Origin of the sequence: Kribbella sp. NPDC050241 (assembly GCF_044459685.1) — a bacterium.
In the GTDB taxonomy this organism is placed as follows: Bacteria; Actinomycetota; Actinomycetes; order Propionibacteriales; family Kribbellaceae; genus Kribbella.
Map to the genome: position 1 here is coordinate 56,931 of NZ_JBITJE010000015.1, position 54,092 is coordinate 111,022.

The following is a 54,092-nucleotide window of genomic DNA, read 5'->3' on the forward strand; positions in this document are numbered from 1 at the left end:
AGAAGGCTCAGGACACCGGTCTGGCCGACGCGGCGTCGCTGGCCAGCAAGGCCTACGGCGGCAACCACGGCTGGTACGGCGTCAAGCGCGACGGCGGCCTCCTGGCCATCGACGACAACAACGTCGGCCCCTTCCAGGCCTGCCACCTGTTCGGTTCCGGCACCGGTATCGGCGGCAACGTGCCGGCGAGCGACATCACCGGCGTCGTGGGCTTCTTCAACGACGGCAACTCGGTCACCGCTGTCAAGACCTGCGAGCAGGGCAACGACCAGGCCAACCACAAGTGGTACAAGATGGGCGACGACGGCGTGGTGTCGGTGAGCCGCAACAACGTCGGCCCGTTCCAGGCCTGCCACAACGAGCTGTCCGCGACCGGCATCGGCGGCAACGTCCCGCTGACGAACCTGGCCGGCGTCCTCGGCGCGTTCAACGACGGCAACTCGATTGACACGCTGAAGACCTGCGAGCAGGACTCGAAGCAGAACAACTGACCCTCCCTGGTCAGTGATGCAGGACCCGAAAGAGCCACCTCGGTGGGGTGACTGATTCGGTAGCACCATCCGCGGCGCCGGGAGCAAGCCTCACTCCTCCCGGCGCCGCATCACGCCCGGCCCCGTCCCAGCGCGGGCCGGGCTTTCGCATGTCTAGGGGTATCTGAGGTCTACGCAGGAGCCGTTGGGGAGGTCGCGGTTGAGGAGGGACCAGATGCCGGTGGCGGCGGTCTCGGGGGTGGCCAGGGAGCCGGACTGTTTGAGGGCGTGGAAGCGGGCCACGGAGGGGAAGGACTGTTCGTCGGTGGAACGGATCTCGGATTGCATGGCGGTGTCGACCACGCCTGGGGCGACCGCGATCACGCGGCAGCCGTTGGGGGGTTGTTCTGCGCCTACAGTGCGGACCCATTGCTCGACGGCCGCCTTGCCCGCGGTGTACGACGACCAGCCGGCGTACGGCGTCTTGGCGGCGCCGGAGGACAGCATCACGAGGTGGCGTTCGCAGCGCAGGCCGGCGGTCGCGGTCAGGAAGGCTCGGCCGAGGACCTGCGGCGCGACCGAGTTGAGTAGCACGGCACTGGTGTAGGCGCTGCTGTCGACCGCGTGGGCCGGGCCGATCGGCGTGATCGTCCCGGCGTTGTGGATGAAGACGACCCGATCACCGTCGTACCCGGCGAGCTCCGCCTCGAGGTGCTTCTCGACCCGCTCCCAGTCGGCCGGATCGGACAGGTCGGCCCTGAAGTGTTCCGCCGTACCTCCGCCGCGCCGGGACAGGTCGATCACTCGCGCGTCCGGGTACGGCACGGCCGCGGCCAGCGCCGCACCGATCCCGGCCGACGCGCCCGAGATCCAGATCAGCGACCTGGCCGCCGACGTCACTTGCGCCAGTCGCGCGCGACCGCGAGGAAGAGGTCGTTCGCCTCACGTTCGCCGATGGAGATCCGGGCACCGTTACCGGCGAACGGACGGATCGAGACCCCCTCGGCCTGCACCGCCTCGGCGAAGGCGATAGTGTCCTCGCCGAGCTCCAGCCAGACGAAGTTGGTCTGCGAATCGGGCACGTCCCAACCCGCGGCGCGCAGCTCCTCGACGACTCGGGTCCGCTCACCGACCAGCGCCTCGACTCGCTCCAGCAACTCGTCCTCGACGGCCAGCGATGCGATCGCGGCCGCCTGCGCGACGTGGCTGACCCCGAACGGCAACGCACACTTCCGGATCGCCGCGATGACCTCCGGATGGCCGATCGCGTAGCCGACGCGGAAGCCGGCCAGCCCGTACGCCTTCGAGAAGGTCCGCAGTACGACGACATTCGGCCGGTCCCGGTACACCTCGACGCCGTCGACGACGCCGGGCTCGCGGACGAACTCGCGGTACGCCTCGTCCAGTACGACGAGGACATCCCGCGGTACGGCGTCCAGGAACGCGAGCAACTCGTCCCCGCGGACCACCGGGCCGGTCGGGTTGTTCGGCGTACAGACCAGGACGACCTTGGTCCGCTCGGTGATCGCGGCTTCCATCGCCTTGAAGTCGTGCCGCGCGTCGGCGGTCAGCGGCACCTGGACCGAGGTCGCGCCGGTCAGCTGGACGGCGATCGGGTACGCCTCGAACGAGCGCCAGGCGTAGACCACCTCGTCGCCCTCGGACACCGCGGCCTGCAGCAGGTGGTAGAGCAGCGCGACGGACCCGGTCCCGACGGCGAGGTCGCTCACCGGTACGCCGAACCGTGCCGACAAGGCCTCGAGCAGGTCGACCGCACCCATGTCCGGGTAGCGGTTCATCTGCGCCGCGGCCTCGGTGGCAGCGGCCAGTACGCCGGGCAGCGGCGGGTACGGGTTCTCGTTGCTGGACAACTTGTACGTCGGCCGGCCGTCGGAGCGCGCGGGCGGACGACCGGGCTTGTAAGCCGCCACATCGTCCAGGCACCCGCGGAAGCGAACCTCGTTGTCAGGGGTCATGCCCGCAGGTTAATCCTTACCGCACCCTCCGGCCACCCTGACCGCGTCACACCACAGCGGTCGCGAAACCTCATCTTGCGCGGACCGGGATACTGGTTGCACACTGACTGATTGTCGGACAATCAGGGGATCTTGCACTGAGGTCTCAACGGTCAGCTGGAGGGTGTTCATGGGTCAGCCGCTGGAGTGGGGTCGCCGGTATCTGATGGTCCGTCCGGACCACTTCCGGATCGACTACGTGATCAATCCCTACATGTCGACGCATGACCAGCCGGATCCCGAGCTGGCGCTGAAGCAGTGGGATTCGCTGCGGCAAGCGATCGTGGACGCCGACGGCGAGGTCGAGGTGCTGCCGCAGCGGCCGGACTCGCCGGACATGGTCTACGCGATGAACCTGGGCCTCGCGGCGGCGGACGGCCGCGCGATGCTCTCCCACATGCGGTTCGAGCCGCGCCGGAGGGAGTCGCTGACCGCGGGTGACTGGTTCGTCGGCCAGGGGTTCGCACTCGGCCGGCCCGGCAGCGACGGCGTCGGGCCGCACTTCGAGTCCGGCGACGCGTTCGTGTTCGGCGACAGCCTGGTCGTCGGCTACGGTCCGCGCACCGAGGCGGAGGCCCTGAAGCACCTGGCCACCGAGTGGAACGTCCGTGTCCGCGGACTGCGGATCGCCCACGAGGGGATGTACCACCTCGACCTGCCGTTCTGCCCGGTCGACAGCACCCACGCGATGGTCTACCCGGCGGCGTTCGACCCGGCGAGCCAGACGGCGCTATTCGACCTCGTGCCGGACCCGATCGTGCTGACGGACGACGAGGCGTTCGCGTTCAGCGCCAACTCGATCGTGGTGAACGAGACGATCATCATGCCGTCCTGCTCGTCGCGCCTGCACGACGTACTCAGCGGACTCGGACTGCGCGTGGTCGTCCTCGACCTGACCGAGTTCCACAAGGCCGGCGGGTCCGCCCGGTGCCTGACCAACCCGCTCGACTTCCCGCTGCACTCGATCACCACCCCGGGCGGCGAGCTCATCCTCCCGGCATGACCGAGTAGATGAGCTCGAGGTCGTCAGGGTCGTACCCGTGGCCGGTGAGCCAGTCGCGGGCGTTCTTCCGTCCCTCGGGATAGGTCAGCTTGACGTAGAAGGCGAGGTGCTCGGGGTCTCCCGGATGAGCCCGGGAGACGCCCTGGTCGATGGTGAAGCCGCGGCCGACGAAGGGCAGTTCCTGCAGAAGCGGGTACTTCGCCTCGAGCCGTCCATTGAGCTCGTCGAACCGGCGGCCGGCGTCGGACTCCGTCTCCAGCACCTGGGCGGGATGAGACGTCTCCCAGGCACGGCCCTCGGCGTCGTTGGCGAACAGGTACATCTTGTAGCCGGCGTCCGCGTGAACCTCGACGGTCTCGGTGTAGGTCGCGAACCCCTGCCGCTCGCCGGTCAACCTGTGCCGGCCGGGCTTCACCGCTACGTCGCCGTTCGCCGGGATCTGCCGGCCGTCCAGCGTGAGGGCGAGGTCGTTCGGGATCGACGTGATGGTCAGCGTGTGCTCCGCGTCCCCGCGGAACACCAGGAAGCCACCGATCAACAAGGCGATGACGCCCAAGACGATCCACAACTTCTCAGTCATCTGACCTCCGCGCCACGGTGTAGTGGCCGCGCGAGTCGGAGAAGTACACGCGCGACGCCTCCGGCACATGCTCGGTCAGCGAGGCCGACGCCGCGTTGTACGTCTCCCCGTCGCCGCCCGTGTAGTTGCCGGTGTAGATGAACGTGTGACCGTCATGCACGAAGATGTCGCCGGGTCGCAATTCCCCTTCGTTGGTCAGGTCCTCGAACACCTCGTACTTCGGGGACGATCGCACGTACTCCCGCTGGCTACTGGTGAGCCGGCGTACGTAATCCTTGTCGGCACCACTCATCACCATCACGGTCGCCACGAAGACACCGCAGTCGGTCAACTCGTCGTACCCCTTGGAGCCGTTGTACGCCGCCTCGGCCGCCGCGTACTCCGGTTTCGGGTCGTGGCCGTGGCCCGGGGTGTCCCAGGCGAGGGTGAGCGCGGTCTGCACGATGCCACCGTCGCACTCTCCAGCACTCGCGCCGTCGCCGTACCGCTCCAAGACAGTGCGGGCATCGGCCTTGCGCTGGGCCCAGTTGGCACCAGCCAGGTCGTCGCGATCAGCGAAGCGCTCAAAGTGGTAGCCGAAGGCAAACGTCGCCTCGTCGACGGTCCTGGCGGCCTTCAGGTGGTCACCGGCGGCCTTCTCCGGCAGCGGACCGTCACCGTCGAGTTGGTCCCTGAGAAAGTCCAACTGGAACTCGAGCGACTCGATCGTCGCGTCGTCGACACCCGCGTCCCGGGCCGGCTTGATCAGCTTCCCCACAGGAGTCCACTGCACCACGCCCCACCCGAGCGAGCTGTCGACCACGTCGGCCGGATGCGTGACCGTCCCCGGTAGGTCGCCCTGCCGCAATGCCGGCTCGACGCTGGACTCGGTGATCAGGTTGCCGACCACTCCCGCGGCCTGCTCCTTGCTGTATCCGGCCGAGACGAAGAAGTTGAAGGCCTGCTGCTGATTGCCCTTGCCCGTCAGGCCGGTCGGATCGCACTGCGCCTCCGCCGTATCCATCCCGGCCAGGCCGACAACGATCAGCGCCAGCACGATCAGCAGCGGCAGGAACAGCGCCGCCACGACGCCGCCGATGATCGGCACGACCTTGATGTCACCCATCCGAAAATCCTGCCTGAAACGGCCCTTCCGCGTCGCGAGTTATCCACAGGGGGGTGCCGGGCGCGACAACGGACCGTGCCTGGACGAGAATCGCCCTATGTACGAACGGCTGCGGGTGGATCGCTCGACGACAGTGGACCGGGTGGTCGACGCCCTGCGCTCCGCCCTGTTCGCCGGCGACCTCGAGCCCGGTACGCCGTTGCGCGAACAGCCACTGGCCGAGGCGCTGGGCGTTGCCCGGAGCACCGTTCGTGAGGCGATGACCATGCTGGTCACCGAGGGTCTGGCGGTCCGCGAGCCGAACAAGGGCGTGAGCGTCGCGATCCTGCACCCGGACGCGGTGGCGGACATCTGCCGGGCCCGGTTCGTGCTGGAGTCGGCCGGGATCCGGGCGTGGTTCGACGCGGACGAGGCCGCGCGCGAGCGGGTCCGGGAGGCGATGCGGACATTCGCCGCGACCGCCAAGGACGGCGCGGACCCGGAGGCGATGACGGAGACGCACCTGGCGATCCACCGCAGCCTGGTCGCGCTCACCGGCAGCGAGCGGCTCACCGCAACCGCCGACTCGGTCACCGGCGAGGCGCGTCTCGCACTGGCCCGCGTGGACGCGCTGCGGCAGGACGCGCGCCAACAGGTCGCGTCCCACCGCAAACTGGTCCGCCTGCTCGAACGCGGCGAACTGGACGAATGCGTCGACGAACTCCGCCGCCACCTCGCCGGCGCCGAGGAGTCCCTCCTCGAGGCGATCGCCCTACCCCACGCCTGACCACCCCACCCCACCCCGTCCGGCTCTGGTGGGTGGACCCACCCGCCCTCGCCCCAGCCACCTCGCCCGACCCGCTCTGGTGGGTGAACCCACCCCGCCCTCGCCCCGGCCAACGCTCGCCCGACCCGCTCTGGTGGGTGAACCACCCCGCCCTCGCCCCGGCCAACGCTCGCCCGACCCGCTCTGGTGGGTGGACCCACCCCGCCCTCGCCCCAGCCCGCCCACTCCCGTCCGGCTCTGGTGGGTGGACCCACCCGCGTGTGGGTTGGCCCACCGCGTGCGACTGGCCAACCCACAGGCTCGTGGGTCAACCCACCAGCCAGGTTGGGGGGAGGGCGACGGGGCAGACGGTGGGCTGGGGAAGGGTGTGGTGGGGTGGTGGGGTGAGAGTGGGTCAGGCTGGTGGGCCGGCCCACGTGCGGGGTGGGTCCGCCCATGAGACGGGGGGAGTGCGTTCAGGCGATGCCGGTGGCGGTGATGTCGTAGGCCTTGGAGCCGACGCGGAGGCCGGTGAGGCGGGCGTTGGGGTCCAGGGCGGCGACCTGTGGGTTCGCGGTGACCGTGCCGTCGAGGCCGACCTCGACACCGAAGACACCCTCCAGGACCAGGCTGACCCAGGAGCCGGACGACGAGCACGACCAGTCGATCAGGTACGGGAACTGCGGCGGCGACTTGCGCGCACCACCGGCCATGGCCGGGACCGCCTCCTCGACGAAGTGCGCCTGACCGGTCGGCCCCTGGTTGGCCGACTTCGCCAGACCGGGCAGCCAGTCCAGTACGACGTCCGCCCGCCCCAGCTGGAACAACGCACGACCGGCATCAGCAGGCCAGGCGGGATAGGCACCGTTCCACTGGTGATCCGGCCGCACGCTGAAGGCCGCGTCGGCGTCGTACGGCGAGAGTGCGCGCATCCACGTCGGGGTCTGCAGTTCCCGCTGGAAGAAGTCGACCATCTCGGCCCGCTGGTTCTCCGAGAGGTCGGCGGCGATCGTCGTACCGACGATGTTGAAGTCGTAGCAGTGCCGCACCGGGATCATCGCGCCGTCGGGCTGCCGTGCGTGCCAGAAGCCGCTGCCCTCGATGTACAGCTCGTTGACATGACCGACCTGCTCGTCGGCCTCCTTGCGAAGCAACGCCGCCCGGTCCTCGTCACCGGACCGCTCGGCCACCTCGGCCGCGACCCGCAGACACCACACGTTGGCGGCGTTGAAACTCGCGACCTCGTGCACGTAGCTGCTGACGCACTCCATCAGGTTGTCGATGCCGCCGTAGTCCGCCAGTGCGTGCTTGCCGCGGAGTCCGCGCCAGGCGGTGGCCCAATCGTGCAGATGCTCGCCGACCGGCTTGTGCGCCACTTCCCGGCCCACCTCGGTGTCCAGGAACCCGGCGTCCCCGGTGAAGCGGACGTAGTCCCGCACCAGCCGCGTCATGGCGAAGTCGTTGACCGAGTACCAGTACCCGACCGGCCCGCCGGTCAGCCACTCGGTGCCGAAGTGCGCGTGCGTGTCGAGATCGATCCAGTGCTCGATGTGCTTACGCATCGGCGCCGGGTCGAGCAGCGCATGGGTCAGCGACGACAGGCTGTAGTCCCAGATGAAGGTCGTGGTCTGCCAGTACCGCGGCATCAACGTGTCATACGTCCGTCCGAGCACACTGGCCGGGTTGTCCCGCCGGAACCAGATCACCCCGAGCACGCCCCACCAGTACAGCTTCCGCAACGCCTCGTTCGACGTCTCCAGGATCGGCAGCGACCCACTGAAGCCATCACTCGTTGGGTCGAACGCATCCGCCAACGCCTTGTCCCACAGGCGTTCCGCGTCCTCGATCACCGCCGGCACGTCGGCCACACACGCGTCGAAATGCGCGGAAGCCTCGGCCAGGTCGCCCGCCAGCACATGGACGTACGCCAACCGGCCACGACCCGACGAGTCCAGCGTGATCGTTGCTTCGAGCATCGACCGGTCCACGGCACCCGGTACGTCGAGACCCTGCACACTCACCGCGGACCCGGACTCCCCTGTTCCGACGACACGCTCGCCGTCGGCACGCAATGTATTCGGCTCCGACGGCGGCTCCGGCTTCAGCCAGCCGCTCGGCGAACGAGTCGCCGTACTGTCCAGTGCGAGGCCCAGACGCACCGAGCGCCCTGGCGTCCCGGAAACCTCCAGTTGTACGACGACCGCCGGGCGACCGGGCGCACACGCGGTGGTCGACCGCAGGTCGAGCCCGTCGACCGTCGTCGACCGCACCACGCAGTCCGGCCGCCACACCACCTCGACTGTGCCGCCGTACGACCGGGCCAGCCGGCCGTCGACGTACAGCTGACCGGTGATGCAGTCGCCGTGCGAGTACGGCGGGAAGTTCACGCTGCGGATCGCAAACACGTCCAGATCGACCTGTGCGGTGCCCACGAAGTTCGTCAGCCCGGGCGGGTTGAACATGTCGTCGTACGTATGCGTCAGAACGTCGCTCGCCAGATCGGCGGAACGAGGAATGGTCATGAGGGGTCTGCCCAATCAGTGTTCGGGAGGAGCGGGTACCAGTCCGGGCGCGCCGGATCCCGGTCGTACGGATACGGGCCGAGCTCGCGGAACAGTTCGGCGTACTCGGCCAGCTTGTCGCGGTCCAGCTCCACGCCGAGCCCGGGAGCCTCCGGTACGGCGATCGTCCCGCCGTCGTACGGAAGCTTGCCTCCGACAATGATGTCGTCGCGCAGGTGGTGGTAGTGCGCGTCCGCGGCGAAGGCCAGGTTCGGAACCACGGCGCCCAGGTGCAGCATCGTCGCAAGCTGGATGCCGAGCTCGCCGGAGGAGTGCACGGCGACGCCGAGCTGGAAGGTCTCGCAGACGCCGGCCGCCTTGATGCACGGCCGGATGCCGCCCCAGAACGTGGTGTCCAGCAGGATGACGTCGACGGCCGGGTCGAGCACGTTCGCGGCGAGCTGCTCGAAGTTCACGACCACGGTGTTGGTGGCGAGCGGGATCGGAGTGTTCTCGCGGACCCGCCGCATGCCGTTCAGGCCCCAGGTCGGGTCCTCGAGGTAGTCGTTGTCGAGGTCCTCGATGCCGCGGGCGAACCGGATCGCCTCTTCGACGCTGAAGGCGCCGTTCGGGTCGAACCGGACCCGGTGCCCGGGGAACGCCTCGGCCAGCGCGCGGAAACACTCCCGCTCGTAGTCCGGCGGGAACACGCCGCCCTTCAGCTTGTGCACGCGGAAGCCGTGGTCGTCGACGAGCGACCGCGCGTGGTCCACCAGCTGCTCGGCGGTCCGGATCTCACCGGTGCCGTCGTCGGCCGGGTGCCGGAAGAACAGGTAGCTGGCGAACTCCACCCGATCGCGGACCTTGCCGCCTAGCAGTTCGTGCACGGGTACGCCGAGCTCCCGGCCCTGCAGGTCGAGGCAGGCGAACTCGATCGCGGCGAGCAGCTGGGTCCGGTTGTTGTACAGGCTCGCGGTCGGGTTGGCGAGCATCCAGCGCAACGCCTCGGTGCGGGCCGGGTCATGGCCGACCAGGTAGGGCTTGAGTCCGGTGACGGCGGCCTCGGCGCTCTGGCCGCCGCCGCCCATCTCGCCCAGGCCGATCAGGCCGTTGTCGGCTTCGACCTCGACGACGGTCCGGACGAACCGCCCCCAGTGCGCGCCGTTGCTGTGCCGCAGCGGCGCCTCGAGCGGCATCGTGACGGTGGTGGCGCGGATGTCGACGATCTTCACTTGGCGTCCTCCGGCAGTACGACGGCCAGTCCGGCGGTCAGCCCGCCGTCCACCTTCACGTCCGCGCCGGTGACGAACGCGGCGCCCGGCGAGGCCAGGAAATGGATGACCTCGGCAACTTCTCCGGGCGTCGCCACCCGGCCGAGCGGATGCGAGCGACCCCACTCGGCGACCACCTCGTCGGTCGATCGCCCGCCACCGAACTGTGCCGCGGACGTCCGCAGCATCGGGGTGTCCACCGACCCCGGGCAGACCGCGTTCACCCGGATCCCGTCCGCGGCGTGGTCGACCGCCATCGCCCGCACCAGGCTGAGCAACGCGCCCTTCCCCATCGAGTACGCCGCCACACTCGTCTGCGCGGCATAGGCCTGCACCGAGGAAACGACCACAACACTCCCGCCGCGTGGAAGCTTCGGCACAAACGCCTGACACGCAAAGAACACTCCGCCGACGTTCACCGCCATCACCTCGTCGAAGATAGCGGGCGGCGTATCTACGACAGTCCCATACCGCTGAATCCCAGCCGCACACACCAACACATCCACGCTGTCGAGCTGCTCCGCAGCTCCTGCCAAGGCACCTCGGTCACCAACGTCGACCGCGATCCCCCGAACACCCAGTTCGTCCTGGAGGGAAGCGAGGGCATCCGCATCCCGATCCAGGGCAACGACCTGATCACCGGCGGCAACAAACCGCTCCACAGCACCACGTCCGATCCCGGCAGCCCCACCGGTCACGACGACTGTGCGGCCACCCCCCACCCCGCCGCCGGAGGCGGCGCTTTGCACTTCGCCACCGACAGCGGCGCCAGGATCCTGCGACATATGTGTCCTTTCAGAACTGGCCGAGGGCGAGGCCCCGGGAGAAGAAGCGTTGGGCGGCGAGGAAGAGGATGACGGTGGGGAGGGAGACCAGGAGTCCGCCGGCCAGGACGGTGGGCAGGGCGGCGCCGCCGTACGTGCTCTGCAGGCCGGTGAGGGCGGGCATGATCGGGCGGACCGATTCCGACTGGCTCAAGGTCAGGCCGAGCAACAGGTCGTTCCAGACGAACGTCGCCTGCAGGATGAAGATCGCGGCCAGCGCCGAACCCGCCATCGGCAGGTAGATGCTGCGGAAGATCCGGAACAGCCCGCCGCCGTCGACCACCGCGGCCTCGAACACGCTCCGCGCGATCCCGGTGAAGAAGTTCCGCATCACGAACGCCGAGAACGGCACGGTGATCGCGGTGTAGACGATGATCATCCCGACCCGGGTGTCGTACAGGCCGGAGTCGGCGTACCCGGAGAACAGCGGCATCAGGATCATCTGCAGCGGGAAGATCGTGCCCCCGAAGATGAACACGAACCACAGGAATCCGCGCTTCAGCTTCAGTACGACGATCGCGTATCCGGCGGCCGCACCGATCAGTACCGCGAGCACCGGCGCGATCACGCTGTACAGCGTCGTCGCCACCAGCGTGTCGCCCAGTGCCGCCTTGTTCCACGCGTCCGCGAAGTTCGTGAACAGCGAGAACCCGGCAGGCTTCCACACGGTCGCCGCGTCGTACCCGTCGACGGGCTTGGACGCGTTCACGATCAGCAGGTACACCGGCGCGAGCCAGATCAGCCCGAGGACGACGAGGAACGGAGTCTTAACCCTGCTCACGCGAATCTCCCAACTGGTAGCGGAGATAGAGGATCGACGCAGCAAAGGTGACCAGGCTCAGGAACAACGCGATCGCGGCGCCCTGGCCGTAGTCGTTCAGCACGAACGTCTCCTTGTACATGGACAGCGCGAGGGTCTCCGACGACGTACCGGGACCGCCCTGCGTCATCACCCACACCACGTCGAACGTCTTCAGGCTGGCGACGATCGACAGGCCGATGACGACCGTGGTGATCGGCCGCAGCTGCGGCCACAGCTGGTGCAGGAACAGCCGGAAGCCCTCCGCGCCGTCCAGCCTGGCAGCCTCCAGCGGCTCGGCCGGGATGGACTGCAGCCCGACCACGAACAGCAGTGCGTTCACACCGGCCGCCTGCCAGGTGACGGCCACGATCATCATCAGCGTGTTGCCCGGACCGGCCTGCAGCCAGCCGGTGTGCGCACCGGGGAGGCCGAAGAACCCCAGCATCTGCCCGAGCGCGCCGTCCGGCTGCAGTACGAAGCCCCAGATGACACCCACGGCCACGCCGGAGATCGCGTACGGCAGCAGGAACGGCAACCGCAGCCACGTGCCCCACTTGTGCCCATAGGTCAGTACGGCGATCAGCAACCCGAGCACCACCGGCAGAGTCACCATGCCGACGACCCACAGCAGCGTGTTGACCAGCGCACCCACCAGGTCCGGGTCGCTGAACATCGCCTTGTAGTTCGCGAGCCCGGACCAGATCGGTGAGGCCAGGCCGTCGTAGTCGGTGAAGCTGACGTAGGTCGTCCAGAGGAACGGCAGGTACAGCAGCAGTGCGACCACGGCCACGGCCGGCAGGCCGAACAGTGGCGCGGCCCGGGCACCCGTCCGCGCCGACTGCTGTCCAGTCGTGCGGCGCTTGACGGGTGCCGGCCGCTCGATCGTCGAGGTCACTTCTGTTTGGCCCAGTACGCGTCCGCCTCGGCCTGGATCTTCTGCAGGCCCGGCATCGGATCGCCCGGCTTGGTGACGAACGCGCCGAACACCTCGAGCGCCTTGTTCGCCACCGGCACCGGTGTCGCCTCGAACCAGCGGTTGATCAGCCGGTAGCCGTCGCCGCCGACGTCCTTGTTCAGCGCCGCCAGCCCCGGGTCCTTGACCTCGGCCTTCGGGTTGAAGGACAGGTCGCCGCGGGCGTTCGCCCAGGCGGTCTGCGCCTGCGGGGTGACCCACCAGTCGGTCCACTTCTTCACCGTCGAGGCATGGTCACTTCCGGCGGCCGAGCAGACCGGACCGGTCTCGAAGATCATCGAGGTCTTGGGCAGTGACGGATTCACGTTCGGGATGAGGAAGAAGTCGTAGTCCGTGCCGGCCTTCATCTTCAGCGTGTTCAGGTTGCCACTGAACCAGGTGCCGAAGTTGATCATTCCCACGGCGCCGCTCTTCAGCTGCGCCTGCGGCTCGGTCTTCGAGCCCGGGTCGCTGAAGTCGCCGGCCTCGATCATCTTCTTCCACTCGTTCATCACCTCGACCACACCCGGGTCGGTGTACTTCGCCTTGCCCGTGGCCAGGGCGTCGTACAGGTCCGGGTCCTTGCCGGCCAGCAGCGTCTCGAACCAGACGAAGCTGAACAGGATGTTGGTCTGGTAGAACGGCTTCACCCCGACGGCCTTGACCTTGTCGGCCACCGTCATCAGTTCCTGCCACGTCTTCGGCGTCTCGGTGATCCCGGCCTTCTTGAAGACGGACTTGTTGTAGTACATCACCCAGTAGCCCGCCAGCAGCGGGAGACAGTACTGCTTGTTGTCGAAGGTGAAGTACTGCTTCAGCTGCTCCGGGATGTTGCCGTCAGCAACTGCCTTGGTCCACTGGTCGGTGGTCTCGGCGACGAGCTTCTGGTCCACCAGATCCTGAAGCTCCTTGCCGGTGTGCCAGCTGAACAGGTCCGCCTTCTCCTTGGTCCGGAACGAGGACCGGATGAACGCGGTGTAGGTGTTGGAGTCGGAGTAGCCGACGGGCTCCATCCCGACTCCGATGTCCTTCTTGCTGGCCGCGCCGACCTGGACGAAGGCGTCCTTCCAGCCGCCTTTGTCGTTGTAGAACTTCAGCGAGTCGACCGGCTTGTCCTCGCCCTTGGCGGCGCTCGAGCCGCCATTGCCCCCGCAGGCGGACAGCACGAGCGCGCCGGCCACCGCCAGAGCGGTCAGTGCTTTCCGATTGGTGATGCGTCGCATTGTGGTGCGTCCTCTCAGCTCTCAGGGGGTGCTGGGGTCTTGGGGCGGGTTGACACGTTCGTTGATGACGGCAAGAACTCCGTCGAGGTGTTCGCGGGTCAGCCGCTCGGCCAGCCCGGAGTCGCCGGCCACGACGGCCGCGTGGATGGCACGGTGCTCGTCCAGATCGGTCTGCCGGTCGCCGTGGATGTGCAGAATCTCCAGCTGCTCGCGGACGTTGACGACCGTCACGGACTCGACCACCTCGGCCAGCGTCGCGTTCCCGGACGCTTGCGCAAGCGAGCGGTGGAAGTCCATGTTGACCTCGGCCAACTGGGCGTGGTCGCCGGTCTCGATCAGCTCGGCCGCAGCGGCCAGGTCACGCTCCATCTGCTGCAGTGCGGCCTCCGTGCGCACCCGCGCGGCCGCTGCGGCGACCGGTGGCTCGATCAGCGCCCGCGCCTGCAGCAACTCGACCAGGCGGTCTGCTGACGGCGTCGGAGCCAGCGGGTTGGCCAGAACCAGTCGGCCGACGTGCGGACCGACGTACACGCCTGATCCGTGCCGAAGCTCGACGGCGCCGGTGGCCTCCAGCCGGCGGAGCGCCTCCCGCACCGTCGGTACGGCGACCTTGAAGCGGTCGGCCAGCGATCGCACGGACTCGAACTGGTCACCGGACGACAGCTTGCGGTCGGCGATCAGCGCCAGCATCGACGCGGCCAGGTCGTCGAGAAGGCTCCGGCGTACGACGCCACCCGATGAGCTCACTGTGCTCCCGCCGGGGTCAGCGTCACTCCGACGAACCGGGGCCGGTAGATGCTCACGTCGGCGTACAGGTCGGTGTTGGCATCGAGGCTGTTGACGTTGTAGCTGACCAGGAGCGTGTCGCCGCGGCGCAGGTCCGGGTGGTCGTGGGAGTTGTACGTGATGATGTTGGCGTTCCCATAGCTCCCGGTGGCTCCGGTCTCCGGGGTCTGGTAGAGCTCGACCGGCTTCACGAACGGACCGGTCGGCGAGCAGGAGAAGTACCCGAGGACGCGCTTGCTGAACAGCTCGGTGGTGTCGTGAGTGACCAGCACGTAGCCGTCGTGCCAGCGCGTCACGCTGTGCTCGTTGGCAACGCCCTCCAGCACTCGGGCCGAGGCGGTCTCGTCCGCCGACCAGCCGGAGCCGGTCCAGTACTCCCATGGCTTCGCGGTCAGGTCATCGCCACGGACCCGCGCGACATGCTGGTACTTCGAGCTGCCCAGGTCCTCGACACCGTAGATGTAGGTGTAGTCGCGGTCGCTCAGCAACCAGGCGGACCACTGCACGTTGGCGGCCGACGGGAGCGGGGTGAGCGAGCGCAGCTTGAGCGTCTTGCTGTCGAACCGCGCGAGGTAGTTGCTGGCCCAGTGCCAGTCCCACTGACCCGGACCGGTCTTCTCGAACCGCAGTGCGGTGACGTCGAGGTACCGACCGGCGTGGCTGGTCGCTGCCGCACCGACCCAGTACCAGCCGTTGGCGGGCGGTGGCAGGAGCGCGGTCGGGTTGGCCGGCGTACCGCCGGTGACGGTCTTCAGCGTCTTGCCCTGCTGGACCACGAACGAGTTGTTGATGAACGGCGTCGTGGTCGGACGGCTGCCGTCCGGGTTGACGGGGCCGAGGAACGTGTCCGAGAAGACCCAGGCGGTCCGGCCTCCGGGCAGCTGGACCGAGTAGGTGCTGTCCGCACCGGTCCAGCCCGTGCCGGTGTTGCTGTAGGCGTTCAGCAGCGACTCGGGCGCGGCGTGCGGCTGCGCGGTCGCCGACCAGTTGGTTCGCACCGCGCTGCAATCCGGTGTCCCGGAGGCAACCGCAGGCGAAGTGATTGCTCCAGCGGTCAACGACACCACTCCGACCGCAGCTACCCACCGACGTCGAAACATGAAAATGATCAGATCACTTGGTCATTAGCGTGTCAAGACTCAGGGTTGGATCAGGGCGCATACGGGGGCTTGACGCTACCGGTGGGGTGGGAGGATCGACCGCATGAAGAACTTGGTCATCAGGCTGCTCGCCAACGCGGTTGCGCTCGCGATCGCCAGCTGGATCGTCGCCGGGATCACTCTGCAGGGTGCGACCACGGGCCGGCGGATCCTCACGCTGCTGATCGTCGCCGCGATCTTCGGTGTGGTGAACGCGATCGTGAAGCCCGTGGTGAAGCTGCTGTCGCTCCCGTTCATCATCCTGACGCTGGGGCTGCTCACCTTCGTCATCAACGCGGTGATGCTGCTGCTCACCTCGTGGATCACCGGGAAGCTGGACGTGCAGTTCCACGTCGACGGCTTCTGGAACGCGCTGCTCGGCGCGTTCATCATCACCGTTGTCGGGGTGATCCTCAACGCTGTCCTCCCGGACAAGGCGGAGATCAAGTGACATGAGACGGGTCGAGATCGTGTGTACCGGGAACATCTGCCGGTCGCCGATCGGGGAGGTCGTGCTGCGGGCGAAGCTCGCGGAGGCCGGGATCGACGACGTGCAGGTCACCAGCTCGGGCACGGGCGGGTGGCATGTCGGCGACCCGATGGACCCGCGGGCCGCGGCGGCCTTGCGCCGGCGGGGGTACGACGGCAGTGCGCATCGGGCCCGGGAGTTCCGGGCCGGGTGGTTCGCGGAGCGCGATCTCGTCCTCGCGATGGACTCGGGACACCTGTCCGCGCTGACCCGGCGAGGTCGTGCGGCCGTCCCGATCCAGTTGTTCGCGGACGTCGACGTACCCGATCCGTACTACGGCGACGACGACGGGTTCGACGACGTCCTCGCGCAGATCGAGAAGGCGGCCGACGCCTGGGTCGACCGCCTCCGGACCAGGGCCTGACCTACGGCTGGTCGATCTCCCACTTGAAGGCGACGAACCAGTCGACGCCCGGATCGAACTTCTTGCCGCCGGCGATCCGCGGGAACTCGATCGCGCGCAGTTCGTCGCCGCGCTCCTCGTCGTGGCCGACCACACCGCTCTCGCCGCGCAGCGCCGCGTCGACGGCGTAGTCGGTGCACTCCTTGATCAGGGCCAGGTCGCGGTCGTTGGACGCGGCCGAACGGCTGAAGTAGCCGCTCTTCTGCACCATCGTCTTCTCGGCGCCGATCCGCTCGGCGAACTGCTTGGCGAACCAGGCTCCCGGGTTGATCGTGTCCAGCTTGACGTGACCGAACGGGTCCCGGCCGACCTCCTCGCCACGGGCCTCCATCTGGGCCACGATCGACTCCACGCCGGCGCCCTCGGACAGGAAGATGTTGACGCAGTCGTGCTCGTCCATCACCTTGCCGAGCCGCTCCGCCTCGGCGTCCAGGTCGATCGTCTCCTCCGGCACGTACACCGCGTGCACGTCCCAGCCGGCCGCGTCCAGGCCGATGCCCGGGTTCCACTCCTGCTGCTTCCACCAGTCGCGGTATTCCCGGGCCGTTGCCGCGGTCAACCAACCACAGTTGCGGCCCATCACCTCGTGGACGATCAGCATCCGGGGATTCGAGCTGTGCTCGCCGATGATGTTGCGGGCGAACAGCGCACCCTGCTCGGCCGCCGTCCACGCGCCCAGGCTCTGCCGGATCGGGATCACGTCGTTGTCGATCGTCTTCGGCAGGCCGACCACGGTCAGGTCGTAGTCGTGTTCGTGCAGGTACGCCGCCAGGTCCGCCGCGGTGGTGTTGGTGTCGTCACCGCCGATCGTGTGCAGTACGTCGACGCCGTCGGTGACGAGCCGCTCGGCCGCGACCTGGAGCGCGTTCTGGCCCTCGGCGATCAGGCCGCGCTTGACCAGGTCGGCGGTGTTGGTGAGCTTGACCCGGCTGTTCCCGATCGGGCTGCCGCCGAACTTGTGCAGCAGGGACGCCTTCTCCCGTACCTCCGGCGTCACCTCGACGTACCGGCCGCTGAGCAGGCCGTGGTACCCGTTCAGGTAGGCGATGATCTCGACGTCGGGCGCCACCTCGGTGTAGCGCTCGATCAGCCCGCCGACGGCGGACGACAGGCACGGCGCGAGCCCGCCGGCGGTGAGCAGGGCAACTCTGCGGACAGACTTGTCGGCAGCCATGGTCCAGGGTCCTTCCAGAGGTCGCTGAAGTCGCCAACAGCCTAGTGAGGCAGACCACTCTCAGCGGTGGTTGGGGTTCACTCCAGCGGCACCGAGCGGGGCGGCACCGGGGTGGAGACGACGAAGGAGCTGGTCGTCTGGCCGTGGACGAGGAACTTGTCGAGCACGTCCTCGAGACTGGCGATGGCGGCGACCTGGACGCGCATCAGGAAACAGTCCTCACCGGAGATGCGGTGGCACTCGACGACTTCCGGCGTTCGCGCGGCCAGCTCGATGACCCTCGGGATCTGACCCGGACCGGGACGCAGCCGCACCCAGGCCGCGACCGGCAGCCCGAGCGCGGCCGGGTCGACCTCGAGCCGGTAGCCGCGGATCACGCCGGACTCCTCCAGCCGGGTGACCCGCTCGCGCACGGTCGGCGCCGAGACTCCGAGCCGGCGCGCCAGTTCGGTGGTGCGCAGCCGCGGATCCGCTGTCAGCTCGGTCAGCAGCCGAACATTCAGGGCGTCGAGCAGCGGCTTGTCAGTGTGAAGGGATTGCACGCCTTCTACGTTCGTTCCGGCAACCATGAGATGGCTCCTTGGCTCGTTTCGCCATGGGAAACAGCTGATGCGATTTCTAGGGTAATCACGTGGCAACCATCGTGGAAGCACCGCCCCAGAAGGGGCTGGCGACCGGGGCAGCGGCCGTGACCGTCGTGCTCTGGGCCTCGTCGTTCGTCGCCATCCGGCATGTCGGCACCGAGTTCTCCGCCGGTGCCTTGGCCCTGATCCGACTGGGCCTCGGCAGCGTCCTCCTCGGTGCGTTCCTGTTCCTCCGTCCCCGGCGGGAAGTCCCCGAACGCCGTTGGCCGGGCAAGCGCGACTGGCCGCAGTTGCTGGCCTGCGGCCTGCTCTGGTTCGGCGTCTACAACCTCGCACTGAACGAGGCCGAACGCCGCCTCGACGCCGGCACCGCGGCCATGCTCGTCCACATCGCCCCGCTGCTGATCGCCCTGCTCGCCGGTCTCACCCTCGGCGAAGGCTTCCCCCGCCAGGTCATCATCGGCAGCCTGGTCGCGTTCGGCGGCATCGTGCTGATCGGTACGTCGACCTCCACCGGCCGCGCGGAAACCTGGGGCGTCGTCCTCTGCATCACCGCCGCCGCGTCGTACGCCATCGGCGTGGTGACGCAGAAGCCGCTGCTGAGCCGGCTCCCCGCGGCAGAGGTGACCTGGCTCGCCTGCACGATCGGCGCGGTCGTCTGCCTCCCGTTCGCTCCCACCCTGATCGACGAGCTCGGTTCCGCCAGCGCCGGGACGATCTGGTGGGCGGTGTATCTGGCTGTCTTCCCGACCGCGCTCGGCTTCACCACCTGGGCGTTCGCTCTCCGGCGGACGAGCGCAGGCAAGATGGGCGCCACGGTGTACGCCGTACCGGTCGTCGCCATCGCCCTTGGCTGGCTGTTCCTCGGTGAGACTCCCGCTCTGCTCGCACTGGCCGGCGGTGCCTTGTGCCTCACCGGCGTCGCGATCTCACGTCGTACCCGGAGGATCCGATGAAGTTCGGCGTCTTCGTACCGCAGGGCTGGCGGATGGACCTGGTCGAGATCAAGGACCCGGTCGAGCAGTGGGAGGCCATGACGGCTGTCGCGCGCGCCGCCGACGCAGGACCCTGGGACTCGATCTGGTTGTTCGACCACTTCCACACGGTCCCCGAGCCGGTCCGCGAGACCGTCTTCGAGGCCTGGACGGCGACGGCGGCTCTCGCCCGTGACACCGAGCGGGTGAACATCGGCCAGATGGTCGGCTGCAACGGCTACCGCAACCCCGCGCTCTACGCGAAGATCGCGTCCACCGTCGACGTCGCCAGCCACGGCCGCCTGTACGCCGGGATCGGCGCCGGGTGGTCGGAGCACGAGTGGAAGGCCTACGGGTACCCGTGGACCGGACTCAAGGACCGGATGGGTTCGTTCGCCGAGGCCGTCGAGCTGATCCACCGGCTGTGGCACGAGGAGGACGTCGTCTTCCAGGGCAAGTACCACTCGGTCGACCGGCCGTACGTCGAGCCACGCCGGCAACCACCGCTCTGGATCGGTGGCGGCGGTGAGAAGGTCACCCTCCGGCTGGTCGCCGAGTACGCCGACGCCTGCAACTTCGGCAGCGGCAAGCCCGAGCTGGTCGAGCAGAAGCTGGCCGTACTGCGCGCGCACTGCGACGAGCTCGGCCGGGACTACGACGCGATCGTGAAATCGACCAGTATCAACGTGTTCCCGATCGAGTCCGGCGCCGATCCGGCGGCCGCGACGGCGAAGGCCCGTGGCCGCTACAGCGTCCAGGAGTTCACCGAGATCGGCGCCGGTGGTGGTCCGCCGGACCTTCGCGCCGGAATCGTCACGACCAAGGAGCTCAGCGCGCACATCGAGCAGTTGGCCGAGGCCGGCGTCGAGTACGTCATCGTCTACATCCCGGGCGTCGCGTACGACCACGAGCCGCTGCAACGGTTCGCGGAGGAGATCGTACCGGCGTTCAGCTGAGAGTGGCCGCCAGCTCGCGCAGGTGCTGGTGGATGCCGGTGTAGACGTCCGCGGCCGGCAGCAGGCGCTTCGGGACCTTGGTGACCACGCTGTAGTTCACGTCGACCACGTTGGCCAGCGGGACCTCGCTGATCTGGCTGAGCAACTGGTAGGCGTCCAGCTTGTCCAGCCCGTACAGCGAACCGAGCCAGTGCACCATGTCGACCTGGCCGGCTCGCCAGGCGTCCTCGAGTGGCCGGCTCGACCCGACCACGGCCAGGTACTCGTCGTTCTCGATCCGCGGCCAGACCGGTCCCGGCGTCTTCACCAGATCCACGATCAGTACGACGTTCATCGCGCCCTCGACCGCGGTCCCGCAGGACTCGCCCTCGCCTTGGCGGTAGTGCCCGTCGCCGACCGAGAAGAGTGCACCCTCGACGTTCACGTTGAGGTAGCAGGTCGCACCGGCCCGCATCTCCGGCGTGTCCATGTTGCCGCCGAACATGTCCGGGACCAGCGAGGAGCGCGCCTCACCCGCGGCGGGCGCGACACCGACCGTGCCCAGCATCGGCTCCATCGGCAGCGCGAGCTCCAGGTCGCTGCCCTGCGCCTGGAACCCGACGGTCTGCTTGTCCGAGTCGACCTCGTAGATCCAGGTCCGCTCCGGCAGCGGGTCCTGCAACGTCGCCGTCCGGTCGGTGCTGGTCAGGCCGCCGAAGTACGGGATGGTCGCGGACACACCCCAGGTCCGGGCCGGCGTCAGGTCGACGAAATGCAGCACCAGGGTGTCCCCCGGCTCGGCGCCCTCGACGTAGAACGGGCCTGTCTGCGGGTTCACGAACGGCATCTTCAGCGAGGCGCTGGCCAGGTCCGTCGTGCTGCGCAGCGTGCCGCAGTACGCGTCCTCGGTCCACAACCGCAGGGCGGTGCCCGGCTTGATCCGGCGGACCGGCGGAACCCCGCCGAAGGTCCAGGCGAACTGCTCGGGCTCGGGGCTGAAGTCGAGGATGTCCACGAGTCAGCAACCTACGGCGTACGGCGGGATTGGGCGAGCGATCAGCGGGTTCTCAGGCGATTCTCACAGAGACGGCCTAATCTCGAAACGCGGACGGTCATTCCGGGCTGTCCGGACTCAGGCCGAGCGGGGAGCACGATGCGCGTACTGGTGGTGGACGACGACCGGGCCGTCCGGGACTCGCTGCGCCGTTCCCTGGAGTTCAACGACTTCGAGGTGGTGACGGCCTCCGACGGCGCCGAGGCGCTGGCCGTGATCGGCAACGTCGAACCCGACGTCGTGGTGATGGACGTGATGATGCCGCGCCTGGACGGCCTGGAGACCACGAAGGCCCTGCGGGCCGCGGGCAACAACATCCCGATCCTGGTGCTGACCGCCCGGGACGCGGTCGCGGACCGGGTCGACGGCCTCGACGCCGGCGGCGACGACTACCTGACGAAGCCGTTCGCACTCGAGGAGTTGCTGGCCCGGCTGCGCGCCCTGCTCCGCCGCAGCACCACGCCCGGCGAGGGCGGCCAGCGCGGCGAGATCCTGCAGTACGCCGACCTCGTGGTCGACGTGGACGCGCACGAGGTGCACCGCGGCGACGTACCGATCCCCCTCACCCGGACCGAGTTCTCCCTGCTCGAGTTGCTGATCCGCAACCCGCGCCGGGTGCTCGAGCGCGCGGTGATCCTGGACGCGGTCTGGGGTTACGACTTCCCGACCACCGCCAACTCCCTCGAGGTCTACATCGGCTATCTGCGCCGTAAGACCGAGGTCAACAACCTGCCCCGGCTGATCCACACCGTCCGTGGCATCGGCTATGTGCTGAGAGACACCCCACCGTGAGCAAGCAACACCCCGACGACTTCCCCTCGTACGCCGGCCGTCCGCCGGGCGCCGCTCAGTCCGGTGCTGCGCCGCGTTCACCCCGGCCGCAGCCGTCCGGACCACTACCACAGCCCGCTCAGCCAGGTCAGCCAGTTGCCAACAGCAACGGCAACGGGAACCGGATGGTCGCGACCGCGGCCCGGACCCAGGACTGGTGGCAGGAGAAGGTCCACACTCTCAGCCTGCACGCCCGGGTCACCCTGCTGGCCGCGGTGGCGGTCGGTCTGGCCGTCGCGATCGTGAGCGTCGCGGCGTACATGACCGTGCGCCAGCAGATGTACCAGAACCTCGACGACAGCCTGACCAACCGGGTCGCCCAGGCGGCACAGAAGGGCGTCCTGACCAACCTCGAGAATCTGCAGAACGTCTCCTCCGACGCGCTCGGCCTCAGCGACATCCGGGTCGGGATGATCGGAGCGGACGGCCAGAAGTTCGGAGCGGCGAACAGCCCGGTTCCGCCGATGGGCCCGGACGAGGTCGCGGTCGCCCAGGCGCAGGGAAACGAGGCGAGTCTGCGGACCGTCGGCGTCCGCAACGGCGGCTCGCACTTCCGCGTGGTCGCCGTACCCGCGCACTACTGTCCGTTGCGCGCCGACTGCCAGGTCAATCCCGAGCTCTACCAGCCGGCCGCGCTCGTGGTGGCCCAGTCGCTGGCGCCGATCGACCGGACGCTGCACAACCTCGGTGTGGTGCTGTGGGCGTTCGGCCTGATCGGGGTGATCGGTGCGGCGCTGGCCGGCAACGCGATCGCGCGGTCCGGGCTCCGGCCACTGGCCCGGCTGACCGGTGCGGCGGAGCATGTGGCGCAGACCGAGGATCTGAAGCCGATCCCGGTGTCCGGGTCGGACGAGATCTCCCGCTTGGCCCAGGCCTTCAACGCGATGCTCGCGGCTTTGGCCCGATCACAGGATCGGCAGCGGCGGCTGGTCGGCGACGCCGGGCACGAACTGCGGACGCCGCTCACCAGCATCCGGACCAACCTCGATCTGCTGGCCCAGGCCGACCAGCGTGGTGGCCTCCGGCCCGAGGACCGGCAGCAACTGCTGGACGACGTACGCGCACAGATGGACGAGCTGACCACGTTGATCGGCGACCTCACCGAACTGGCCCGCGACACGCCGCAGGTCCGCAACGCCGAGCTGATCGAGCTGTCCAACGTCGTCGAGGACGCCGTCATCAAGGTACGGCGCCGCGCACCGGGGCTGAAGTGGGACGTCCAGCTCACACCATTCCCGGTGTGGGGTGACGAGCGACTGCTCGGACGCGCGGTGACCAACCTGCTCGACAACGCGGCGAAGTACAGCCTCCCCGAGGACGGCACCCAGCGCAGCGACGGGCAACCGTCCGGCCTCGTCACGGTCCGGCTGCTGGACGGCGTACTGACTGTGACGGACTCCGGCTCGGGGATCGCCGAGGCGGACCTGCCGCACGTGTTCGAGCGGTTCTACCGGTCCAGTGAGGCGCGCAGCAGGCCCGGTTCGGGGCTGGGGCTGGCGATCGTGAAGCACGCGGCCGAGCAGCACGGCGGGATGATCTACGCCCGCAACGTCCCGGGCGCCGGTGCACAGTTCACGCTGTGGCTGCCGCACGCGGCCACGCAGACTCGCTGACAGCGCCTTGACTGATCCTTCAGGGGATCTTCATGGAGTTCTTCGGCTGCTTTGACGGGATCTTCAGGGCCTTCTCAGGTCCAGCCCGCACAGTACTTCTCATGACCGAGAACCAGCCGCACCAGCCGCAACAGCCGCAGAACCAGCCCGGCCAGAACCCGCAGCAGCAAGGGCCGGACCGGACGCAGCAGTTGCCGCTGTCTGGTTACGGACAGCACCAGCAGCAGCAGTACGCGCCGCTCGGTGGTCAGCAGCGACCGGGTCAGCACCCCTCAGGTGGGAGTGCCTACCCGCAGTTCGGAGCGCCGGGGACGCATCAGGGGACGCCTCCCGGCTCGAACTGGCCGCCTTTCGGCCCGCAGCCGGCACACCAGCCGCAGCCTGCCAAGCCGAAGCGGCGTGGCCTGGCGGCGGTGGCGCTGACCGCGCTTCTGGTCGGTGCCGCGGGCGGCGTGGGTGGTGCGGCTGTGTACTCGGCGACCAATGACTCCAGCGCGACTCCGTCGGTGACGGCGCCGCTGAACGGCAACCAGGCGGCTCCTGCCGCCGCACCGGACGGTTCGGTGCAGAGCGCCGCCGCGAAGGTGCTGCCGAGCGTGGTGAAGATCGCCGTCGCGTCCCAGCAGGGCGCTGCGACCGGGTCCGGCATCGTGATCAGCAAGGACGGCTTGATCGTCACCAACAACCACGTGGTCGCCGGCGGCGGCGCCGGTGCGCAGATCACCGTGATGCTGAACGACGGGCGCACCGTACCGGCCACGATCAAGGGCACCGACCCGCTGACCGACCTGGCCGTGATCCACGCCGACGCGACCGACCTCACCCCGGCAACTCTGGGGCAGAGCGGCAAGCTCGGCGTCGGGCAGGGCGTGGTGGCGATCGGTTCGCCGTTCGGCCTCGAGGCGACGGTGACGAGCGGGATCGTCTCGGCGCTGAACCGCCCGGTCACCTCCGGCGACGAGCAGCAGGACAGTACGACGGTCTTCCCAGCAATCCAGACGGACGCCGCGATCAATCCCGGAAACTCCGGCGGCGCCCTCATCGACCTCGCCGGCCAGGTGGTCGGAATCAACAGCGCGATCAAAACCGCCGGTGGATCGGGACAATCCGAAGGCGGCAACATCGGCCTGGGCTTCGCTATCCCGATCGACCAGGCCAAGCCGATCATCGACGAGCTGGTGGCCAAGGGCAAGGCCACGCATGCACGGCTCGGAGTGACGGTCGGCGACGCGCAGTCTTCCGACGGGCTCTCTTCAGGGGCACGCCTCGGCGAGGCAACGTCCGGCGGTGCGGCGGACAAGGCCGGTCTGCAAGCGGGTGATGTGGTCACCGCTGTGGACGGTAAGGCGATCTCGTCAGGGGACGCGCTGGTCGCCGCGGTCCGTTCGCACCGCCCGGGCGATGAGGTGAAGATCGACTTCACCCGCAACGGAAAGGCACAGTCGGTGACCGCCACCCTCGGGTCCGACAACGGCAACCCGACCGGCTGACACCACGGCATTCCTCCCTGGTTGGGACTGCGGCCGCCCACCGAGCGGCCGCAGTCCCTTTTTTTGCTGTCAGCACACAGCTTCCAGGTAGTTCTCGAGTCGGGTCTGCAGGAGTTGCGGGGTCAGGTCGGTGCGGCCGAGTCCGCGCCACGGTTCGGCGACCTTCTGCGCGTCGGCCGCGTAGGCCAACGCGTCCAGCAGGAACCAGTACTGCCGGTCCGGCGAGAGCGCCGCCCGCTTGCCTTCTCGTAGAGGTCGGCGAAGCGCAGTCCGGTCTCAGCCCCGTGCAGCAAGGCCAGTGCGGTTACCTCGGGCACGCCGCACGCTGTCCCGTGTGGTCCAGGCTTGGTACTCCCGTGGCTGGTCCTCGTGCGCCAGCTGGAGCCGAGCAGCTGCGTCATCAACAACGACGGCTGCTCACAGTGCCGGCCCTCCGGATCCACCCGCCGCCGACTCGACCCACTCCTGCGTCGTCATGTCCACAGCCCCCGACCCTAGGTCGGCTGGGGAGCAGCAAAATGCGGTGCGGTGGCCGGGGGTGCACGCTAGCGTCCGGCCATGACTCTTTCGCGGGAACGGCCGCCCCTTGTTGCTGATGAGCGCACACTGTTGATCGGGTGGCTGGATCTGCAGCGGGCCCTGGTGCGGTGGAAGCTGGACGGGCTGGCGGAGGCAGACGAGCATCGGGTGGTGTTCCCGGAGTCGCCGTTGATGACGCCGGCGGGGCTGGTGTCGCACATGCGATGGACCGAGCACTGCTGGTTCAACGTCATCCTTCTGGGTGAGCCGGAGGCAGGCAACCCGCAGTTCCAGAAGGAGCCGGAGAACGCCGACATGCGGGTGGACGGCGTACCGCTGGCTCAGTTGCTGGACGAGTTCGAGGCGCAGTGCGCGCAATCGAACGAGATCGTCGCGGCGCACTCGCTCGACGAGATCGGGAAGGATTCGCAGTACCAGCCCACGCTCCGGTGGATGCTGCTCCACATGCTCGAGGAGACGGCCCGCCACGTCGGCCATCTCGACACCATGCGCGAGCTGCTCGACGGCCAGAAGGGGTATTACTAGACCTTGTGACTGTGGAGATCCGGCGGGCCGACGATCGCTTCCAGACCGCGAGTGAGTGGCTGGACTCGCGGCACTCGTTCTCGTTCGGGCCGCACTACGACCCGGCGAACGTCGGGTTCGGGTTCCTGCTCGCACACAACGACGAGACGGTTGCCCCCGGCACCGGTTTCGACACGCACCCGCACCAGGACCTCGAGATCGTCACCTGGGTACTGCGCGGTGCTCTGGCGCACCAGGATTCGCAGGGACACAGCGGTCTGGTCTACCCGGGTCTCGCGCAGCGGATGAGCGCCGGGTCAGGCATCCGGCACTCCGAACGCAACGACGGCGCCGAGCCGGTCCACTACGTGCAGATGTGGGTCCGCCCGGACGAGCTCGACCTGCCGCCGTCGTACCAGCAGAGCGAGATCGATCTGACGACCGGCGAACTGGTCCCGATTGCCTCCGGTCTACCGAAACACGCTGCCAGCGCCGCCATCCGCATCAACCAGCGCTCCGCCGGAATGTCCGTCGCCCGGCTGGCTCCGGGTGCCACGGTCGCCCTGCCATCCGCGCCGTACGTCCATCTCTTCGTCGCTCAGGGCACGGCGACCCTGGAAGGCGCCGGTGACCTGGGTACGTCGGACGCCGCGCGGCTGACCACCTCCGACGGACCCCGTATCACCGCCGGCCCAGCCGGCGCACAGCTCCTACTCTGGGAAATGCACTAGTCCCACCCGCCCCCACCACCTGCCCCAAAGCGCGGCCTTGAACATCATCCGGGCACCTCGAACACATCACAACCTGTCCCGATCCCCCACAGACTGTCCAAACCCTCCATGCCCGCCTCGTGCGCGGCGAGCGACGGGTGGTTGCCGCGTGTCTGAGGTACGGCGGGACGGTCCGCTAGGTGGTCTGCTCGCTCATTGTCCAGACGTGGCGTAAGGACTGGCCGGCGACGCCTTCTGGGTTCTGGGCGAAGCCTGCGACGAACTGGCTCATGTGTTGCTGCCAGCGCTGGTCGACCGGGTCGTCGCGCAGTTGTGCGGTGGCGGCCTCGAAGTCGTCGCACTCGACCAGGTGGAACAGATCGCTGCCGCTGCGCCAGATGGACCAGTCGGCGATCCCGGCGGCGTGCATCACGGTGATCAGTTCCGGCCAGACGCGAGCGTGCTCGAGCTCGTAGGCCTCTTCGGTGCCGGGAATCAGCCGGCTGTGCAGAGCAAGGCGGGTCACAAAGGAGCAGAATACGCCGGTGGTGACCCTGCGTTCACGGCGTTCCACGATCGCGGTAGACCTCCGGCGCGGTGATTCCCGCGGCGTCTCGGTCCTGATTCGTCCTGGCGATCCACGGCCGGTCCGGCGCGGACGAACGGCGTACCGGGGCCAACTGAAGGGGGGCCACGGGCGTCGTACTTGCAGGGGTTGAGTACTTTCGCCCTCGTGGCTGTGAGCCACACGCCGAAGACTGTTCCAGGTGTCCATCCGTCGTCGTGCGAGAGTTGGAAACGTGAAGCGAACCGCTGCCATCGTCTGCTTGAGTAGTCTGCTGATCACCGCTGGTTGTTCCGACAGCAAATCAGGAGCAGGTGGGAAGCCGGACCCGAACGACGAGAAGCAGGCGTCCGCCGAGGTGGTGAAGCAGTTCGCCGACGCCTGGGTGCAGGCGTGGGCGCCGGACGGGAAGCCGGACGCGGCGGCCGCGTTCACCGACAACCCGACGGTCTTCGGCAAGCGGCTCGACGACGTGGACAGCGCGCTGATCGCGAACACGGTGAAGGTGACGCCGCAGGGCGACCCGAAGTGCACCGACGGCACCAACTGCACGCAGGACCTGGCGGTCGAGGCCGAGCTGCGCGGCATCGGCACGATGAAGTGGACCAGTACGGCGACCGCCGTGAAGGCCGGCGACGCGTGGAAGATCAAGGCCTCCGGCGACACGATCTACCCGGGACTCGGGGATGCGAACTACCTCAAGCGGGTCCGGGCGCTCCCCGCGCGCGCCTCGATCCTGGACCGCAACGGCGCCGCGCTGACGGCGAACCGTCCGGTCGTCATCGTCGGCGTGGCGTCGGGCACCGTGGCGACGCCGGCGACGTACGCCGCGTTCACGAAGAACCTCGATGTGGACGGCGCGAAGCTGGCCGCGCGGGCCAAGGCGGCGCCGGCCGGGCAGTTCGTCGAGGCGATCACGATCCGGTCCGAGGAGTGGAACCGGCTGCGGCCGATCATGGGCAAGCTGCCCGGCGTACTGACGATGGGCGGGACGCAGTCACTGGCGGCGACGCCGACGTTCGCGCGGTCGATCATCGGCACCATGCGGACCGCGACCGAGGACACGCTGAAGAACGCCGGCCCGAGCGCGTCGGCCAGTGACCAGGTGGGGACGACGGGCCTGCAGTACGCGTTCCAGCAGCAGCTCGCCGGTACGCCGGGTGGCACGGTCACGCTGCGGGACGGCAAGACCAAGCTGACGATCAAGACGGTCTTCAGCCAGCAGGGCACGGTCGGCAAGCCGGTGAAGACCTCGCTGGACACGAAGATGCAGCAGGCGGCCGAGGCCGCGCTGGCGACGAGCAAGCTGCCGGCGTCGCTGGTCGCCGTCCAGGCCTCCACCGGTCAGATCCTGGCGGCGGCGAACGGACCCACGCCGGCCAGCTACAACCGCGCTTTCCAGGGCCAGTACGCGCCCGGGTCGACGTTCAAGATCGTCACGTCGGCGGCGTTGCTGGGCAGCGGCGAGACCGCGGCGACCACGCTGCCGTGCACGAACACGATCAACGTGTTCGGCAAGTCGTTCAAGAACTACGACGGCCTGGCGGCGTACGGCGCGGGCACGATGCAGAAAGCGTTCAACGAGTCGTGCAACACGGCGTTCATCTCGCAGCACGCGCGGCTGCCGAAGGACGGCATGACGAAGGCCGCGGCGATGTTCGGCATCGGACGTGAACTCGACCTGTCGCTCTCGGCGTACGGCGGTTCGGTGCCGGCGCCGAAGGACGACACCGCCGAGGCGGCCTCGATGATCGGTCAGGGCACGGTCACCGCGAGCCCGCTGGCGGTCGCGCTGATCGGTGCGGCGGTCGACCACGGGACCGCGATGAAGCCGGTCCTGGTACCGGGCAAGGACGCCGCCGGGGCAGCCGCCTCTCCGTTGCCTGCGGCAACCGTTGCGGCACTGCGAACCTTCATGCGGACCACGGTCACCAACGGCACCGCGCATCTGCTGGCGGGTAACGGTGCGGTGGCCGCGAAGACCGGTACCGCTGAGGTCGTCCAGAAGGGCAAGGTCGTCACCAACGGCTGGATGGTCGGCTACCGCGGCGACGTAGCCTTCGCCGTCATCGTCGAAGGCGGCGCCTCCGGCGGCAAAGCAGCCGGCCCCATAGTCCAAAACTTCCTCAGCCACACGAAGTGAGCTATGACCACCCGGCTCTTCTGACTGAGGTGTGAGTGGTTTGGGTGTGGCTGAAGTACCGCACACCGTTTCCTGTCGAGGTTTGTGCGCTGTCCAGGGACAAGGAACCTACGACTCGATGCCCACAGGAGAGTGTGCAGATCGACAGGTAGTGCACCCGCGATACACCGTACACAGAGCGCACGCACGCTCAACTGCACTACCCTCCGACCGGATACCTCCTGTCCAACTGCGGCGCACGCACCGCCGCAGGAGTGTCGGCGGGGCCGATTAGCGTCTGGGCATGGACGAGACGCAGCGGACTCGGGATGTCGTGGGGCGGTACTTCGCGACGATGGCGGGGCGGGAGTGGGACGCGTTCGGGGAACTGCTGAGTGCGGACGTGGTTTACGAGCTGCCGCAGACTCGGGAACGGATTGTGGGGCGGGCGAAGTACCTACAGTTCAACCGGGAGTATCCGGGCGACTGGACCGCCATCGTGACGCGATTGATCGTGGACGGGACCAGCGCGGCCGGATCGATGAACTTCACCGTGGGTGACGAAGAGATGGTCGGGCTGGTGTACCTCGAGCTCGACGACGGGCTGATCACCCGGATCACGGATTTCTGGCCCGAGTCGTACGACCCGCCCGCCGGGCGGGAACACCTTGTGGAGCGGGTTGTATCGGCGACCGATCGAATCTCCTGAGAGTTGTGCTCCGAAGACCCTGAGAGTTCCCTGAAAGCCCGGCGTTCCGGCGATTTCGTCACTTAGGGTTGCTGGATGGAGAGCCTGACCTGTCCCAAGTGCCGAGGCGCGATGCGCACCTACGAACGCAGCGGCGTCACCGTCGACCAGTGCGGCGAGTGTCGCGGGATCTTCCTCGACCGGGGTGAACTGGAGCGGCTGGTGGATGCCGAGCTCGAGTACAACAGCCCGCAGCCGCGCCACGAGGAGAAGCGGCACGACGACCGCCGCTACGACAACGATCGCCGCTACGACAATGACCGGCGGTACGACGACGACCGCCGCTACGACAAGGATCGCAAGTACGACCCGCGCTACGGGAACCAGCAGTACCCGCGCAAGAAGAAGAAGTCCTTCCTGGAAGAACTCTTCGACTGAAGCAGTCAGCGGCGGAGGGCGATGACGGTGCCTTGGGCGATCGCGCACAGGGTGACGTCGCCGGCGTCGTCGACGGTCGACAGCCGGCAGGTACAGGTGGCCTGCCGGCTGCCGGCGTGCGCGACCGTCGCCTCGGCTCGCAGTACGGCGCCTTGGGCCGGACGGAGGTAGCTGATCGTGAACCCACCGGTCAGCACCTCCGGGCCCAGCGCCGTACCGCCGGCGAAGGTGATCGCGTTGTCGGCCGCGTAACCGAGGACTCCCCCGTGCAGGAAGCCGTTCTGCTGCCGAAGTTCGTCCCGGATGTCCAGCTCGAGGGTCGCGGCACCGTCGCCGAAGGCGGTCAGCCGCGCGCCGAGCAGCACGCTGAACGGTTGCGCGGCGAGCACCTTCTCGGCCAGTTCGAACGTCAGCTCCATGCCGACAGGCTAACCAGCCGGTGGCTGCGGACATCCGACCATCATGCCGTCAGCGAAAGGCCGTCAAGACCTGGACCAGGGATTCAGTTCTGGTCGTAAAGGTAGACAGACTGAAAGAAATTGCGGACGACACCCGGACCGCGGCTGAGGGCTAGTGGCGGCGGCCGTGGAGGGCCGGCTCGCGCTCCTCTTCGGTCGTGCCGCCCCAGACGCCGTACGCTTCACCGACGATCAGGGCGTGTTCGCGGCACTCACGCCGTACCGGGCAGGTCCGGCAGAGCGCCTTGGCGAGCACCTCGCGGGCGTGTTTGCGCAGGCCGCGTTCGGACTCCGCGGCGAAGAACAGCTCCGGGTCGACCTCGGCGCAGGCGGCTTGGTCCTGCCAGGCCCAGTTCTCGAGCAGCGGGGACGGTAGGCCCTCCGGGGCCTTGGCCACCGCTCCGGCGGGCGGTTTGCGCCGTCTCATGACGGGCTCCTCGGCTGCGCTGTCATGGTGTGACACCTCGGCATCGGTCGGTCAGCCGCGGCTGGATCCACAACCGCGGGCATTTGTCCTGGTACCCGTCCGCAAACCCTCGGGGCTATCGTCAGCACGTGACCACGCCTCCGGTGACCCTTCGCCCGATGACCGAGACCGAGTTCCAGCAGTGGAAGGACCGCAGCGCCGAGTCGTTCGCCGCCGGCATCGGACCGGCCCGTGGCCTGGACCCCGCGGAGGCGCTCGAGTTCGCGCATCGCGAGACGGACAAGCTCCTCCCCGACGGTCGCGCCAGCGAGAACACCCTGATCTGGATGGCCTGTGACGGTGACCAGGTGATCGGCAGCCTGTGGATCAGCACCAAACCGAGGATCCCGTTCATCTACGGCATCGAGGTGGACTCCGGCTACCGCGGCAAGGGCTACGGCCGGGCGATCATGCTGGCCGGCGAGGAGGAGTGCCGGCGGCTCGGGCACACCCAGCTGGACCTGAACGTGTTCGGCAACAACACCACAGCGATCAGCCTCTACAACTCGCTCGGCTACACCGTCACCTCGCAGCAGATGCGCAAGGAACTCTGACGTGGGGCCGCGATGACCTGGTGGGTCCTGCATGTGGACATGGATCAGTTCATCGCCGCCGTGGAGATCCGGCGGCGGCCCGAGCTGCGCGGTCTGCCGGTGGTCGTCGGTGGGTCCGGGGATCCGACCCAACCGCGGCAGGTCGTCGCCACCGCGTCGTACGAGGCTCGTGAGTACGGCGTGCATTCGGGGATGCCGGTGCGGGCGGCGTACAAGAAGTGCCCGCAGGCTGTGTTCCTGCCGTCCGATCCGGCCGCTTACGAGGCGGCGTCGACCGAGGTGATGGACACGCTACGGTCGTTCCCGGTCGTGGTCGAGGTGTGGGGCTGGGACGAATGCTTCGTCGGCGCGGAGACCGACGACCCCGAGCAACTCGCGGCCGATCTCCGCGCCGCCGTCGCGGAACGGACCACGCTGACCTGCTCGGTCGGCATCGGCGACAACAAGACCCGCGCCAAGCTGGCGACCACGTTCGCGAAGCAGGCGCGGTCGCATGCGACGCCGTTCGAGGACGCCAGTACGGCGGATGGCGCGGTGCAGCACCGTGAGGTCGACGGCGTCTACCGGCTGACCGGCGCGAACTGGCGTGAGGTGATGGACCACCGGGCCGTGCGTGAACTGTGGGGTATCGGCAGCCGGATGGAACGGAACCTCAACGAGCTCGGCATCCTCACCGTTGCCGACCTGGCCGCCGCGGACGTCGACGTACTGCGGAAGCGGTTCGGCCCGAACATGGGCGCCTGGTACGCCGCCCTGGGTCGCGGACTCGGGGACACCCAGGTGACCGACGTACCGCGCGAACCGGTGTCGCGCAGTCGCGAGGAGACGTTCGCGGAGGACCTGGTCGAACGCGCCGAGGTGGAGGAGCAGTTGCGCCGGATCGCGGTCGAGGTGACGCGGGACGTGGTCGCCGAAGGCCGCAGCATCCAGCGGATCTGGGTGAAGGTCCGCTTCATCAGCTTCTACACCCCGATCAAGAGCCGGAAGCTCCCGGAGATCACCCAGGACCCCGAGGTCATCGCCGCCACCGCCCTCGCCCTGCTGGAGAAGTTCGAACTCCGCCGCCCCATCCGCCTCCTCGGCGTCCGCCTCGAATTCGCCCCGCCTCAGGACAGCGTGTAGGTGCGGGAGGCCGTGGTGCTGAAGACTGCTTCGCGCTCCGCGGGACTCAGCCTGGCTGTCAGAGTCTCCGCTGTGTCGACCACCTGGGCGTACGTCGCGGCCAGCAGACAGACGGGCCAGTCGGAACCGAACATCACACGGTCGGGGCCGAAGGCATCCAGTACGACGTCGGCGTACGGCTGGAGGTCGGCCGGCTTCCAATTGGTCCACGATGCCTCGGTGACCATCCCGGAGAGCTTGCAGGTGACGTTCGGCAGCGCTGCCAGCTCACGCAGCTGACTTGCCCACGGCTCCAGGGGCTCACCGATCACGGGCTTGGAGATGTGGTCGACGACGAAGGTCAACTGGGGGCACGCGCGAGCGGTCGAGATGGCGGCCGGGAGGTGTGGAGTCTTGGTCAGGAGGTCGTAGACCAGACCGGCGTCGGCGACTGCGGCGAGGCCGCGCCGAACCTCGGGCCGGAGAAGCCAGTCGACATCAGGCTCGTCGTGGACCTGGTGGCGGATTCCCTTCAAATACAGGCCATCCGGCCGGGCCAACAGCCCGGACAACGCCGTCGCCACGTCATCGGCCGTGAGATCCACCCACCCGACCACCCCCGCGACCAGCTCGTTGCTCTCAGCAACCTCCAGGAACTCGACCGTCTCCTCCACCAACCCGACGGTCTGCACCAGAACCGTCGCCGTGACATCTGCGGCCGCGGCCAACGGCGCCAGATCCTCGACGGCGAAGTTGCGCCGGATCGGGTCCAGCTCCGGGCCGGCCATCCAGCTCTGCTCACGGACGGTCAGATCCCAGACGTGGTGATGGGCATCGACTCTGCTCATGCCACTCTCCGATCGTCGATCGCGTCGCGGTCCCAATCGATACCCAACCCGGGCGCGTCGGGCGCGACAGCGTGTCCGTCCACCACAGCCATCTCGGACCGCGTGATCGCCCGCAGCTGCGGGATGTGCTCGACGTACCGTCCGTTCGGTACGGCGGCCGTCAGACTCACGTGCAGTTCCATCAGGAAGTGCGGGCAGATCTCGAGGTTGAACGCCTCGGCCAGGTGCGCGACCTTGAGCCACGGGGTGATCCCGCCGATCCGGGCCACGTCGGCCTGAACGATCCCGGCGCCACCAGCGGCGACGTACTCGCGGAACTGCGAGATCGAGTACAGCGACTCGCCGACCGCGATCGGGATCGACGTCGACGCCGCGAGCCGGACGTGGCCGGTCACGTCGTCGGCCGGCAGCGGCTCCTCGAACCACGCCAGGTCTACGGCCTCGAACGCGGCGGCCCGTCGCTTGGCTTCGGCGTACGTCATCGACTGGTTCGCGTCGACCATGATGTCCAGCGCGGGACCGACCGCGTCCCGGACCGCCCGGAGCCGGTCGAGATCCTCGTGGACCCGCGGCTTGCCGACCTTGAGCTTGACGCCCGGCCAGCCCGCCTGCTGCGACGCCAGTGCGCCCGCGACGAGCTCATCGGTTGTCAGGTGCAACCAACCGCCCTCGGTGTCGTACAGCGGGACCTGCTGACGGAACCCGCCTGCCAGCCGCCACAACGGCTCACCGGCGCGCAGGCACCGCAGATCCCACAGCGCGGTGTCCACCGAGGCCAGGGCCAGCGAGGTGATCGCTCCGACCGTCGTGGCGTGCGTGGACCAGAACAGGTCCGACCACAACCCCTCGACGTTGCGCGCGTCGGCACCCACCAGTCGCGGCAGCAGGTGATCTCGCAGCAGCGCCAGTACGGCGGTGCCGCCCGTGCCGATCGTGTAGGAGTACCCGAGTCCCACCGCTCCGTCCGAGGTCTCCAGTTCGACGAAGACCGTCTCCTGCTTCAGGAAGGACTGCACCGCGTCGGTCCGGACCGTCTCGACCTCCAGGTCCACCAGGAACGCCTCGGCCCGGGTTACCGTCGTACCGGCCGGCAGCCCGACTGGTGCGATCCGGCGGGACAGGGTGGTCATGGGCGGCTCCAGATCCTATAGGATATTGCCAACCTGATGCTGCCGCCTCACACTGGACGCGTCAAGACTTGTCCAGGTAACGATGCGGGTCGGGCAGAATTGGCCTCGATCCACGATCGAGGCTCGGGCTTCGGGAGGAGCGACGGTGACGGATGCGCATGTGGGTCTGGCGGGGCAGCTCTCGCGCCTGCCCCAGCGACAGGTATTGAGCGACGACGTCTACGAGACGGTCAAGGGCTTGATCATGGACAGCGTGGTGCAGCCGGGCACCCGGCTGAACATCGATGCGCTGACCCGCGAACTGGGCATCTCCCAGACCCCGATCCGGGAGTCGCTGGCGCGGCTGGAGTCCGACGGACTGGTGATCAAGGAGCCGCTGCGCGGTTACCGGGTGTCGTCCCGGCTGACCCGGGACGAGTTCGACGACCTGTTCGAGTACCGGCTGCACATCGAGCCGTGGGCGGCCGGGCGCGCCGCCCAGCGGGCCGGCACCGAGGACCTGGCCCGGCTCAAGGCCGAGATGCTGAGCTACACCGACGTACCGGACCGCCCGGCGTACGAGAGCTACCGGGCGATGGCGGCGCACGACCAGCGCTTCCACGACCTGGTGCTGGAACTGTCCGGCAACGAGACCGCCCGGCTGTCCTTTGCGCGGACACACTGCCACCTGCACCTGTTCCGGCTGTACTACGGTGGCGGCATCGCGACAAAGGCGTTGCGGGAGCACAAGACTGTCGTGACCGCCGTCCGCAAGGGCGACCCGGAGGAGGCGGCCGCGGCGATGCGGGCGCATATCGAGGCCTCCCGGGCCCGGTTGCGGCCGATCTTCGACCAGGAATGACTCACCCAGGGAGATCTTTGTGGAACTGCTGCGCCTCGGCGCGGTCGGTGAGGAGCGCCCGTACGTGCGCGCCGCCGACGGCACCGTTCACGACCTGAGCTCCGTCACCGCCGAAATCGACGGCGCTTTCCTGTCCGGCGACGGCATCGCCCGGGCCCGCACCGCGCTCGAGGCAGGCGACCTGCCGGCCGTCGACGTCGAAGGGCTGCGGATCGGCGCCCCGATCGCCAGGCCTGGCGCGGTGGTCTGCATCGGCCAGAACTACGCCGCCCACGCGGCCGAGTCCGGCGCCGAGCCGCCGAAGCAGCCGATCGTCTTCTTCAAGACCCCGAACACGGTCGTCGGCCCGTACGACGACGTCCTCGTCCCGCGCGGTTCGACCAAGACCGACTGGGAGGTCGAGCTCGCCGTCGTCATCGGCAAGCAGGCCCGGTACGTCGACTCGGACGCGGAAGCGCTGGCGTGCATCGCCGGGTACACGGTGTCCAACGACGTGTCCGAGCGGGCCTTCCAGCTCGAGCAGTCCGGCGGCCAGTGGTCCAAGGGCAAGTGCTGCGAGACGTTCAACCCGCTCGGCCCGGCGCTGGTCCCGGCCGACGAGATCGGCGACCCGCAGAACCTCGACTTGAAATCCTGGGTCAACGGGGAGCCGCGGCAGGCCTCCAACACCCGGGACATGATCTTCAGCGTCGCGGCACTGATCCGCGACCTGTCGCAGTACATGACGCTCGACCCGGGCGACATCGTCAACACCGGCACCCCGGAGGGCGTCGCGCTGTCCGGCAGGTTCCCGTACCTCGCGCCCGGCGACACGATGGAGCTGGAGATCCAGGGCCTCGGCCGGCAGAAGCAGACCCTCGGAAAGGCCTGATCCGAAACTGTCCCCGGCCGGCCCTAGTGTCGGCCGGGTGACCGATCATCTCGCCGACATCCGGACGTCGTACGACGCTGTCGCCGTCTCGTACGCCGAGCTCGTGCAGGAAGGCCCGCCGTTCGAGGCGCCGACTCTCGACCTGTTCGGGAAGCTCGCCGAAGGTGGGCCGGTGCTGGACGTGGGGTGCGGACCGGGCCGGGTGGTCGGCCTGCTCGCTGACCGTGGTCTGCCGGTGATCGGAATCGACCTGTCCCCCGGGATGATCGACATCGCCCGGCGGGACCATCCCGGTCTGGACTACCGGGTCGGTTCGATGACCGCGCTGGACCTGCCCGATGGCGAGCTCGGCGGAGTGGTGTCGTGGTGGTCTGTCATCCACCTGCCTCGCGACGTGGTCCCGCAGGCCTTTGCCGAGTTCCACCGCGTCCTGCGGTCCGGTGGGGTTCTGCTGATGGGGTTCCACGTCGGTGCGAAGTCGACGCACAAGACCTCCGGGTACGGCGGCCACCCGATGAACATCTACGTCCATCGGTGGCTGCCTGAGGGACTCACCGCGATCGCAGTCGCCGCCGGCTTCACGCCGTACCTCGACTCCGCGATCCCCGATGAGTGCCTGATGTTCCGTAGGTAATCCGGTGGCGGTGACACCCGGCGTACGCGACGCTCGGCGCATGACTTCGCACGTTCGCACGGTGACCTTCGACGCCCACGACCCCTACGAGCTGGCCGGCTTCTGGCTGCAGGTGCTGAGAGCGCCGCGCCCCGACGACGACGCGCCGGACGACCCGTACGCCGCAGTCGTCACGGACTCGATGACGCTGCTCTTCGGCCAGAACGACGACGAGAAGGTGGTCAAGAACCGCGTCCACCTCTGCCTCGAGCCGGACGGTCTGCGCGACGCGGAGGTCGAGTGGTTGCTCACCATCGGCGCCACCATCGCCAACGACCACCGCGAACCCGACGGCACCGGCTGGGTCGTCATGCACGACCCTGAAGGCAACGAGTTCTGTGTACTCCGCAGCGCCGCCGAACGAGCCGCCACCAGTTGACCGTCAGGCCGTCCCCAGTTGGCTCAGAGGTCGTCGGTGACGGGGGTTTGGCCGGTGAAGGTCAGGCGCCAGTCTGTGGTGCTGGCGTCTACGGTGAGGTCGTAGCCGTCGCGGTTCGCGGTGAGGTGGTGGTGGTCGCCTTCGACCGGGGCGACCTCGACCTTCCAGCCGCAGCCGTCGAGGGTTTCGGCGGCGAAGCCGATGTGGGCCTCGGGGTCGGGCGAAGTCGGGTCGCCGGTTTCGACTGTGATCGTGCAGACCGACTCCGGACCACGGTCGTCCGACAGGGCTTCCTGGCTGACCGGGCCGACGTCGTGCGTCACCGTCGGTGTCTGGCCAGGGACGACGATCGCCGCGACCGCGAGCAGTTCCAAGCGGAGGAAGTTACGGGCTTCGGTGAGCGTCATATCCCGGTCCTACACCTTGGCGGCCACTCTGGCGACGCCAGACAGCGATTCGTACGTCAGGCGAAGGCCAAAGACCAGGAACCCTCGTGCAGCGAGAGCCGGACCCGGGCAAGCGGCCGGACGTCCACGTGCCGGAGCGACTCAGCTGGCGCGTCCAGGACGTAGAGCACGGCCGCCCGCACGACCGCCGGATGGACGACGGCCACGACGGTACGCCGCTCACCGGGCAGCTCACCGAGGTCGCCGAGCCAGTCGGCGACCCGGGTGAGTACGTCGTTCTCCGATTCGCCGCCCGGCGTCGCCGTGTGCGGGCGCTCCAGCCATGCCGTGACACGTTCCGGATCGGCCCCGAGCAACTCCTCGAGTCCGCGTCCGGACCAATCGCCGTACTCGCGGTCCCGCAGCGCCGGCTCGACGACGGGCGTCAGGCCGAGCGCCTCCGCGGTCCGTACGGCGGCCACCTCGGGACCGGCGAAGACCGCGTCGGCCTCGACCGTCAGCTCACGCGCCGCGTCGACACCGGACGGATCCGGCTCGTGGTCACCACCGAGCACAAGTCCACGCAACCCAGGGGTCAGTGCATGGGCGACCAGCGTCAGCGACACGCTCAAGCGGCAACCACCTTCTGTCGGGACAGCCGGTGGTCCACCGCGGCGGCGTACCCGAATCCGAGCAGGAGCCACAGCGTCGCCTGCGTACCGAGTGAGGCGAACCGGAACTGCCACAGCAGCGTAGCGGGGAACGACCCCGGAACCTCGTTGATCGACGGCAGGATCTGGTACGCGATCACGATCGTGACGAGGAAGGCAGCCGCGCCGCCGGCCAGCCGGGCGACGTCGCCGTACCGTGCGGCCCAACGCGATGCCGCGACACCGGCCCAGACCGCGAGCAGTCCGATCACGAGCGTCAGCAGATAGGTCACCGTACGGCGGGTGATCGTGTCCGGATCGCCGACCGCGGGTGGATTCGGTGGATATTTGAGGAACGGGACCAGCACGATCCCGACGAAGCCGGCAGCGGCCATGCCGAGAGCGGCGTACGGATCACGTTCGGTCCGCAGCTTGCGCCGCAGCAGCGTGAAGGCGACGGCGAACATCCCGCCGAGCGCGATGCCGTACAGGGTGGTCGCGAGGAACAGCCCGGCCTTCTGGCCGTCGCGGCTGACGAGCGGTTCCTCTTCGGCGGCGGCTTCAGCACCGTCGCCATGGTCGTGGGTATGCGCGGCACCGGCCTCTTCGATCGCGATCGCGGCGTCGACGTGCGGTTCGCCCGTCACGTACGCGAACGTTCCGGCCAGCAGGCCGGCGAAGAGTCCGATGATCAGTCCGCGCACCAGGAGCGATCCGAAGGTGCGCATGGGGTTAATGGCAGGGCACGCCGAGCAGGTGGCGACCGTCGTGCATCAACTCGTGCAGGTACATGCCCGAGTGCGACACCGCACCTTGGTCGAACATGACGAGGTAGCCGAGCAGGAGCAGTACGCCGAAGCTGAGCAGGGCGGCGGCGAGGAGCCGGGGTGAATAGGCCGGTACGGCGACCGAGCGGGCAGGAGCTGCCATCTGAACCTCCTGGGGAAGTGCGCGTCCCCTTCGAAAGGCTGCTGGTGCCCGAGCGTCCTGACTCACGAGCTGAGCTCGCTCACAGTGGCGCGGCCGTGCCGGACTCTCACCGGCTTCCCTCATGGCACCGCAGGTTGTCCCCCGAACCGTAGCGGTGGGGATGGAGAGGGGTCAACGCGTGGGACGGCCGGGTGACGTTCCCCACCCCCGGACCTACTCTGGGCAGATGCCGTCCGCTCATCACCTGGTCGCCTTCGCGATCACCGCGTTCATCATCATCGTCGTCCCCGGTCCGAGCGTGCTGTTCATCGTCGGGCGGGCCCTCGCGGTCGGCCGCCGGGAAGCGGTGCTGACCATGGTCGGCAACACCATCGGAGCCGCCGTGATGCTGGTCGCGGTCGCCCTCGGACTCGGCATACTGATCGCGGCCAGTGCGATCGCCCTGACCGTGGTGAAGCTCGCGGGCGCGGCGTACCTGATCTATCTCGGGGTGCACGCCTTCCGCACCCGCAAGTCGCTGGTCGAGGCGATGACCAGCGGGGTCAAGCCGGGCAACAGCCGGCGGACCATGCGCCAGGGCTTCCTGGTCGGAGTCACCAACGCCAAGACCGCGGTCTTCTTCGCCGCCGCGCTGCCGCAGTTCGTCGACAAGGGCGCGGCCAGCCCGGCCTGGCTCCAGATCCTCGTCCTCGGCCTGGTCTTCATCCTGATCGCGCTCTGCTCGGACAGCGTCTGGGCCGTGGTGGCCGGCACCGCGCGCGAGTGGTTCGCCCGCTCGCCGCGCCGGCTCGAACTGGTCGGCGGCACCGGCGGTCTGATGATCATCGGCCTCGGCGCCAGCATCGCCGTGACCGGCTCTAAGGAGTAGCGGTACGCCGGCCGGCCTGGACACCGAGCAGCGCGAGCACGGCAGGCAGACCGAACGCAACCAGGTACGCCGTCAGCGCGGAATGCGGCTCGAGTGCCGCGAAGAGCGAACCGCCGATCGCCAGGATCGTTGCCGTGGCCAACGAGTCGCTCAGCTGCGCGGCCGAGCTGTTGGCGCCCTGCTCCTCGCATTCGGAGTAGTCCAGCACGAGTACGGACAGCGTCGGGAAGACCGTGCCCATGCCGAGTCCGGTGAGGCTCCAGCCGAGGATGCCGACGACGACCGGCACGTTGTCGTTCAGGGTCAGCGTGGCGGTCACGATGCCGAGCAGGATCGCGACCATGCCGGCCTGCAGGAAGACCGAGTGCGAGAACGGCTGGTTCGGGCGGCCGCGGTACCACGAGGCGGCGGTCCAGCTGAGTGCGCTGACGGTCAGCACCAGACCGGCGACGGCCGGGGACAGGCCACGCTCACGGGTGAGCATCAGCGGCAGGAACACCTCGGCACCGAAGCCGGACGCCGCAACCAGCCCGCGCAGCGCGACCACCGACGGCAGACCGCGTCCGAAGGTGAAGGTTCCACGCGGCAGCAGCTTCGGCGCGAAGGCGACCACGCCGCCGAGCCCGACCGCGAGCAACGCGAGCTGGAGTACGCCGTGCTGCTGGCCGCCGTAGTGGAGCAGACCAACCCCGACCGCGGCCGCGACCGCCCACAGCGCTCGCCTGTCCCACAGCCGTCCCGGGAGGGGTTCGTGTGTGCTGCCTCTGAGCCCGGGCCGCATCACCAGCGCCGCCGGGATCGCGAGGGCCGGCACGGCGAGGAAGACGATGCGCCAGCTGGCGTTCTCGACGATCAGCCCCGCGATCGCGGGGCCGACCAGCGAGGGGACCACCCAGCCGGTCGCGAAGGCGGCGAAGATGCGCGGCCGCAGCCGGGCCGGGTACAGCTGCCCGACGACGACGTACAGCGCGACCGTGAGCAGACCTGAGCCGAAGCCCTGGATGATCCGGCCCACGACCAGGATCTCCATGGTCGGAGCCAGGCCTGCGATGATCAGACCGGCCAGGAACCAGGCGGTCCCGTGCCAGAGCGGGCGGGTCGGGCCCTTGAGGTCACTCCAGGTGCCGGAGACGACCATCGCGATCACGCCGGAGGCGAGCGGTCCGCCGAAGGCGAGTGCGTACAGACTGAGTCCGTCGAGTGCCTGCGCGACGGTCGGCATCGCGGTCGTGACGGCGAGCGACTCGAACGCGACCAGAGTGATCAACGCGACCATCCCGACCGTCAGCGCGCGGTACTGCGGCGCGAGAACGCCGCCGGACGGGGCCGGGGTGCCCTGGTCGAGGGTGGGCTCGGCAGCAATGGTCATGCCAAGAACCCTCAGACATCAAGGGCACTTGAAGTCAACCCCGAGTCAGAGAACGGCTGCGAGCACCAGGGCGAGGATCGGCGGAACCGCCTGGGTGGCCGCGGCCCGCGCCATCCGGCGGTCCGAGGCGATCAGGACGATGCCGGCACCGGCCATGCACGCGCAGCTGAACAGCGCGATGGCGTGGCCCTTGTCGCCGCCCCAGATCAGGCCGCCGATCGCGCCGATGGCCAGGAACAGGTTGTAGAAGCCCTGGTTGAAAGCCCACGGCCGAGCAGTCGCCGCCTCCGTCTCGTCCTTGATCAGGAACCGGTGGTAGGTGCTCGGTTTGCGGAACAGCAGGCTCTCCATGGCGAACACCGCGACGTGGAAGACCCCGGCCAATGCCACGAACACCTGCGCGACAACGCTCATGCCGGAAACGTAGCGGGTTCTCAGCTGCTCCAGTCGAAGGCGCGAGCAGGGTTGGCGGTGAAGACCGCATCCGCCACCTCGGCACCCAGCCGCCGCGCGATCCGCGGCCGGAGATGGGTCAGCAGGTACGGCATGCCGGGGCCCTCACCGGTCGCGCCCCGCGCACGGGCCGTCGTCGTGTCGCCGCCGAGCAGCAGCCGGTCGGCGTACCCGGCGTCGGCGAGCGCGGCCAGGCAGTCGATCAGCCACGGGTCGGTCGCGTGATTCGCCCGTGACGGCCCGTCGAACGCCAGCCACGCACCCCGCTCGGCCAGCTCGAGATGCCCACGATGATCAGGGAACCGGTTCAGGTGCCCGAGGACCACCCTGGCGGGCGGTACGGCGAGCTCGTCCACCAGCAGATCGAGTACGGCGTCCGGCGCGGTCCCGAGTTCGTGATGCACCGCGATCGGTGCGCCGGTCGCATGATGCGCCTCGGCGGCGGCCCGCATCACCCAGCGGGCATGGGAATCCAGCACATGGTAGCCACCGGCAACCTTGATCAGCCCGGCGCGGATCGGACTGTTGCCCATGCCAACGGTCAGCTCGGCGTGGAAGATCTCGGCCAGCTTCGGGCGGACCTGGTCGACGAAGCCTTCCGGGTAGAGCTCGACGCGGTGCAGTCCGGTGGCGGCGATCAGCGAAACGCCTGTGGTGGTTGAGATTCCGGGCAATGCGTCGACTCGGCGCCCCAGACCATGCGGCGTCCACTGCACGATCGCTTGACCCCCGGCCGCGGCGAAGGCTCGCGTCTCGGCCAGGGCCGCGTCCACGTCGTCCAGCTCCTGCCCCGCGAGGAACGGCGTACTGAAGAACAGGTGGTCGTGCGAGTCGGTGACGCCGAGCTGGTCCGGCCGGATGTCACCGGTGACGGTGCGGATCACTGCGCCTCCTTGTAACGGTTGAAGCGTTACTAACGTAACGGGCGAGGCGTTACGATGTCCAGGTGGTTGATCGGATGGAGTTCCGGATGGATCTCGGCGCGACGTGGCTGAACCTGCTCGCCACGCGCGGAACGCACTTCGGGGAGAACCCGGTGGAGCGGCTGCCGACGGTCGAGCGGTTCACGGAATGGCTCGACCTGGTGGAACTGCGGCCGGTGCGGAAGGTGACGTCGGCGGACCTCGATCGGGCCTGGGAGCTACGGGAGATCCTGCGACCGATCGCGCTCGCGACGGTGGACGGCGTACCCCCTGATGCGGCGGCGGTAGAGGCGCTCGCGACGTTTCTCGAGGGCGACTCGCCGGTGCTGACGGTGACTGATCGGCTCGAACGCTCCCGTCCACGGACGACGGCGGACGCGCTGTGCCGGATCGCCCGTCAGGCCGTCGATCATCTGACCGGTCCCGAGCGCGCCTTCCTCTCCGCCTGTCCCGAACACGACTGCCGAGGCGTGTTCACCGACCCCACCGGCCGCCGCCGTTGGTGCCCCAACCCCACCTGCGCCAGCAGAGGCCGAGTCCGAGCTCACCGAGCCCGCAAACACGCGGAAACCGCCGGCCAAGCTGACTGAGAGTCAGCCCGACCGACGGTTGCCTATAGCAACTTCAAGAGCTCCGGCAGGACGCGTGGCCTCCGGCCGACGACGATCGCGCCTCCCCGGCCGACGCCGCGGCGACAGCCGGGAATGCGATCAGCGGCTCCGGCGGGAGGCGCGGGTGCCGGCGGAGAACGCGGCCGCTCCGCCCGACCGCGAGGTCGAGCCGGCCGCGGGAGCCGGGCGCTTGGCAGACCCCGAGGAGGCTGCGCCGCCCGGGCGGCCTGCGCCGGGCGCCTGAGCGCCTCGGCCACCACGCCGGCGGCGACCACCGCCACCACGACCCCCGGCACCACGACCGCCCGCACCGCGGCTTGCGGAGGCGGACTCCGCCGAACCTCGGCCATTCGACGAACGGCCTGGAGCGGCGGCTCCTGCGGCTGCGAGCTGCGGAGCTACGAAGGTGCGCTCGCCCGGAGCCAGCTCGGAGAGCAGCGGGTCGCCGGTGGTGAGCTTGGTGACGGTCGGCGCGATACCGGCCTTGCGAGTGAGGTCGCGCACGTCGCGAACCTGGGCGTCGGTCATCAGCGTGACGACCGTGCCCTCGGCGCCGGCGCGGGCAGTCCGGCCGGAGCGGTGCAGGTACGCCTTGTGCTCGATCGGCGGATCCGCGTGGATCACCAGCGCAACGTCGTCGACGTGGATTCCCCGGGCCGCGATGTCGGTGGCGACGAGTGTCTTCGCCGTACCCTCCGAGAAGGCTTCGAGGTTCCGGGTGCGGGCGCCCTGGGACAGGTTGCCGTGCAGTTCGACCGCCGGTACGCCCTGCGCGATCAGCTTCTTGGTCAGCGACTTCGCGCCGTACTTCGTCCTGGTGAAGACCAGCGACCGTCCCGGTGCCGCTGTCAGGTCGACGAGCACGGGGAGCCGGGTGTCGGGCTGGACGTGCAGCACGTGGTGGGTCATCTTCGAGACCGGCGACTGCGCCGAGTCCACGCTGTGCGTGACCGGGTCGGTCATGAACCGCTGCACGAGGACATCGACGCCCGCGTCCAGCGTGGCCGAGAACAGCAACCGCTGCGCTCCTGCCGGGGTCGCCTCGAGGATCCGCCGTACCGCGGGCAGGAAGCCGAGGTCCGCCATGTGGTCGGCCTCGTCGAGCACGGTGATCTCGACCGCGTCGAGCTTCACGTGCCCGGCCTGGAGATGGTCCTCGAGCCGTCCCGGGCAGGCGACGACGATGTCGGCACCCTTGCGCAGTCCGGTGATCTGCGGACCATGGCCGACACCACCGAAGATGGTCATCGTGCGCAGGTCGAGCGCGTCGGTCAGTGGTGTGATGGACGCCTGGATCTGGGTGGCCAGTTCGCGCGTCGGCGCCAGGATGAGCGCACGCGGGTGATTCGGACGCCGCTTGGTCCGGCCGGCGGCCAACCGGGCCAGCACGGGCAGCACGAAGGCGTAGGTCTTGCCGGATCCGGTCCGGCCGCGGCCGAGAACGTCCTTGCCGGCCAGAGCATCCGGCAGTGTCGCCGCCTGGATCGGGAAGGGCTTGGTCACCCCGGTCGCCGCGAGCGCGGCCACCAGGGACGCCCGTACGCCGAGGTCCGCGAACGTCAAGTTGTCCGGGACAACTACTTCCGCGACCTGTTCGTAAGCCTCCCGCGTGACGGCCTTGTTGCTCTGAGCAACCTTCGGCCGCGGGGCGCCGTCGGAACGGCGACGCCGGCGGGGACGGGAGGTGGAGGGTGTTTGGGCAGATTGCGTTGATGTCGGGCGGCGGGCCGCCATGTAGTACTCCAGAAAGTCGGGGGGTCGTCCTGCCCGGCGCGGCCGTTCATCGGCCGCGGCGCGTGGTGGTCGACTGCTAGCGCTCTGTCACAGGCGCTCCGGCCCGAGGCAGAACTGGGCGGGCCGTCATGGACAGTCTACGTCACGCAGGGTCCGCGCCGCGCCGGTTTGTTCACAGGACGCTCGTCACACGGCGAGAGACGTGCCCTATGTTGTGCACCGTGATGACTGAGAACCGGGTGGATCCGCCGACCGCCGGCGGCGAACATGAGCTTCTGCAGGGATTCCTGGATTTCCACCGCGGCACGCTGCTGTGGAAGGTGTCCGGACTGACCGGGGCGCAGTTGGTCCAGCGCAGTGTCGACCCGTCCAGCCTTTCGCTGATCGGGCTGGTCCGGCACCTGAGCGAGGTCGAGAAGTACTGGTTCCACCGGGCGCTCGCCCAGCTCCCGGCGCCGCCGTTGCACTGGACCGCTGAGCATCCGGACGGCGACTTCGACCTGACCGACCCGGCTCGGGCCGAGCACGATCTCGCGGAGTTCCGGGAGATCGTCAGGGTGTCCGGCGAGATCGCCGCGGGCCACACCCTGGACGACACGTTCCTGCGCCCGGGCCACGAGGGTGAGTACTCCGTCCGCTACCTCTACATCCACATGATCGAGGAGTACGCCCGCCACAACGGCCACGCCGACCTCCTCCGCGAACGGATCGACGGCCTGACCGGCGAATAGTCAGCGCTTGATCGACCGGATCAGCCCGACCAGATCGTTGGTCACGCCCCGGACGCCCGGGATGCGGGTCAGCCGGAGCAGCCGGTCGACCAGCGGGACGGACCGATCGATCAGTGCCTTGGTACGACGAAGATCCTTGCTGTCGTCGTGCACCCAGAACAGCACGATCCCCATCTGCATCAGCCACAGCAGCTCGGGCAGCTCCGCCTTCAGGTCGGCCGGCAGTTTGAGGTCCGATCCCTCCACGACCCGGCGGAACAGTTCGACGCTCGCCTCCCGCGCGGGCCGCGACTGGTCGCTGAACGGCGACAGCGGGCTCTTCGGTTCCGCCGCTGTCTTGAAGAACGTGCCGGCGAACTCGTGGTACGGCGCGGACACCTCCAGCCAGGCCCGCAGTACGCCGGTCAGCCGCGGGACGAATGCCTTCTCCGTCGCGAGGACCGACTCGACCGCCTCCACGTGCTGCACCTGCAGGTGGTCGTAGTACGCCTGCATCAGGTGCTCTTTGGAGCCGTAGTAGTAGTAAGCGTTGCCGACCGAGACACCCGCCTCGGTGGCGATCGCCCGCATCGTCGTCTTGCCGTACCCCTGCTCGCGGAACAGCCGCAGCGCGGTGGACAGGATCAGCTCCCGGGTCTGCTCACCCTTGGTGGTCGCACTTTCCGTCACATCCGTCAGCGTAGTCACCCCCATCCCGCACACTCGCCCAACTCCGCAACCCGGCGGCACAGACCGCACTGGGCGTCGTACAGGACGGTCAGCTCGTGCATGGTCAGTAGCCGTAGTGGACCGGTGTCTTGGCCAGTGCTTCGGCCGGGAGTACGTCGTTCGGCGGAACCGGTGGGTTGGTCATGGTCTCGAGCTGGCTGCGGCGGCGGATCATGTTGAAGATCCAGACGTTCATCAGGTGCAGCACACCGAGCACCAGCATCACGATGCCGAGCTTCACGCTCAGCTGCTCGAACACCCCGCGAGCGTCGACGACCACCTTGTCGGCGCGCAGGAACAGCGTCACGAACCCCAGGTTGACCAGGTAGAACCCGGCCACCAGCAGCCGGTTCACAGCGTCGGCGAAGTCCTCGTTGCCGTGGAACACGTCGATCAGGAAGATCCGGCCGTTGTGGCTCAGCGTCCGAGCCACCCAGATCGTCAACGGCACCGAGACCAGCAGATAGATCAGGTACGTCGTCACGGTCATGCTCACCACGTCCTCACAAACTGAACACGTTCAAATTTGGTCACGTGGCGAGCGTACGACCGACTTTTGAACATGTTCAAGTAGGCGATGACGTGAGCTGGGTCTCGCGCTGAGGCAGGATGGCGGACATGACGACCTGGGTCTTCGAGGGAACCGTCCTGCCGGCCGCCGAGGACGCCCGCCTCCGGTTCGGCTCCGGCGACAGCGGCGTGCTGCCGGGGCGGTTCGGCGTACCGGGGCTGGTGGACTCGCACTGCCACCTGACCATGGGCAGCGGCGAGCGCGGCCCCCAGTTGTTCGGCGCCGACTTCGCCGATGAGCGGCTCGGCGAGCTCGCGAAGGCCGGCGTCAGCGCGCTCCGCGACGTCGGCGGCAACCGCGAGGTCACCCTCAAGCTGGCGACCACCGAGGACGACAGCCGCCCGCGCGTCCTCGCGGCCGGCCGCTTCCTCGCACCCCGCGGCCGCTACTTCCCGCAGGCGTACGACCCTGTCGACCCGGAGGATCTGCTGACCGCGGTCGAGGCCGAGATCGCCGAAGGCGCGACCTGGCTGAAGCTCGTCGGCGACTTCCCCGAGGTCGGTCCGGACGGCCCGATCCGCGGCAGCGCCATGGGCCCGACGTACGAACCGGGCCTGGTCCAGGCCATGGTCGAGACCGCGCACGCCCGCGGCGCCCGCGTCGCGGCGCACGTCAACACAGAGCATGTGACCGCCCTGATCGCAGCCGGGATCGACTCGGTCGAGCACGGCACGTCGCTCACCGAACAGGATCTGGCGGCACTCGGGGCCCGGGGCGGAGCATGGACACCGACACTCGGCGCCTCGGTCGTCGCGAAACCGGGCGCGACCCCGGAACAGTTCGCCCGGCGGAAGTCCAGGTCGGAGCATCTCGCCTCACTCCTGCCGGTCGCCGATCGGTACGGCGTCCGCGTCCTGACCGGATCCGATGGCGTCGGGACCGTCGCCGGCGAGATCGACCTGTTGGTGCAGCACGGCCTCACCGTCGAGCAGGCCCTGGTCGCCGCGTCGACCGGAGCGCAGGACTTCCTCGGGCTCACCGGCGACGGCAACCTCGTCACGTACGACGCCGATCCGCTCGAGCATCCGGAGATCCTCGCGACGCCGGCGGCCGTCGTCCTCAACCACCGACGGATCCGCTGATCATGCGCGAGAAGCACCTCGACCGGTGGGTCGCCAAATACCGCAAGGCCTGGGAGTCGAACGACCCGGGCCACATCGCGGCGCTCTGGACCGAGGACGCCCTCTGGCACCGCCGCCCGGACGACGAGCCGGTGGTGGGCCGGGAGGCGATCGTCGCGGCTTGGCTCGAGGTGGCGGACGCACCGGGTGAGACGAGGTTCGAGTACGAGGTACTCGGGTTCGGCGACGGTGTCGGGTTCGTCCGCGGCTGGACGACGTACCAGACCCAGCCGCCGAGCGAGTTCAGCAACCTGTGGGTGATCCGCCTCGCCCGCGACCGCGCCCACGAGTTCACCGAGTGGTGGATGGAGAAGCCGTGATGGGTTACCGTGCCGGTAGGCACTCAGGGTGCCACCGGTCCGCGGGAAGGGCTCAGCCCACCTGATCACGGAGTTGTGTGGTTGTTGTTCACCTCCTTTCTCGCCTGACGACGCGGACAGCAGGCTCGTAGAGAGGAGGTCGCGATGCCGACCCGGAATCTCCCGAACGACCCGCACCTGGACCACCTGCGCAAGCAGGCCAAGACCTTGCTCAAGCAGGTCCGCGCCGGGGACGACGAGGCCGTCGCCCTGGCCGACGAGTTCCATCCCGTCCAGTCGCTGGCCGACGCGCAACTGGTGATCGCCCGCAGCTACGGGTTCCCCAGCTGGCCGCGGATCGTCCGGCATCTGGAGCTCGTCGACCAGTACAGCCGCTCCCCGCACCGCCAGTCGATCGGTGGTCCGCTCGACACCCCGGAGCAACGCGGCGAGGAGTTCCTGCGACTCGCGACGCTGCACTACGGGCAGGACGATCCGGCCCGGCAGCGGTCCGCGGAGCAGTTGCTCGAGCAGTTTCCAGAGGTTGCTCGGAGCAACATCTACACGATGGCGGTGGCCGGCGAGCTGGACGCCGTACGCGAGGTTCTGGCGGCGGATCCCTGGCAGGCAAGGGAGGAAGGTGGGCCGTACCGCTGGCCACCGTTGCTCTACATCACCTACGGGCGGCTCGACGTACCGCATCAGGTGGAGATCGCGCGGCTGTTCCTCGAGCATGGCGCCGACCCGAACGCAGGCTATCTGTGGCAGGGCATGCCGTCACCGTTCACAGCCTTGACCGGGGCGTTCGGTCGTGGCGAAGGCGATCAGCCACCGCACCGCGACCGGGTCGAGCTCGCGCGGTTGCTGCTGGACGCCGGAGCCGATCCGAACGACAGCCAGACCATGTACAACTGCGGTCCCGGTTGCCCTCCGCCGTACGACGACGTCCACCTGGAGCTCCTGCTCGAGTACGGACTGGGCAAAGGCGACGGCGGCCCGTGGCACGAGCGGATGACGACCGCACATCCGACACCGCAGCAGTTGCTGGAGGACGAGCTGGTCTTCGCGGCGTCGACAGGCCTGCTGCACCGGGCCGAGCTGGTGATTGCCCAAGGCATCGATCCGGAGGGACGTGGTACCGAGCATCCGGGCTTCGGTGGGCATCGCGCCTACGAGTTCGCCGCCATCCAGGGGCACACCGAGATCGCGGAGCTGCTGCGCGCTCGCGGTGCGGCGCCACTGGACGACGTACACGAGGTCTTCGCCGCCGTCATGCGGGGTGAGACCCCGGCCGTCAGCCCCGAACTGATCTCGCGAGCCATTGCGCGCAATCCGTACCTTCCCCTCCGGGCCGCCGAGATCGGCCGGACCGAAGCTCTGGAGCCGTTGAAGAACCTGGGCTTCGACCTCAACGTGTTGGCGGGATCCGCGCCGATTCACCAAGCCTCGATCAACGGCCACCTCGACACCGTCAAGAAGCTCGTCGAGCTGGGCGCCGATCCCGAACTGCGCGATCCCTCGTACGACGGGCCTGCGCTGGGCTGGGCAGAGCACAGCTGGGCCGACGACGACCGCAAGCAGGCGGTGATCGACTACCTCAAGGGCTTACGGCAAGGAACAGGAACGCGCTGAACACCATCAGGTGGACGGCGCCCTGAAGCAGGGTCGCCCGGCCGGTGGCGAGGGTGAGAATGCTGGTCACGACGGTCAGCGCGAACAGCACCATCTCCATGCCACCGAGGCCGAGCACCAACGGGCCGTCCAGCCAGATGGAGGCGACCGCGATCGCCGGGATGGTCAGGCCGATGCTGGCGAGCGCTGAGCCCAGAGCAAGGTTGACGCTGGTCTGGAGGCGGTTCCGCAGTGCGGCGCGTACTGCGGCAACCGTCTCCGGCAGCAGCACCAGCAGCGCGATGACGACACCGACCACGGCCACGGGTGCACCGGCTCGACTCCACCGCGGACTCGAGCCTCGGCGAGACCGTCTTGGCGAGGCCGACGACCGAGATCAGGCAGACGAACAGCAGTCCAAGGCTGAGGAGCGCGACCTTCGCGCTCGGAGCGGCGGCGTGCACCTCCTCGCTCTCCACGTCCTCGCCCTCGGCCTCCGCGTCGGGGACGGGAAGGAAGTAGTCGCGGTGCCGGATCGTCTGGACGAACACGAAAACGCCGTACATCACGAGTGACGCCACACCTGCGAACGCGAGCTGAGCCGTGCTGAACTGCGGCCCCGGCGCACTGGTCGTGAACGTCGGCAGCACCAGGCTCAGCGTCACCAGCGCGATCATCACCGCGAGCACACCGGTCGACGCACGGACGCGGAACTCCTGCACGTGATGCCGCAACGAGCCGACAACGAGTGACAGGCCGAGGATGCCGTTGCAGGTGATCATCACCGCGGCGAACACGGTGTCCCGCGCCAGCGACGCGGCCTTGTCGCCGCCGGACGCCATCAGCGTCACGATCAGTGCGACCTCGATGACCGTCACCGCGAGCGCGAGAATCAGCGTGCCGAACGGTTCACCGACGCGATGTGCGACCACTTCGGCATGGTGGACGGCCGCGATCACCGCCGCGCCCAGACCGGCGCAGACCAGGATCAGCAGGATGACACCCAGGTCACGACCCCAGGACAGGACCAGGACGACGAGAGCGAGCGGGGGCACGGCCAGACTCCAGCGCGGCAACCCTTGGACCACGGTGTTTGTCATCCCCGAGAAGTCTATGGCGTACGGCGATATCCGGTTGGCATCCGCCGCCTGACGGGTGATGCTTCTCGCACCATGACAGTGCAGATCAGGACCGCGACCGACGCCGACTGGCCGGCCATCTGGCCGTTCTTCCACGAGATCGTCACCGCGCGGGAGACGTACGCCTACGACCCGGAGCTGACCGAGGAGCAGGCCCGCCCGCTCTGGATGTCACCGTCGAGCGCCGCGCGCAGCCGGACCACGGTCGCGGTCGATGCCGACGGCGCCGTTCTGGGCACCGCCAACATGTACCCGAACCGCCCCGGTCCGGGATCGCACGTCGCCAGCGCGAGCTTCATGGTCGACGCGGCAGCCCGGGGCAAGGGCGTCGGCCGCCTGCTCGGTCAGGACATGATCGACTGGGCCGCTCGGGAAGGGTTCCGGTCGATCCAGTTCAACGCGGTGGTGGAGACCAACGAGTCCGCCGTACACCTCTGGCAAGCGCTCGGCTTCACCATCATCGGGACGGTGCCGGAAGCCTTCGACCACCCCAAGCACGGGTACGTCGGCCTGCACGTGATGCACCGCCCGCTGTAACTCAGCCCTCCAGTCGATCCGCAACGAGCCGGGCAACGCGATCGGGCTCACGACGTACGAAGACCTGCCGTGGCGGCCCGCAGTACCGCGGCCGTGAGTGCGTCCAGGATGGGCGACTCCAGCTTCCAGTGCTGCCAGTACAACGGCACGTCGATGTACTTGCCGGGAGCAACATCCACCAGGCGGCCGGCGGCCAGCTCGGGCTCCGCGATCTCGTCCTCGATCATGCCCCAGCCGAGCCCGATCCGGACGGCTTGGTGGAAGGCGCCGGGAGCCGGTACGGCGTGCGCCGGCGGGTCCATCCGGCGCCGGGTCACCTTGCGGATCAGCCGGTGCTGCAGCACGTCCTTGGCGTTGAAGATCACCATCGGTGCCTCGGCGAGCGCATCCGCCAGCGGCTTGCCGGCCAGCCACCGCTCGGCGTACTCGGGAGTCGCGACGGGTAGGTACCGCATCTTGCCCAGCGGTACGACGCGGCAGCCTTGGACCGGCCGTGGATCGGCCGTCACCGCGGCCAGGACCGTGCCGTTGCGGAGGAACTCGGCCGAGTGCTCCTCGTCCTCCTGGTGGACCAGGAACCTGGCGTCGAGGCTCTGGGACAGGTCGAGCATCGCGGGCAGGAACCAGTTGTTCAGCGAGTCCGCGTTGACCGCGATCGGCAGCCGGAGCGCCTCGACGGTGCCGCGGACCGCGACGATCGCCTCCAGTTCGAGCAGCGAGACCTGCCGCGCGAGCCGGAGTAGCGCCTCACCGGCCGCGGTCGGACGCGCCGGCTTGCCGCGCATCACCACCACCTGACCGAGGCGGCTCTCCAAAGCCTTGATTCGCTGACTGACCGCGGACGGCGTCACCCGCAGACGCCGCGCCGCCGCGTCGAAACTGCCCTCGTCGACGACGGCGGCGAACGTCTCGAGCTGTGCGGAGTCGAACTGCATGATGAAGCAATCCTAATGCTGCTTCAGAATCTTTAGCTGGTTTGTCCGGCCGTCTGCTGTCTACCGTCGAGGTATGCCCCTCCTCGCCGGCTTCGCCACGTCCTTGTCGCTGATCATCGCGATCGGCGCCCAGAACGCCTTCGTACTGCGCCAGGGCCTGCGCCGTGAGCACGTCCTGCCGGTGGTCCTCACCTGCGCGTTGTCCGACGCGCTCCTGATCTCCGGCGGAATCGCCGGCCTCGGAGCCCTTCTTACCCGGAGCCAACTGGCCCTCGATATGGCGAAGTACGGCGGCGCCGCCTTCCTCTACCTGTACGCCGCCTTCGCTCTGAAGCGAGCCTTCAACCCCGGCTCCATCAGCCCCGCCGACCACGGCCCCACCGCACTCCGCAGCGTCGTACTGACCTGCCTCGCGTTCACCTACCTCAACCCCCACGTCTACCTCGACACCGTCGTGCTCCTCGGCTCCCTCGCCAACCAGCGCGGCTCCGACGGCCGCTGGTTCTACGGTCTCGGCGCGGTCACCGCCAGCTTCACGTGGTTCTTCGCTCTCGGCTTTTTCTCCCGCACCCTCACCCCGGTCTTCACCCGCCCCCGAGCCTGGCAGTACCTCGACACCGCCATC

At 68.7% G+C, this 54,092-nt stretch carries 61 protein-coding genes, 1 pseudogene and 1 riboswitch (2 of these 63 cut by a window edge); of the genes and pseudogenes, 29 read left to right on the forward strand and 33 right to left on the reverse strand.

What is annotated here, in order from left to right; all coding sequences use genetic code 11:
• On the forward strand, nt 1–491 hold the 3' portion of the coding sequence (locus ACIBG5_RS39425; protein WP_360455446.1) for a hypothetical protein. Its footprint begins 103 nt before the window's first position; only the last 491 of its 594 coding nucleotides appear in the window; its start codon lies off the left edge, out of view; its stop codon occupies nt 489–491.
• Nucleotides 492–644: 153 nt separating this feature from the next.
• Here ACIBG5_RS39425 and ACIBG5_RS39430 read toward each other — a convergent pair whose 3' ends face one another.
• Both ACIBG5_RS39430 and hisC read right to left on the reverse strand, forming a co-directional pair.
• On the reverse strand, nt 645–1,370 hold the full coding sequence (locus ACIBG5_RS39430) for an SDR family NAD(P)-dependent oxidoreductase (protein WP_396397036.1): 726 nt from the start codon (nt 1,368–1,370) through the stop codon (nt 645–647).
• Nucleotides 1,367–2,446 carry a histidinol-phosphate transaminase gene (gene hisC / locus ACIBG5_RS39435; protein WP_396397038.1) on the reverse strand — a complete coding sequence of 360 codons (1,080 nt, stop codon included), beginning with the start codon at nt 2,444–2,446 and terminating at the stop codon, nt 1,367–1,369. Before hisC ends, ACIBG5_RS39430 begins: the two co-directional genes overlap by 4 nt.
• 169 nt (nt 2,447–2,615) lie before the next feature.
• Here hisC and ACIBG5_RS39440 point away from each other — a divergent pair, with 169 nt between their 5' ends.
• Nucleotides 2,616–3,488 carry a dimethylarginine dimethylaminohydrolase family protein gene (locus ACIBG5_RS39440; protein ID WP_396397040.1) on the forward strand — a complete coding sequence of 291 codons (873 nt, stop codon included), beginning with the start codon at nt 2,616–2,618 and terminating at the stop codon, nt 3,486–3,488.
• On the opposite strand, the gene ACIBG5_RS39445 is transcribed toward ACIBG5_RS39440, so the two are convergent.
• Together ACIBG5_RS39445 and ACIBG5_RS39450 are read right to left on the reverse strand one after the other, a co-directional pair.
• Nucleotides 3,472–4,068 carry a PEGA domain-containing protein gene (locus ACIBG5_RS39445; RefSeq protein ID WP_396397041.1) on the reverse strand — a complete coding sequence of 199 codons (597 nt, stop codon included), beginning with the start codon at nt 4,066–4,068 and terminating at the stop codon, nt 3,472–3,474. The two genes, ACIBG5_RS39440 and ACIBG5_RS39445, sit on opposite strands and share 17 nt — an antisense overlap.
• Nucleotides 4,061–5,173, reverse strand: a complete 1,113-nt coding sequence (locus ACIBG5_RS39450; RefSeq protein WP_396397042.1) for a phage tail tip lysozyme — start codon at nt 5,171–5,173, stop codon at nt 4,061–4,063. Before ACIBG5_RS39450 ends, ACIBG5_RS39445 begins: the two co-directional genes overlap by 8 nt.
• Before the next feature lie 97 nt (nt 5,174–5,270).
• Here ACIBG5_RS39450 and ACIBG5_RS39455 point away from each other — a divergent pair, with 97 nt between their 5' ends.
• Nucleotides 5,271–5,939, forward strand: a complete 669-nt coding sequence (locus ACIBG5_RS39455; RefSeq protein WP_396397043.1) for a GntR family transcriptional regulator — start codon at nt 5,271–5,273, stop codon at nt 5,937–5,939.
• Nucleotides 5,940–6,394: 455 nt separating this feature from the next.
• On the opposite strand, the gene ACIBG5_RS39460 is transcribed toward ACIBG5_RS39455, so the two are convergent.
• From ACIBG5_RS39460 to ACIBG5_RS39495, 8 genes are read right to left on the reverse strand one after another with little or no spacing between them, the layout of a single operon-like run.
• Nucleotides 6,395–8,440, reverse strand: coding sequence for a hypothetical protein (locus ACIBG5_RS39460; RefSeq protein WP_396397045.1), 2,046 nt, complete (start codon nt 8,438–8,440; stop codon nt 6,395–6,397).
• The gene (locus ACIBG5_RS39465; protein ID WP_396397046.1) at nt 8,437–9,651 is read right to left on the reverse strand and encodes an enolase C-terminal domain-like protein; all 1,215 of its coding nucleotides are present in this window, start codon (nt 9,649–9,651) and stop codon (nt 8,437–8,439) included. The genes ACIBG5_RS39460 and ACIBG5_RS39465 overlap by 4 nt, the downstream gene beginning before the upstream one ends.
• The gene (locus tag ACIBG5_RS39470; RefSeq protein WP_396397177.1) at nt 9,648–10,439 is read right to left on the reverse strand and encodes an SDR family NAD(P)-dependent oxidoreductase; all 792 of its coding nucleotides are present in this window, start codon (nt 10,437–10,439) and stop codon (nt 9,648–9,650) included. Before ACIBG5_RS39470 ends, ACIBG5_RS39465 begins: the two co-directional genes overlap by 4 nt.
• A 46-nt stretch (nt 10,440–10,485) precedes the next feature.
• Nucleotides 10,486–11,295, reverse strand: a complete 810-nt coding sequence (locus ACIBG5_RS39475; RefSeq protein WP_396397048.1) for a carbohydrate ABC transporter permease — start codon at nt 11,293–11,295, stop codon at nt 10,486–10,488.
• The gene (locus ACIBG5_RS39480) at nt 11,282–12,211 is read right to left on the reverse strand and encodes a carbohydrate ABC transporter permease (RefSeq protein ID WP_396397049.1); all 930 of its coding nucleotides are present in this window, start codon (nt 12,209–12,211) and stop codon (nt 11,282–11,284) included. The genes ACIBG5_RS39475 and ACIBG5_RS39480 overlap by 14 nt, the downstream gene beginning before the upstream one ends.
• Nucleotides 12,208–13,491: an ABC transporter substrate-binding protein gene (locus ACIBG5_RS39485; protein WP_396397050.1), complete on the reverse strand. Its 1,284-nt coding sequence runs from the start codon at nt 13,489–13,491 to the stop codon at nt 12,208–12,210. The genes ACIBG5_RS39480 and ACIBG5_RS39485 overlap by 4 nt, the downstream gene beginning before the upstream one ends.
• Nucleotides 13,492–13,512: 21 nt before the next feature.
• Nucleotides 13,513–14,238 carry a FadR/GntR family transcriptional regulator gene (locus tag ACIBG5_RS39490; RefSeq protein ID WP_396397051.1) on the reverse strand — a complete coding sequence of 242 codons (726 nt, stop codon included), beginning with the start codon at nt 14,236–14,238 and terminating at the stop codon, nt 13,513–13,515.
• Nucleotides 14,235–15,275, reverse strand: coding sequence for a DUF4185 domain-containing protein (locus ACIBG5_RS39495; protein WP_396397053.1), 1,041 nt, complete (start codon nt 15,273–15,275; stop codon nt 14,235–14,237). The genes ACIBG5_RS39490 and ACIBG5_RS39495 overlap by 4 nt, the downstream gene beginning before the upstream one ends.
• A gap of 205 nt (nt 15,276–15,480) precedes the next feature.
• On the opposite strand from ACIBG5_RS39495, the gene ACIBG5_RS39500 reads away from it, so the two are divergent.
• Both ACIBG5_RS39500 and ACIBG5_RS39505 read left to right on the forward strand, forming a co-directional pair.
• Nucleotides 15,481–15,867, forward strand: coding sequence for a phage holin family protein (locus tag ACIBG5_RS39500; RefSeq protein ID WP_360453966.1), 387 nt, complete (start codon nt 15,481–15,483; stop codon nt 15,865–15,867).
• Nucleotide 15,868: 1 nt separating this feature from the next.
• The gene (locus tag ACIBG5_RS39505; protein ID WP_396397054.1) at nt 15,869–16,309 is read left to right on the forward strand and encodes a low molecular weight protein-tyrosine-phosphatase; all 441 of its coding nucleotides are present in this window, start codon (nt 15,869–15,871) and stop codon (nt 16,307–16,309) included.
• A 1-nt stretch (nt 16,310) separates the two neighbouring features.
• Here the strand turns inward: ACIBG5_RS39505 and ACIBG5_RS39510 are convergent, their stop codons facing one another.
• Both ACIBG5_RS39510 and ACIBG5_RS39515 read right to left on the reverse strand, forming a co-directional pair.
• The gene (locus tag ACIBG5_RS39510) at nt 16,311–17,522 is read right to left on the reverse strand and encodes a pyrophosphate--fructose-6-phosphate 1-phosphotransferase (RefSeq protein WP_396397056.1); all 1,212 of its coding nucleotides are present in this window, start codon (nt 17,520–17,522) and stop codon (nt 16,311–16,313) included.
• 77 nt (nt 17,523–17,599) lie between these two features.
• On the reverse strand, nt 17,600–18,064 hold the full coding sequence (locus ACIBG5_RS39515; RefSeq protein ID WP_360453975.1) for an Lrp/AsnC family transcriptional regulator: 465 nt from the start codon (nt 18,062–18,064) through the stop codon (nt 17,600–17,602).
• 89 nt (nt 18,065–18,153) lie between these two features.
• Between ACIBG5_RS39515 and ACIBG5_RS39520 the strand changes: the two genes are divergently transcribed.
• Together ACIBG5_RS39520 and ACIBG5_RS39525 are read left to right on the forward strand one after the other, a co-directional pair.
• Nucleotides 18,154–19,062, forward strand: coding sequence for a DMT family transporter (locus ACIBG5_RS39520; protein ID WP_396397057.1), 909 nt, complete (start codon nt 18,154–18,156; stop codon nt 19,060–19,062).
• On the forward strand, nt 19,059–20,036 hold the full coding sequence (locus ACIBG5_RS39525; protein ID WP_396397059.1) for an LLM class F420-dependent oxidoreductase: 978 nt from the start codon (nt 19,059–19,061) through the stop codon (nt 20,034–20,036). The genes ACIBG5_RS39520 and ACIBG5_RS39525 overlap by 4 nt, the downstream gene beginning before the upstream one ends.
• On the opposite strand, the gene ACIBG5_RS39530 is transcribed toward ACIBG5_RS39525, so the two are convergent.
• Nucleotides 20,029–21,030 carry an acetamidase/formamidase family protein gene (locus ACIBG5_RS39530; protein ID WP_396397060.1) on the reverse strand — a complete coding sequence of 334 codons (1,002 nt, stop codon included), beginning with the start codon at nt 21,028–21,030 and terminating at the stop codon, nt 20,029–20,031. The two genes, ACIBG5_RS39525 and ACIBG5_RS39530, sit on opposite strands and share 8 nt — an antisense overlap.
• Before the next feature lie 138 nt (nt 21,031–21,168).
• Here ACIBG5_RS39530 and ACIBG5_RS39535 point away from each other — a divergent pair, with 138 nt between their 5' ends.
• The 5 genes from ACIBG5_RS39535 to ACIBG5_RS39555 all read left to right on the forward strand — a co-directional run bounded on the left by ACIBG5_RS39535 (nt 21,169) and on the right by ACIBG5_RS39555 (nt 26,778).
• On the forward strand, nt 21,169–21,861 hold the full coding sequence (locus ACIBG5_RS39535; protein WP_131364960.1) for a response regulator transcription factor: 693 nt from the start codon (nt 21,169–21,171) through the stop codon (nt 21,859–21,861).
• Nucleotides 21,858–23,513 carry a sensor histidine kinase gene (locus tag ACIBG5_RS39540; RefSeq protein WP_396397061.1) on the forward strand — a complete coding sequence of 552 codons (1,656 nt, stop codon included), beginning with the start codon at nt 21,858–21,860 and terminating at the stop codon, nt 23,511–23,513. The genes ACIBG5_RS39535 and ACIBG5_RS39540 overlap by 4 nt, the downstream gene beginning before the upstream one ends.
• A gap of 101 nt (nt 23,514–23,614) precedes the next feature.
• Nucleotides 23,615–25,003, forward strand: coding sequence for a S1C family serine protease (locus ACIBG5_RS39545; protein ID WP_396397062.1), 1,389 nt, complete (start codon nt 23,615–23,617; stop codon nt 25,001–25,003).
• 558 nt (nt 25,004–25,561) lie between these two features.
• Nucleotides 25,562–26,068, forward strand: coding sequence for a DinB family protein (locus ACIBG5_RS39550; RefSeq protein ID WP_396397063.1), 507 nt, complete (start codon nt 25,562–25,564; stop codon nt 26,066–26,068).
• A 5-nt stretch (nt 26,069–26,073) separates the two neighbouring features.
• A complete protein-coding gene (locus tag ACIBG5_RS39555; RefSeq protein WP_396397064.1) occupies nt 26,074–26,778 on the forward strand; it encodes a pirin family protein in 705 nt (234 codons plus the stop codon).
• 175 nt (nt 26,779–26,953) lie between these two features.
• Here the strand turns inward: ACIBG5_RS39555 and ACIBG5_RS39560 are convergent, their stop codons facing one another.
• Complete coding sequence (locus ACIBG5_RS39560) at nt 26,954–27,283, reverse strand: L-rhamnose mutarotase (RefSeq protein ID WP_360454002.1); 330 nt, start codon at nt 27,281–27,283, stop codon at nt 26,954–26,956.
• 274 nt (nt 27,284–27,557) lie between these two features.
• Between ACIBG5_RS39560 and ACIBG5_RS39565 the strand changes: the two genes are divergently transcribed.
• The 3 genes from ACIBG5_RS39565 (at nt 27,558) to ACIBG5_RS39575 (ending at nt 30,570) form a co-directional block, all read left to right on the forward strand.
• The gene (locus tag ACIBG5_RS39565; RefSeq protein ID WP_396397066.1) at nt 27,558–29,465 is read left to right on the forward strand and encodes a penicillin-binding transpeptidase domain-containing protein; all 1,908 of its coding nucleotides are present in this window, start codon (nt 27,558–27,560) and stop codon (nt 29,463–29,465) included.
• A 283-nt stretch (nt 29,466–29,748) separates the two neighbouring features.
• Nucleotides 29,749–30,153: a nuclear transport factor 2 family protein gene (locus ACIBG5_RS39570; protein WP_396397067.1), complete on the forward strand. Its 405-nt coding sequence runs from the start codon at nt 29,749–29,751 to the stop codon at nt 30,151–30,153.
• 75 nt (nt 30,154–30,228) lie between these two features.
• Nucleotides 30,229–30,570: a zf-TFIIB domain-containing protein gene (locus ACIBG5_RS39575; protein ID WP_360454011.1), complete on the forward strand. Its 342-nt coding sequence runs from the start codon at nt 30,229–30,231 to the stop codon at nt 30,568–30,570.
• A 5-nt stretch (nt 30,571–30,575) separates the two neighbouring features.
• On the opposite strand, the gene ACIBG5_RS39580 is transcribed toward ACIBG5_RS39575, so the two are convergent.
• Complete coding sequence (locus ACIBG5_RS39580) at nt 30,576–30,989, reverse strand: PaaI family thioesterase (protein WP_396397069.1); 414 nt, start codon at nt 30,987–30,989, stop codon at nt 30,576–30,578.
• A 151-nt stretch (nt 30,990–31,140) separates the two neighbouring features.
• A complete protein-coding gene (locus ACIBG5_RS39585) occupies nt 31,141–31,455 on the reverse strand; it encodes a WhiB family transcriptional regulator (RefSeq protein WP_396397070.1) in 315 nt (104 codons plus the stop codon).
• A gap of 158 nt (nt 31,456–31,613) precedes the next feature.
• Here ACIBG5_RS39585 and ACIBG5_RS39590 point away from each other — a divergent pair, with 158 nt between their 5' ends.
• Together ACIBG5_RS39590 and ACIBG5_RS39595 are read left to right on the forward strand one after the other, a co-directional pair.
• Nucleotides 31,614–32,048 carry a GNAT family N-acetyltransferase gene (locus ACIBG5_RS39590; protein WP_396397071.1) on the forward strand — a complete coding sequence of 145 codons (435 nt, stop codon included), beginning with the start codon at nt 31,614–31,616 and terminating at the stop codon, nt 32,046–32,048.
• Nucleotides 32,049–32,060: 12 nt separating this feature from the next.
• On the forward strand, nt 32,061–33,170 hold the full coding sequence (locus tag ACIBG5_RS39595) for a DNA polymerase IV (protein WP_396397072.1): 1,110 nt from the start codon (nt 32,061–32,063) through the stop codon (nt 33,168–33,170).
• Here ACIBG5_RS39595 and ACIBG5_RS39600 read toward each other — a convergent pair.
• Both ACIBG5_RS39600 and ACIBG5_RS39605 read right to left on the reverse strand, forming a co-directional pair.
• Entirely contained in the window at nt 33,155–33,997 is an 843-nt protein-coding gene (locus ACIBG5_RS39600) for an amidohydrolase family protein (protein WP_396397073.1), read from the reverse strand. The genes ACIBG5_RS39595 and ACIBG5_RS39600 overlap by 16 nt on opposite strands.
• Nucleotides 33,994–35,127 (reverse strand): mandelate racemase/muconate lactonizing enzyme family protein, encoded by a 1,134-nt coding sequence (locus tag ACIBG5_RS39605; RefSeq protein WP_396397074.1) that lies wholly within the window; start codon nt 35,125–35,127, stop codon nt 33,994–33,996. Before ACIBG5_RS39605 ends, ACIBG5_RS39600 begins: the two co-directional genes overlap by 4 nt.
• A 145-nt stretch (nt 35,128–35,272) precedes the next feature.
• On the opposite strand from ACIBG5_RS39605, the gene ACIBG5_RS39610 reads away from it, so the two are divergent.
• The 4 genes from ACIBG5_RS39610 to ACIBG5_RS39625 are packed head-to-tail and all read left to right on the forward strand — an operon-like array spanning nt 35,273 to nt 37,891.
• The gene (locus tag ACIBG5_RS39610; RefSeq protein ID WP_131511899.1) at nt 35,273–35,968 is read left to right on the forward strand and encodes a GntR family transcriptional regulator; all 696 of its coding nucleotides are present in this window, start codon (nt 35,273–35,275) and stop codon (nt 35,966–35,968) included.
• A 19-nt stretch (nt 35,969–35,987) separates the two neighbouring features.
• Entirely contained in the window at nt 35,988–36,839 is an 852-nt protein-coding gene (locus ACIBG5_RS39615; RefSeq protein ID WP_396397076.1) for a fumarylacetoacetate hydrolase family protein, read from the forward strand.
• A gap of 37 nt (nt 36,840–36,876) precedes the next feature.
• Nucleotides 36,877–37,473: a class I SAM-dependent methyltransferase gene (locus tag ACIBG5_RS39620; RefSeq protein ID WP_396397078.1), complete on the forward strand. Its 597-nt coding sequence runs from the start codon at nt 36,877–36,879 to the stop codon at nt 37,471–37,473.
• A 40-nt stretch (nt 37,474–37,513) separates the two neighbouring features.
• Nucleotides 37,514–37,891 (forward strand): VOC family protein, encoded by a 378-nt coding sequence (locus tag ACIBG5_RS39625; protein WP_396397079.1) that lies wholly within the window; start codon nt 37,514–37,516, stop codon nt 37,889–37,891.
• Between the two features lie 23 nt (nt 37,892–37,914).
• On the opposite strand, the gene ACIBG5_RS39630 is transcribed toward ACIBG5_RS39625, so the two are convergent.
• From ACIBG5_RS39630 to ACIBG5_RS39645, 4 genes are read right to left on the reverse strand one after another with little or no spacing between them, the layout of a single operon-like run.
• The gene (locus tag ACIBG5_RS39630) at nt 37,915–38,298 is read right to left on the reverse strand and encodes a hypothetical protein (RefSeq protein WP_396397080.1); all 384 of its coding nucleotides are present in this window, start codon (nt 38,296–38,298) and stop codon (nt 37,915–37,917) included.
• A gap of 56 nt (nt 38,299–38,354) precedes the next feature.
• A complete protein-coding gene (locus ACIBG5_RS39635) occupies nt 38,355–38,903 on the reverse strand; it encodes a histidine phosphatase family protein (RefSeq protein ID WP_396397179.1) in 549 nt (182 codons plus the stop codon).
• A 2-nt stretch (nt 38,904–38,905) separates the two neighbouring features.
• Nucleotides 38,906–39,655 (reverse strand): CbtA family protein, encoded by a 750-nt coding sequence (locus tag ACIBG5_RS39640; RefSeq protein ID WP_396397081.1) that lies wholly within the window; start codon nt 39,653–39,655, stop codon nt 38,906–38,908.
• A 4-nt stretch (nt 39,656–39,659) separates the two neighbouring features.
• Nucleotides 39,660–39,857, reverse strand: coding sequence for a CbtB-domain containing protein (locus tag ACIBG5_RS39645; protein WP_360454052.1), 198 nt, complete (start codon nt 39,855–39,857; stop codon nt 39,660–39,662).
• A gap of 52 nt (nt 39,858–39,909) precedes the next feature.
• A riboswitch (cobalamin riboswitch) is annotated at nt 39,910–39,975 on the reverse strand.
• A 108-nt stretch (nt 39,976–40,083) separates the two neighbouring features.
• Between ACIBG5_RS39645 and ACIBG5_RS39650 the strand changes: the two genes are divergently transcribed.
• On the forward strand, nt 40,084–40,725 hold the full coding sequence (locus ACIBG5_RS39650; protein WP_396397082.1) for a LysE family translocator: 642 nt from the start codon (nt 40,084–40,086) through the stop codon (nt 40,723–40,725).
• On the opposite strand, the gene ACIBG5_RS39655 is transcribed toward ACIBG5_RS39650, so the two are convergent.
• Genes ACIBG5_RS39655 through ACIBG5_RS39665 form a run of 3 tightly spaced genes read right to left on the reverse strand, consistent with a single transcriptional unit; the run spans nt 40,715 to nt 43,431 of the window.
• Entirely contained in the window at nt 40,715–42,094 is a 1,380-nt protein-coding gene (locus tag ACIBG5_RS39655) for an MFS transporter (protein ID WP_396397084.1), read from the reverse strand. The two genes, ACIBG5_RS39650 and ACIBG5_RS39655, sit on opposite strands and share 11 nt — an antisense overlap.
• A gap of 45 nt (nt 42,095–42,139) precedes the next feature.
• Nucleotides 42,140–42,508: a DUF1304 domain-containing protein gene (locus ACIBG5_RS39660; RefSeq protein WP_396397085.1), complete on the reverse strand. Its 369-nt coding sequence runs from the start codon at nt 42,506–42,508 to the stop codon at nt 42,140–42,142.
• Between the two features lie 20 nt (nt 42,509–42,528).
• Entirely contained in the window at nt 42,529–43,431 is a 903-nt protein-coding gene (locus ACIBG5_RS39665; protein WP_396397086.1) for a phosphotriesterase, read from the reverse strand.
• Nucleotides 43,432–43,493: 62 nt separating this feature from the next.
• On the opposite strand from ACIBG5_RS39665, the gene ACIBG5_RS39670 reads away from it, so the two are divergent.
• Nucleotides 43,494–44,060 carry a CGNR zinc finger domain-containing protein gene (locus ACIBG5_RS39670; protein ID WP_396397087.1) on the forward strand — a complete coding sequence of 189 codons (567 nt, stop codon included), beginning with the start codon at nt 43,494–43,496 and terminating at the stop codon, nt 44,058–44,060.
• A gap of 120 nt (nt 44,061–44,180) precedes the next feature.
• Here the strand turns inward: ACIBG5_RS39670 and ACIBG5_RS39675 are convergent, their stop codons facing one another.
• Nucleotides 44,181–45,644 (reverse strand): DEAD/DEAH box helicase, encoded by a 1,464-nt coding sequence (locus ACIBG5_RS39675; protein ID WP_396397089.1) that lies wholly within the window; start codon nt 45,642–45,644, stop codon nt 44,181–44,183.
• 395 nt (nt 45,645–46,039) lie between these two features.
• Here ACIBG5_RS39675 and ACIBG5_RS39680 point away from each other — a divergent pair, with 395 nt between their 5' ends.
• Nucleotides 46,040–46,546, forward strand: a complete 507-nt coding sequence (locus ACIBG5_RS39680) for a DinB family protein (RefSeq protein WP_396397090.1) — start codon at nt 46,040–46,042, stop codon at nt 46,544–46,546.
• On the opposite strand, the gene ACIBG5_RS39685 is transcribed toward ACIBG5_RS39680, so the two are convergent.
• Both ACIBG5_RS39685 and ACIBG5_RS39690 read right to left on the reverse strand, forming a co-directional pair.
• On the reverse strand, nt 46,547–47,215 hold the full coding sequence (locus ACIBG5_RS39685; RefSeq protein WP_396397092.1) for a TetR family transcriptional regulator: 669 nt from the start codon (nt 47,213–47,215) through the stop codon (nt 46,547–46,549).
• 103 nt (nt 47,216–47,318) lie between these two features.
• Complete coding sequence (locus tag ACIBG5_RS39690; protein WP_396397094.1) at nt 47,319–47,744, reverse strand: hypothetical protein; 426 nt, start codon at nt 47,742–47,744, stop codon at nt 47,319–47,321.
• Between the two features lie 128 nt (nt 47,745–47,872).
• Between ACIBG5_RS39690 and ACIBG5_RS39695 the strand changes: the two genes are divergently transcribed.
• The 3 genes from ACIBG5_RS39695 (at nt 47,873) to ACIBG5_RS39705 (ending at nt 50,877) form a co-directional block, all read left to right on the forward strand.
• Complete coding sequence (locus ACIBG5_RS39695) at nt 47,873–48,907, forward strand: amidohydrolase family protein (RefSeq protein ID WP_396397096.1); 1,035 nt, start codon at nt 47,873–47,875, stop codon at nt 48,905–48,907.
• A gap of 2 nt (nt 48,908–48,909) precedes the next feature.
• Nucleotides 48,910–49,266, forward strand: a complete 357-nt coding sequence (locus tag ACIBG5_RS39700; protein WP_396397098.1) for a YybH family protein — start codon at nt 48,910–48,912, stop codon at nt 49,264–49,266.
• A gap of 144 nt (nt 49,267–49,410) precedes the next feature.
• The gene (locus ACIBG5_RS39705; RefSeq protein ID WP_396397099.1) at nt 49,411–50,877 is read left to right on the forward strand and encodes an ankyrin repeat domain-containing protein; all 1,467 of its coding nucleotides are present in this window, start codon (nt 49,411–49,413) and stop codon (nt 50,875–50,877) included.
• On the opposite strand, the gene ACIBG5_RS39710 is transcribed toward ACIBG5_RS39705, so the two are convergent.
• Nucleotides 50,843–51,181, reverse strand: a complete 339-nt coding sequence (locus ACIBG5_RS39710; protein ID WP_396397181.1) for a hypothetical protein — start codon at nt 51,179–51,181, stop codon at nt 50,843–50,845. The genes ACIBG5_RS39705 and ACIBG5_RS39710 overlap by 35 nt on opposite strands.
• Before the next feature lie 271 nt (nt 51,182–51,452).
• Nucleotides 51,453–51,956, reverse strand: a pseudogene (locus ACIBG5_RS39715) (ionic transporter y4hA); the annotation flags it as partial.
• Between the two features lie 72 nt (nt 51,957–52,028).
• On the opposite strand from ACIBG5_RS39715, the gene ACIBG5_RS39720 reads away from it, so the two are divergent.
• On the forward strand, nt 52,029–52,532 hold the full coding sequence (locus ACIBG5_RS39720) for a GNAT family N-acetyltransferase (protein ID WP_396397100.1): 504 nt from the start codon (nt 52,029–52,031) through the stop codon (nt 52,530–52,532).
• 47 nt (nt 52,533–52,579) lie between these two features.
• Here ACIBG5_RS39720 and ACIBG5_RS39725 read toward each other — a convergent pair whose 3' ends face one another.
• Entirely contained in the window at nt 52,580–53,467 is an 888-nt protein-coding gene (locus tag ACIBG5_RS39725) for a LysR family transcriptional regulator ArgP (protein ID WP_396397101.1), read from the reverse strand.
• 73 nt (nt 53,468–53,540) lie between these two features.
• On the opposite strand from ACIBG5_RS39725, the gene ACIBG5_RS39730 reads away from it, so the two are divergent.
• A protein-coding gene (locus ACIBG5_RS39730; protein WP_396397102.1) for a LysE/ArgO family amino acid transporter crosses the window boundary here: on the forward strand, nt 53,541–54,092 show its 5' portion. The gene runs 45 nt beyond the window's last position; the window shows 552 of its 597 coding nt (coding positions 1–552); it begins with the start codon at nt 53,541–53,543; the stop codon falls past the right edge of the window.

Excerpts from the sequence above, each read along its gene's own strand:
- hisC (WP_396397038.1), bottom strand. The coding sequence starts at position 2,446 with ATGACCCCTGACAACGAGGTTCGCTTCCGCGGGTGCCTGGACGATGTG.
- ACIBG5_RS39440 (WP_396397040.1), top strand. The coding sequence starts at position 2,616 with ATGGGTCAGCCGCTGGAGTGGGGTCGCCGGTATCTGATGGTCCGTCCG.
- ACIBG5_RS39445 (WP_396397041.1), bottom strand. The coding sequence starts at position 4,068 with ATGACTGAGAAGTTGTGGATCGTCTTGGGCGTCATCGCCTTGTTGATC.
- ACIBG5_RS39450 (WP_396397042.1), bottom strand. The coding sequence starts at position 5,173 with ATGGGTGACATCAAGGTCGTGCCGATCATCGGCGGCGTCGTGGCGGCG.
- ACIBG5_RS39455 (WP_396397043.1), top strand. The coding sequence starts at position 5,271 with ATGTACGAACGGCTGCGGGTGGATCGCTCGACGACAGTGGACCGGGTG.
- ACIBG5_RS39460 (WP_396397045.1), bottom strand. The coding sequence starts at position 8,440 with ATGACCATTCCTCGTTCCGCCGATCTGGCGAGCGACGTTCTGACGCAT.
- ACIBG5_RS39485 (WP_396397050.1), bottom strand. The coding sequence starts at position 13,491 with ATGCGACGCATCACCAATCGGAAAGCACTGACCGCTCTGGCGGTGGCC.
- ACIBG5_RS39500 (WP_360453966.1), top strand. The coding sequence starts at position 15,481 with ATGAAGAACTTGGTCATCAGGCTGCTCGCCAACGCGGTTGCGCTCGCG.
- ACIBG5_RS39505 (WP_396397054.1), top strand. The coding sequence starts at position 15,869 with ATGAGACGGGTCGAGATCGTGTGTACCGGGAACATCTGCCGGTCGCCG.
- ACIBG5_RS39510 (WP_396397056.1), bottom strand. The coding sequence starts at position 17,522 with ATGGCTGCCGACAAGTCTGTCCGCAGAGTTGCCCTGCTCACCGCCGGC.
- ACIBG5_RS39525 (WP_396397059.1), top strand. The coding sequence starts at position 19,059 with ATGAAGTTCGGCGTCTTCGTACCGCAGGGCTGGCGGATGGACCTGGTC.
- ACIBG5_RS39535 (WP_131364960.1), top strand. The coding sequence starts at position 21,169 with ATGCGCGTACTGGTGGTGGACGACGACCGGGCCGTCCGGGACTCGCTG.
- ACIBG5_RS39545 (WP_396397062.1), top strand. The coding sequence starts at position 23,615 with ATGACCGAGAACCAGCCGCACCAGCCGCAACAGCCGCAGAACCAGCCC.
- ACIBG5_RS39550 (WP_396397063.1), top strand. The coding sequence starts at position 25,562 with ATGACTCTTTCGCGGGAACGGCCGCCCCTTGTTGCTGATGAGCGCACA.
- ACIBG5_RS39570 (WP_396397067.1), top strand. The coding sequence starts at position 29,749 with ATGGACGAGACGCAGCGGACTCGGGATGTCGTGGGGCGGTACTTCGCG.
- ACIBG5_RS39575 (WP_360454011.1), top strand. The coding sequence starts at position 30,229 with ATGGAGAGCCTGACCTGTCCCAAGTGCCGAGGCGCGATGCGCACCTAC.
- ACIBG5_RS39580 (WP_396397069.1), bottom strand. The coding sequence starts at position 30,989 with ATGGAGCTGACGTTCGAACTGGCCGAGAAGGTGCTCGCCGCGCAACCG.
- ACIBG5_RS39585 (WP_396397070.1), bottom strand. The coding sequence starts at position 31,455 with ATGAGACGGCGCAAACCGCCCGCCGGAGCGGTGGCCAAGGCCCCGGAG.
- ACIBG5_RS39590 (WP_396397071.1), top strand. The coding sequence starts at position 31,614 with ATGACCGAGACCGAGTTCCAGCAGTGGAAGGACCGCAGCGCCGAGTCG.
- ACIBG5_RS39595 (WP_396397072.1), top strand. The coding sequence starts at position 32,061 with ATGACCTGGTGGGTCCTGCATGTGGACATGGATCAGTTCATCGCCGCC.
- ACIBG5_RS39600 (WP_396397073.1), bottom strand. The coding sequence starts at position 33,997 with ATGAGCAGAGTCGATGCCCATCACCACGTCTGGGATCTGACCGTCCGT.
- ACIBG5_RS39605 (WP_396397074.1), bottom strand. The coding sequence starts at position 35,127 with ATGACCACCCTGTCCCGCCGGATCGCACCAGTCGGGCTGCCGGCCGGT.
- ACIBG5_RS39625 (WP_396397079.1), top strand. The coding sequence starts at position 37,514 with ATGACTTCGCACGTTCGCACGGTGACCTTCGACGCCCACGACCCCTAC.
- ACIBG5_RS39630 (WP_396397080.1), bottom strand. The coding sequence starts at position 38,298 with ATGACGCTCACCGAAGCCCGTAACTTCCTCCGCTTGGAACTGCTCGCG.
- ACIBG5_RS39640 (WP_396397081.1), bottom strand. The coding sequence starts at position 39,655 with ATGCGCACCTTCGGATCGCTCCTGGTGCGCGGACTGATCATCGGACTC.
- ACIBG5_RS39645 (WP_360454052.1), bottom strand. The coding sequence starts at position 39,857 with ATGGCAGCTCCTGCCCGCTCGGTCGCCGTACCGGCCTATTCACCCCGG.
- ACIBG5_RS39650 (WP_396397082.1), top strand. The coding sequence starts at position 40,084 with ATGCCGTCCGCTCATCACCTGGTCGCCTTCGCGATCACCGCGTTCATC.
- ACIBG5_RS39655 (WP_396397084.1), bottom strand. The coding sequence starts at position 42,094 with ATGACCATTGCTGCCGAGCCCACCCTCGACCAGGGCACCCCGGCCCCG.
- ACIBG5_RS39660 (WP_396397085.1), bottom strand. The coding sequence starts at position 42,508 with ATGAGCGTTGTCGCGCAGGTGTTCGTGGCATTGGCCGGGGTCTTCCAC.
- ACIBG5_RS39680 (WP_396397090.1), top strand. The coding sequence starts at position 46,040 with ATGACTGAGAACCGGGTGGATCCGCCGACCGCCGGCGGCGAACATGAG.
- ACIBG5_RS39690 (WP_396397094.1), bottom strand. The coding sequence starts at position 47,744 with ATGACCGTGACGACGTACCTGATCTATCTGCTGGTCTCGGTGCCGTTG.
- ACIBG5_RS39695 (WP_396397096.1), top strand. The coding sequence starts at position 47,873 with ATGACGACCTGGGTCTTCGAGGGAACCGTCCTGCCGGCCGCCGAGGAC.
- ACIBG5_RS39700 (WP_396397098.1), top strand. The coding sequence starts at position 48,910 with ATGCGCGAGAAGCACCTCGACCGGTGGGTCGCCAAATACCGCAAGGCC.
- ACIBG5_RS39705 (WP_396397099.1), top strand. The coding sequence starts at position 49,411 with ATGCCGACCCGGAATCTCCCGAACGACCCGCACCTGGACCACCTGCGC.
- ACIBG5_RS39720 (WP_396397100.1), top strand. The coding sequence starts at position 52,029 with ATGACAGTGCAGATCAGGACCGCGACCGACGCCGACTGGCCGGCCATC.
- ACIBG5_RS39725 (WP_396397101.1), bottom strand. The coding sequence starts at position 53,467 with ATGCAGTTCGACTCCGCACAGCTCGAGACGTTCGCCGCCGTCGTCGAC.